This window comes from Runella sp. MFBS21 (genome assembly GCF_029433105.1).
Taxonomy (GTDB): domain Bacteria; phylum Bacteroidota; class Bacteroidia; order Cytophagales; family Spirosomataceae; genus Runella.
Genome location: NZ_JARNTW010000003.1, coordinates 634385 through 691717 on the forward strand (window position 1 = coordinate 634385; position 57333 = coordinate 691717).

The 57333-nt window shown below is 40.6% G+C and carries 49 protein-coding genes and 1 tRNA gene (1 of these 50 running past the window's edge); 25 read left to right on the forward strand and 25 right to left on the reverse strand.

The genetic code is table 11. The features are described 5' to 3' along the window. The 3 genes from P1X15_RS10175 to P1X15_RS10185 all read right to left on the reverse strand — a co-directional run. On the reverse strand, positions 1-683 hold the 5' portion of the coding sequence (locus P1X15_RS10175; RefSeq protein WP_277338021.1) for a VapE domain-containing protein. The gene continues 499 nt to the left of window position 1, outside the view; only the first 683 of its 1182 coding nucleotides appear in the window; its start codon is at positions 681-683; its stop codon lies off the left edge, out of view. Positions 684-790: 107 nt separating this feature from the next. Further along, a complete protein-coding gene (locus P1X15_RS10180; RefSeq protein WP_277338022.1) occupies positions 791-2065 on the reverse strand; it encodes a site-specific integrase in 1275 nt (424 codons plus the stop codon). 72 nt (positions 2066-2137) lie between these two features. Next, complete coding sequence (locus P1X15_RS10185; RefSeq protein WP_273215637.1) at positions 2138-2359, reverse strand: hypothetical protein; 222 nt, start codon at positions 2357-2359, stop codon at positions 2138-2140. 87 nt (positions 2360-2446) lie between these two features. On the opposite strand from P1X15_RS10185, the gene P1X15_RS10190 reads away from it, so the two are divergent. The 6 genes from P1X15_RS10190 to P1X15_RS10215 all read left to right on the forward strand — a co-directional run bounded on the left by P1X15_RS10190 (position 2447) and on the right by P1X15_RS10215 (position 9277). Continuing rightward, complete coding sequence (locus P1X15_RS10190; RefSeq protein ID WP_277338023.1) at positions 2447-3007, forward strand: helix-turn-helix domain-containing protein; 561 nt, start codon at positions 2447-2449, stop codon at positions 3005-3007. Positions 3008-3050: 43 nt separating this feature from the next. After that, entirely contained in the window at positions 3051-3656 is a 606-nt protein-coding gene (locus P1X15_RS10195; RefSeq protein ID WP_277338024.1) for a hypothetical protein, read from the forward strand. A 683-nt stretch (positions 3657-4339) separates the two neighbouring features. After that, entirely contained in the window at positions 4340-7405 is a 3066-nt protein-coding gene (locus tag P1X15_RS10200) for a PAS domain S-box protein (RefSeq protein ID WP_277338025.1), read from the forward strand. Beyond that, positions 7402-7827, forward strand: coding sequence for a response regulator (locus P1X15_RS10205; protein WP_277338026.1), 426 nt, complete (start codon positions 7402-7404; stop codon positions 7825-7827). The genes P1X15_RS10200 and P1X15_RS10205 overlap by 4 nt, the downstream gene beginning before the upstream one ends. A 15-nt stretch (positions 7828-7842) precedes the next feature. Next, a complete protein-coding gene (locus P1X15_RS10210; RefSeq protein WP_277338027.1) occupies positions 7843-8859 on the forward strand; it encodes a PAS domain S-box protein in 1017 nt (338 codons plus the stop codon). Between the two features lie 19 nt (positions 8860-8878). Then, positions 8879-9277, forward strand: coding sequence for a response regulator (locus P1X15_RS10215; protein ID WP_277338028.1), 399 nt, complete (start codon positions 8879-8881; stop codon positions 9275-9277). Between the two features lie 210 nt (positions 9278-9487). Here P1X15_RS10215 and P1X15_RS10220 read toward each other — a convergent pair whose 3' ends face one another. Next, positions 9488-9946, reverse strand: a complete 459-nt coding sequence (locus P1X15_RS10220; protein WP_277338029.1) for an SMI1/KNR4 family protein — start codon at positions 9944-9946, stop codon at positions 9488-9490. Positions 9947-10380: 434 nt separating this feature from the next. On the opposite strand from P1X15_RS10220, the gene P1X15_RS10225 reads away from it, so the two are divergent. Further along, positions 10381-11163, forward strand: a complete 783-nt coding sequence (locus P1X15_RS10225; protein WP_277338030.1) for an FkbM family methyltransferase — start codon at positions 10381-10383, stop codon at positions 11161-11163. Between the two features lie 163 nt (positions 11164-11326). Here the strand turns inward: P1X15_RS10225 and P1X15_RS10230 are convergent, their stop codons facing one another. The 3 genes from P1X15_RS10230 to P1X15_RS10240 form a co-directional block, all read right to left on the reverse strand. After that, entirely contained in the window at positions 11327-12682 is a 1356-nt protein-coding gene (locus tag P1X15_RS10230) for a vanadium-dependent haloperoxidase (RefSeq protein WP_277338031.1), read from the reverse strand. Positions 12683-12696: 14 nt separating this feature from the next. Then, a complete protein-coding gene (locus P1X15_RS10235) occupies positions 12697-13578 on the reverse strand; it encodes a hypothetical protein (RefSeq protein WP_277338032.1) in 882 nt (293 codons plus the stop codon). Between the two features lie 246 nt (positions 13579-13824). After that, positions 13825-14391, reverse strand: coding sequence for a hypothetical protein (locus tag P1X15_RS10240; protein ID WP_277338033.1), 567 nt, complete (start codon positions 14389-14391; stop codon positions 13825-13827). A 258-nt stretch (positions 14392-14649) separates the two neighbouring features. Between P1X15_RS10240 and P1X15_RS10245 the strand changes: the two genes are divergently transcribed. Next, positions 14650-15858: a voltage-gated chloride channel family protein gene (locus P1X15_RS10245; RefSeq protein ID WP_277338034.1), complete on the forward strand. Its 1209-nt coding sequence runs from the start codon at positions 14650-14652 to the stop codon at positions 15856-15858. Positions 15859-15910: 52 nt separating this feature from the next. Here P1X15_RS10245 and P1X15_RS10250 read toward each other — a convergent pair whose 3' ends face one another. The 4 genes from P1X15_RS10250 to P1X15_RS10265 all read right to left on the reverse strand — a co-directional run bounded on the left by P1X15_RS10250 (position 15911) and on the right by P1X15_RS10265 (position 21084). After that, positions 15911-16774, reverse strand: a complete 864-nt coding sequence (locus P1X15_RS10250) for a DUF4249 family protein (protein ID WP_277338035.1) — start codon at positions 16772-16774, stop codon at positions 15911-15913. 30 nt (positions 16775-16804) lie between these two features. Continuing rightward, the gene (locus P1X15_RS10255; RefSeq protein WP_277338036.1) at positions 16805-19567 is read right to left on the reverse strand and encodes a carboxypeptidase-like regulatory domain-containing protein; all 2763 of its coding nucleotides are present in this window, start codon (positions 19565-19567) and stop codon (positions 16805-16807) included. Positions 19568-19804: 237 nt separating this feature from the next. After that, positions 19805-20287: a hypothetical protein gene (locus P1X15_RS10260; protein WP_277338037.1), complete on the reverse strand. Its 483-nt coding sequence runs from the start codon at positions 20285-20287 to the stop codon at positions 19805-19807. Between the two features lie 173 nt (positions 20288-20460). Continuing rightward, positions 20461-21084 (reverse strand): hypothetical protein, encoded by a 624-nt coding sequence (locus P1X15_RS10265; RefSeq protein ID WP_277338038.1) that lies wholly within the window; start codon positions 21082-21084, stop codon positions 20461-20463. 216 nt (positions 21085-21300) lie between these two features. Here P1X15_RS10265 and P1X15_RS10270 point away from each other — a divergent pair, with 216 nt between their 5' ends. The 3 genes from P1X15_RS10270 (at position 21301) to P1X15_RS10280 (ending at position 24392) form a co-directional block, all read left to right on the forward strand. Beyond that, positions 21301-21897 carry an RNA polymerase sigma factor gene (locus tag P1X15_RS10270; RefSeq protein WP_277338039.1) on the forward strand — a complete coding sequence of 199 codons (597 nt, stop codon included), beginning with the start codon at positions 21301-21303 and terminating at the stop codon, positions 21895-21897. Between the two features lie 81 nt (positions 21898-21978). Then, the gene (locus P1X15_RS10275; RefSeq protein WP_277338040.1) at positions 21979-23508 is read left to right on the forward strand and encodes a hypothetical protein; all 1530 of its coding nucleotides are present in this window, start codon (positions 21979-21981) and stop codon (positions 23506-23508) included. Between the two features lie 95 nt (positions 23509-23603). Next, on the forward strand, positions 23604-24392 hold the full coding sequence (locus P1X15_RS10280) for a Rossmann-like and DUF2520 domain-containing protein (RefSeq protein ID WP_277338041.1): 789 nt from the start codon (positions 23604-23606) through the stop codon (positions 24390-24392). 3 nt (positions 24393-24395) lie between these two features. Here the strand turns inward: P1X15_RS10280 and P1X15_RS10285 are convergent, their stop codons facing one another. Both P1X15_RS10285 and P1X15_RS10290 read right to left on the reverse strand, forming a co-directional pair. Then, positions 24396-24920: a CvpA family protein gene (locus tag P1X15_RS10285; RefSeq protein ID WP_277338042.1), complete on the reverse strand. Its 525-nt coding sequence runs from the start codon at positions 24918-24920 to the stop codon at positions 24396-24398. A gap of 72 nt (positions 24921-24992) precedes the next feature. Further along, positions 24993-25442, reverse strand: coding sequence for a GatB/YqeY domain-containing protein (locus tag P1X15_RS10290; protein WP_277338043.1), 450 nt, complete (start codon positions 25440-25442; stop codon positions 24993-24995). Positions 25443-25652: 210 nt separating this feature from the next. Here P1X15_RS10290 and P1X15_RS10295 point away from each other — a divergent pair. From P1X15_RS10295 to P1X15_RS10305, 3 genes are all read left to right on the forward strand, one after another. After that, positions 25653-25726: transfer RNA gene (locus P1X15_RS10295), tRNA-His, on the forward strand. 170 nt (positions 25727-25896) lie between these two features. Beyond that, entirely contained in the window at positions 25897-26565 is a 669-nt protein-coding gene (locus P1X15_RS10300) for a carotenoid biosynthesis protein (protein WP_277338044.1), read from the forward strand. A 411-nt stretch (positions 26566-26976) separates the two neighbouring features. Beyond that, positions 26977-27852 (forward strand): MerR family transcriptional regulator, encoded by an 876-nt coding sequence (locus tag P1X15_RS10305; protein ID WP_277338045.1) that lies wholly within the window; start codon positions 26977-26979, stop codon positions 27850-27852. Positions 27853-27957: 105 nt separating this feature from the next. Here the strand turns inward: P1X15_RS10305 and rfaD are convergent, their stop codons facing one another. After that, positions 27958-28923: an ADP-glyceromanno-heptose 6-epimerase gene (rfaD, locus tag P1X15_RS10310; protein ID WP_277338046.1), complete on the reverse strand. Its 966-nt coding sequence runs from the start codon at positions 28921-28923 to the stop codon at positions 27958-27960. A 286-nt stretch (positions 28924-29209) separates the two neighbouring features. Here rfaD and P1X15_RS10315 point away from each other — a divergent pair, with 286 nt between their 5' ends. The 8 genes from P1X15_RS10315 to ctlX all read left to right on the forward strand — a co-directional run bounded on the left by P1X15_RS10315 (position 29210) and on the right by ctlX (position 38559). After that, complete coding sequence (locus P1X15_RS10315; RefSeq protein ID WP_277338047.1) at positions 29210-29629, forward strand: 6-carboxytetrahydropterin synthase; 420 nt, start codon at positions 29210-29212, stop codon at positions 29627-29629. Next, positions 29619-31340, forward strand: coding sequence for a hypothetical protein (locus P1X15_RS10320; protein ID WP_277338048.1), 1722 nt, complete (start codon positions 29619-29621; stop codon positions 31338-31340). Before P1X15_RS10315 ends, P1X15_RS10320 begins: the two co-directional genes overlap by 11 nt. A gap of 3 nt (positions 31341-31343) precedes the next feature. After that, positions 31344-32462, forward strand: coding sequence for a lipid-A-disaccharide synthase (gene lpxB, locus P1X15_RS10325; protein WP_277338049.1), 1119 nt, complete (start codon positions 31344-31346; stop codon positions 32460-32462). 95 nt (positions 32463-32557) lie between these two features. Then, complete coding sequence (gene bshA / locus P1X15_RS10330; protein ID WP_277338050.1) at positions 32558-33718, forward strand: N-acetyl-alpha-D-glucosaminyl L-malate synthase BshA; 1161 nt, start codon at positions 32558-32560, stop codon at positions 33716-33718. A gap of 144 nt (positions 33719-33862) precedes the next feature. Next, a complete protein-coding gene (locus P1X15_RS10335; RefSeq protein ID WP_277338051.1) occupies positions 33863-34621 on the forward strand; it encodes a 5'-nucleotidase C-terminal domain-containing protein in 759 nt (252 codons plus the stop codon). A 22-nt stretch (positions 34622-34643) separates the two neighbouring features. After that, entirely contained in the window at positions 34644-35564 is a 921-nt protein-coding gene (locus tag P1X15_RS10340) for a bifunctional UDP-sugar hydrolase/5'-nucleotidase (RefSeq protein ID WP_277338052.1), read from the forward strand. A gap of 271 nt (positions 35565-35835) precedes the next feature. Continuing rightward, entirely contained in the window at positions 35836-37281 is a 1446-nt protein-coding gene (locus tag P1X15_RS10345; protein ID WP_277338053.1) for an arginine deiminase family protein, read from the forward strand. Between the two features lie 336 nt (positions 37282-37617). Next, positions 37618-38559, forward strand: a complete 942-nt coding sequence (ctlX, locus tag P1X15_RS10350; RefSeq protein WP_277338072.1) for a citrulline utilization hydrolase CtlX — start codon at positions 37618-37620, stop codon at positions 38557-38559. Between the two features lie 55 nt (positions 38560-38614). On the opposite strand, the gene P1X15_RS10355 is transcribed toward ctlX, so the two are convergent. Both P1X15_RS10355 and P1X15_RS10360 read right to left on the reverse strand, forming a co-directional pair. Next, positions 38615-40285, reverse strand: coding sequence for a D-alanine--D-alanine ligase (locus P1X15_RS10355; protein WP_277338054.1), 1671 nt, complete (start codon positions 40283-40285; stop codon positions 38615-38617). A gap of 98 nt (positions 40286-40383) precedes the next feature. Further along, the gene (locus P1X15_RS10360; protein ID WP_277338055.1) at positions 40384-41004 is read right to left on the reverse strand and encodes a DUF4230 domain-containing protein; all 621 of its coding nucleotides are present in this window, start codon (positions 41002-41004) and stop codon (positions 40384-40386) included. A gap of 218 nt (positions 41005-41222) precedes the next feature. Between P1X15_RS10360 and P1X15_RS10365 the strand changes: the two genes are divergently transcribed. Further along, positions 41223-42908, forward strand: coding sequence for a CTP synthase (locus P1X15_RS10365; protein ID WP_277338056.1), 1686 nt, complete (start codon positions 41223-41225; stop codon positions 42906-42908). A 174-nt stretch (positions 42909-43082) separates the two neighbouring features. Next, the gene (locus P1X15_RS10370; protein WP_277338057.1) at positions 43083-44072 is read left to right on the forward strand and encodes a ScyD/ScyE family protein; all 990 of its coding nucleotides are present in this window, start codon (positions 43083-43085) and stop codon (positions 44070-44072) included. A gap of 183 nt (positions 44073-44255) precedes the next feature. On the opposite strand, the gene P1X15_RS10375 is transcribed toward P1X15_RS10370, so the two are convergent. From P1X15_RS10375 to P1X15_RS10415, 9 genes are all read right to left on the reverse strand, one after another. Next, entirely contained in the window at positions 44256-45548 is a 1293-nt protein-coding gene (locus P1X15_RS10375; RefSeq protein ID WP_277338058.1) for a TolC family protein, read from the reverse strand. A gap of 48 nt (positions 45549-45596) precedes the next feature. Beyond that, entirely contained in the window at positions 45597-48698 is a 3102-nt protein-coding gene (locus P1X15_RS10380; protein ID WP_277338059.1) for an efflux RND transporter permease subunit, read from the reverse strand. Then, complete coding sequence (locus tag P1X15_RS10385) at positions 48695-49915, reverse strand: efflux RND transporter periplasmic adaptor subunit (RefSeq protein ID WP_277338060.1); 1221 nt, start codon at positions 49913-49915, stop codon at positions 48695-48697. The genes P1X15_RS10380 and P1X15_RS10385 overlap by 4 nt, the downstream gene beginning before the upstream one ends. A 154-nt stretch (positions 49916-50069) precedes the next feature. Then, complete coding sequence (locus P1X15_RS10390; RefSeq protein ID WP_277338061.1) at positions 50070-51317, reverse strand: hypothetical protein; 1248 nt, start codon at positions 51315-51317, stop codon at positions 50070-50072. A gap of 33 nt (positions 51318-51350) precedes the next feature. Next, positions 51351-52610, reverse strand: a complete 1260-nt coding sequence (locus P1X15_RS10395) for a hypothetical protein (RefSeq protein WP_277338062.1) — start codon at positions 52608-52610, stop codon at positions 51351-51353. Between the two features lie 7 nt (positions 52611-52617). Next, positions 52618-53262, reverse strand: coding sequence for a bifunctional 2-polyprenyl-6-hydroxyphenol methylase/3-demethylubiquinol 3-O-methyltransferase UbiG (locus P1X15_RS10400; RefSeq protein ID WP_028666999.1), 645 nt, complete (start codon positions 53260-53262; stop codon positions 52618-52620). A gap of 108 nt (positions 53263-53370) precedes the next feature. Beyond that, positions 53371-53886 carry a shikimate kinase gene (locus P1X15_RS10405; RefSeq protein WP_277338063.1) on the reverse strand — a complete coding sequence of 172 codons (516 nt, stop codon included), beginning with the start codon at positions 53884-53886 and terminating at the stop codon, positions 53371-53373. Between the two features lie 41 nt (positions 53887-53927). Then, on the reverse strand, positions 53928-55016 hold the full coding sequence (locus tag P1X15_RS10410) for a BT_3928 family protein (protein ID WP_277338064.1): 1089 nt from the start codon (positions 55014-55016) through the stop codon (positions 53928-53930). A gap of 95 nt (positions 55017-55111) precedes the next feature. Next, a complete protein-coding gene (locus P1X15_RS10415) occupies positions 55112-55663 on the reverse strand; it encodes a DUF1599 domain-containing protein (RefSeq protein WP_051211104.1) in 552 nt (183 codons plus the stop codon). 72 nt (positions 55664-55735) lie between these two features. On the opposite strand from P1X15_RS10415, the gene folP reads away from it, so the two are divergent. Further along, positions 55736-56575, forward strand: a complete 840-nt coding sequence (gene folP, locus P1X15_RS10420) for a dihydropteroate synthase (RefSeq protein WP_277338065.1) — start codon at positions 55736-55738, stop codon at positions 56573-56575. The last annotated feature ends 758 nt before the right edge of the window (positions 56576-57333 follow it).

Genomic DNA, 57333 nt, shown 5'->3' on the forward strand with positions numbered 1-57333 from the left:
ACCTCATTATTTGAATACAAGGGGCGAAGTTTTACATATCCTTCCGATAAAGTGGCTTTAAACTCATTGTTGAGGTCTTTTTTCTCATATTGGCCTAATTCATCTAAGTTGATGATAAAATTCTGACTAAGAGATATTTTTCCCTCACGCCCTCCGTGAAAATCGTAATTACTACGTGAATAAGGCTTTAGTTGGGTAGGAATCAGAAAATCAAAAAAAGACGTTTTACCATCATGTTGATTTCCTACAAAAGTGAAGCAATGTTTATTGAACTGAATTTTATTCAACGCTTGAGCAACTACGCGAACCAACATTTTTTTAAACATCAATTCAAACCATTTTTGGTCATCGGTTTTAACGTAAGTTGATAATTGTTGGATGTAATCAGGTTGCGAAGAATCCCAAGGAGGCAAGCCCTCAAAATACTCTCTCAGTGGGTCATACTTTGCGATAACAGACGAACCTAGCAAAGCTTTAAGTTCCCCATCAAAACGCGTATGACCTGCTTTTAGAAGCTCGTATTTTAAATCATTCTCATTGACTGGCTCAAAGGACTCTGTCGTATTTTTCAAGCGTTTTTCAATGGTATTTGTAATGATATTGATACGGATTTCATACTTATCCGAAAGATAATTTTCGATTTCATCAATCCGTAAAATTTTTTTATTCCCAGAATTTGCCATAAATTTATGTCCGTATTTTAAAGTGAAATACCGTTCCCCAAAACGGTTATTTTATTGAAATAGAAAGCCCTACCAAGTCGGTAAGGCTTTTTTGTAGATTACACCCATCAAATTGCTTGTTGGCGGTTAAAAGCTTCATTTAATGCCTTTACAATCGTTTCGGGGTCATTATCAATATAGTGATGTTCTGTAATAGCCACTGAAGTATTACCCAATGATTTTGAAATCATTTCAGCAGATACACCCAAACGTTTTAGATGGGTGGCATAAGTTCGGCGCATATAGTGAGTAGTAACCCTTTTTTCTATACCCGCTACCTTGGCAAGTTCTTTGAGACGAGTATTAAATTTTTGATTACTCAATACAGGTAAGCAAACATTTGCAGCCTTACAATAAGGGTCAAATTGATATTTATGAAGTATTTCAAGGGCATCAGGTCGTAAAGCGGCAACTTGCTGATTTTTAGTCTTTCCTCTATCTAGTATAATTATCTTTTGACCGTCATTTAGGGTTTTGATTTGTTGAGGGCTCAAATCCCTTAAATCTTGATAGGCAAGCCCCGTCAATGCCCCAAACACAAAGCAATCACGCACTTTTTGCAACGTTTCGGGAATAAAACTGACCTTATAAATAGCAATCAATTCATCAGGTGTGAGGTATTCTATGGGCTTACGCCTTTTAGTAAATTTATGAAGAGATAGAGGATTTACATCTATATATTCATTAAGTAACGCATAGTGTAATACTTGCCTAAAATATTCTCCTACTTTCACATAGTAACTGTACTGATTTCCCTTCTCGACCATCATGTAAGTTTCTAATTGTCGGGCAATAATGGGTTTTAGTTCAGATAAGCGGAGTTTTTCGGTTTTGTATTGATGCCTTACAAAACTTTTAATAATTTCGTTTGACTGCCTATAACGCTGATAGGTTCGGTGAGCATGGGTTTTACCTACACGTTTCCCACAATCGGCCAAGTATTCGTCTAGTAATTCAAATACATTAGGAATCACATAAGACTGCGTACCCAAAATAGCATTTTTGATTACCTTCAAACTTGTATCTCTATCCGTCAAAATCATTTGAGCATAAAGTTCGTTAGCCTGGCTTTGGATATAGTCCAATAGTTTGTTTTTATTAAAGTCATTCTCAGTTCTTTGACTTTTTAAATCAAAATTTTGAGGTTCGCAAGTGATACCAGTGCTAAATCGTTCTACTTGCCCTAAATTGCGGAATACGGCATAAATGACACCCCCGTATCGCTTGTGCGGAACCAAATTAAAGTTAGCGGTAAAGGCTCCAAATTTAGAACGTTTACCACTTGCTCCTTTTTCAGACTGCTTCAAAAGCTGAGTCAGTCTTTTTTGTTGTAAATTTGCCATGTTTTGCTTTATGTAGTTAAGAGTGAAACATTTAAGCCCTACACCGTTGGCGCGGTTGTAGGGCTTTCCCAGTTAAAAAAGTACGTCAGAAGGCAACCCAAAGTATTTTGAAAGACTTAGGGCTTCATCATAGGTAGGGCGTTTTTTGCCTTCTACTAATTGCCAAAATCGTATTCGATTAATACCCACATATGGGTAAAACTTTGCGGTAGGCTGAAATTTCGTGAGGTTCTTATCCTCAAATGATTGTACAGCCGCTTGTAAAGGCGTTTGATTTGCTAAATTTGTACACATATTGATACGTCTTAGATTAATATTAGATACAAATGTATAAAGTATTAGTCTTAAATTCCAAATTTAACGTACCAAAAACCAAGAATAATGTATCTAATTTTGTACATGGATATATCAAACTCTATACGAAAGCTTAGAGAGTCTAAGCATCTAACTCAACAGGAAGTAGCTGATAGACTGCAAATTGAGCGTTCAAACTATGCCCGTTTTGAAGCAAGAGGAAACAAATTAACCATTGAGCAACTAGAAAAGATAGCAGAAGCTTTAGGGGTTAAAATCACTGAGATTTTGATTGATAAACTACAAAATGAAGAACCAACACCTAAAGAACAAGCTCTTTTAAAAGAGGTGGAAACCCTAAAAAAGAGGGTCGAAGACTTAGAAAGTCAAAACAAGACGCTTCAAAAGAGCATAGATATGGTTTCAAAAGTTTTTGAAAACGCTATGGGCTTTATTGCTACCAATAAAGGGAGCTTGAACGACATGCTTTCACAGGAAAATATCCCATCGAGTGACCTTACTAACTTTTCAAAAGATATTATTGATGTAGTACCTGATGAATTATTTAATAAAAAAGAGAAGGAAGATTTAAAGAAAAGGGCTGATGAGCAAATGAGTGATTTAAGGAGAAAGAAGAAAGAAAATTAACAAACGAATTAAACACTAAAACAAAACAATAATTTCAAACCTAATGAAGATACTATTTTTTGCTCTACTTCAGCTGCTTACCTTTCCACTTTACAGCCAGTTGTATAATCACAAAAGTTTAGGAATCAAAGGAAATGTTGAGTCAATCACTTGGTTAAGTAAGTATTCGGAAGAATACACAGATACGACTATAATGTTTTTTAATGAACGAGGAAACATGTATCTTCAAAGAAGTCAAAAAGGCACATTAGAAATGTTTTATAATGAAGAAGGAGGTCTTATTAAAACAAAAGCCTCTTTCGCAGGTATTGTATCAGAAACAAACTTAACTTTAAAAGGCAACATTCAGCATTTCGAGGAAACATATGATAAACACATTCAGCATGGGTATAATATTTTAGATAGTCTTGGAAAAATTACAAAAAAAATATATTATAAAGATAACAATCCTAAAAAACCATTTACCATAATGAAAATGGTCTATGATATTTATTGTAACCCCACTGAAAGCATACAATATCAAGAAGATGGCCCACCTATGGTTTTTCCATCCACCTACAAATATATTGATTTCGATAAAATGGGAAACTACACCAAGCTTATCATTTCAGAACAAATACAAGCAACAAGAATTATTAAATACCGCTAGAGCATTACTTTTCGAACAAAATCAAAATAACGCACTGTATATCAATCCATTATACAGAATCTTCCCCTCTGCTGTACTATTCTATTTATGAGGCCAATGCGTACTTTTAACGTGTTGGCTTTCTGCATTTTAGAACCTAACAACCAAAGTTTTACTTCCCAATCACTTTTGCGATTACTTCACATTTTCGCAGTTACTTCATTTTTTGACGTAACTGTGAACTTAAATATTTAGCATACTTTTTGCTCTTCCCCTTCACGAATGGGTAGTGTGGCGCAAGCTCACTACTTATGTCAACATTAAACAGCTACAAGGCACCAGCAATTTGGGCGGCGGTTGACAGCGGTAGAAAAGAAATGAAGATTGAGTATTTGACTTGGAATTTTAAAAGAAAAGAGCTCCTATAGTTAGGATTTTCTTCCTTTTAAAATGATTAACATCATATAAATAAGAAAAGTATAATTGATTAATCCACACCTTTATTCATCTGATGACACCCACTTAACCTTATTAAATAAAATATATATTATAATGATGATGTACAGCCATTGTCTCAAAATTCCCATTTGAAATTGTAAAGGCTTTTTGCTCAACTCTAACTTTTGTCTGCGGTACAAGAGTTCTCCTTAAATGTTTATTTTATTACAACAAATACATCTTTTTAAAGCTGATGCAGCTTCCATATGGCTATTAAAGTCGCTCATACTCTTACCCCTCTATTTTTGGGCTCGTTGTCAACCATTGACTTTAATGGTAATTTTCAGTCCATTAGCGATTCACTTTCTCAAGTATTAGGCTATACTTCAAAAGAGCTTAAGGATAAAAAGTTTATTGACTTGGTGATTGATTTCGACCAAGATAAAACAACCGCTTGGCTGAATAGTATAAGCACCAATAAAGAGGTAGTGGGAAGCCCGTTTTATAATTATTGCAAACACAAAGATGAATCACTTATTCTTCTTGCTTGGACTGCTTATAAAAGGGAGGGTGAAAATCTAATTTATCTATCTAGCGCCTTACTAAAATCAGAAAGTTACGACTTTACAGAAGTCAAATCTTTAACCCAGACGCACTCTATATTGACTTTATTAGAGTCTGTGATAACCTACGTATCCGATGCAGTAGTTATTACCGAAGCAGAGTCTGTATCAACACAGGGAGTGCGCATCGTGTATGTAAATGATGCCTTTTCGAAAATGACTGGGTACACCCCGGCAGAGGCCATAGGTCAATCTCCTCGCTTTTTACACGGGCCTCTAACTGACCAAGATACCATTAATCTTTTGAGAGAGTCGCTCAAAAAATGGGAACCTTGCGAAATAACAGTCGTCAATTACAAGAAAAATGGTAAAGCATTTTGGAACAATATAAAAGTTCGTCCAGTAGCAAATGGGGAAGGAAAGTTTACGCACTGGATTGGTCTTGAAAAAGACGTTACAGACTATAAAGTAGAAGAGTTTAAAAAGACGATATTAGCAGAGTTAAGCCAAATATTTAATCAAAAGCATAAACTTATAGTTACCTTACCTGAGATATTAAGGCATATTATAAAAGTAAGTGACGTCAATTTGGGCGAACTTTGGTTAGTTACTCCCAAAAAAGAATCTATTCAACTTAGGTGTACTTTTTATAAAAATGCCGCAGGGGAAGTGTATTCCATTGAAAACACTCAACCTAAGTCTTTTCTTTTTGGAGAAGGAATCTCAGGGAGTGTATGGTCTTCTGGTAAAATATTAATATCTGAAGATGTTGAATCATATCTTTGGAATCCTATTCACTCAAATACAGGCAAGTTTAGGTCTGAAACTATTGTAGCGCTACCTCTCCTATACAGTACTATAGGAGTGATGGTTTTAGGACTTGATAAATTAGCGCATGAATCTATTTATTATCAATCCTTTTTTTATGAATTAAACTCTTTTTTAGAAGCGCAACTCAATCGAAGGTACTTGGAAGAAGAAGTTAATCTACTACTTAATTCGGCTCCAGTCATTATTTGTTTAGTAAGCTTTGACGGATGGTTCAAAAGAGTCAATTCTGCGGCTAGTCATTATCTTTCTTATTCGGAAGACGAACTTCTTTCTCAGCCAATTTTTCAGATTATACATCCTGACGACCATTCGATCGTGGCTCAAGAAATTACGTCCCTACAGCAAGGAGACTATAATACGCAGGATTTTGAAGTAAGGCTGATTGCTAAAAATGGAGAAGTGAAAATCTTTAGCTGGACAGCTACCAAACTACAAGAAGAAGAGCTGATACTCGCGATTGGTAAGGATGTTACAGAACAAAAAAAATTACAAACATTATTGGATAATGCCTCCGAATTAGCAAAAGTAGGTAGTTGGGAGATTGATTTGGTAACTGGCTCTATTTATTGGTCCAAAATGGTATACGAAATCCACGAAGTAACGCCTCAGTTTATACCTAGTATGGAGAATAGTTTGACATTTTATCAGGAAGATTATCGGGACATGGCCCTTGAGGTTTTCACAAAAGGCCTACAAACGGGAACTAATTTTGACTTTGAAGCTCCTATCATAACTGCTACAGGAAAAAAAACATGGGTTCGGACAATTGGTACTTGTGAATACAATGAACAAAAAATTGTAAAAATAAGAGGTAGCTTTCAGGATATCCATGAAAGAAAAATGGCTCAAATAGAGCTACAGCAGTCGTATGAAGAAAAAAACATGATTTTGGATAGTATCGGAGACGGTTTTTTTTCAATTGATAAAAATTGGATTGTTAATTACTGGAACAAGCAAGCAGAAACCATTTTAGGAATCAAAAAAGGGGATATCGTAGGTAAAAATCTGATATCGATTTTTGATTATATGGAAAATGCGCCTTTGCATATCCAATTTCAGAAAGCAATAGCCGAAAACCTTACTTATACCTCCGAGGATTTTTATCCTCGAATTAATAAATGGATTGAAATAAGTTGCTACCCCTCTGAGAAGGGGTTGTCGGCATACTTTAAAGATATTACAACTCGCAAACAATCAGAGTTTAATCTCCAGCAACTTAATCAAACACTGGAGCAACAAGCCAAAGAACTTGCGGTTTCCAATGCGGAATTGGAGCAGTTTGCTTATGTAGCTTCCCATGATTTACAAGAACCCTTGCGGATGGTAACAAGTTTTTTGAGCCAATTGGAAAGAAAATATGGCTCCTCACTTGATGATAAAGCCAAACAATATATTTACTTTGCGGTGGATGGAGCCAAGCGAATGCGGCAAATTATCCTTGACTTATTGGATTTCTCAAGGGTTGGCAAAAATCTCGGACAACGCGAAGAGGTGCCAATCTCTCACTTAATAGAAGAAATCATTCAGCTACAAAAACAATCAATTGAAGAGACCCAGGCAGTCATTGTGTATGGAGACTTGCCGACTATTGTGGGGTATAAAGTACCCTTGATGCAGGTGTTTCACAATCTGATTAGCAATGCTTTAAAATACCATCAAAAAGGAGTGTCTCCAAGAGTGAAAATAGAGGCCACCGAAGAGAATGAATATTGGCTTTTTTCAATCAAAGACAATGGGATAGGTATTGAGGAAGCCTACTTCGATAAAATTTTTATTCTTTTTCAGCGTCTTCATGGACGAGAGCAATACAACGGTACAGGGATTGGATTGGCGCTTGTAAAAAAAATAATAGAAAATGAAGGGGGACGTATATGGGTACAGTCTACCCTAGGTCAAGGAAGTACTTTTTACTTTACCCTTTTAAAACAAACTTTATGAAAAAGTTACACATTTTACTCGCTGAAGATAACGAAGGTGATATTGTTCTCACAACCGAAGCGCTTGAAGAAGGGGGAGGAATAGGGGCTATCAGTGTTGTAAAAAATGGAAGAGATGCACTTGATTTTGTGATGCAAAAAAATGACTATGAACAAGTTTTACTGCCCGATTTAGTTTTGTTAGACATAAACTTACCGCTAAAGAGTGGTTTTGAAGTATTAGGAGCTATCAAAACCCACGAGGCTACAAAACACATTCCCGTTATTATGTTTTCAACCTCTGCTTCCCAAAATGATATCAAACGAGCCTATCAAAATCACGCCAACTGCTATATCACTAAACCAGCCGACGTAACCCAATTTCTCAACATAGTCAAATGCCTCAAACATTTATGGTTTGATATGATAAGCTTGAGCTGTTAAATTACTGTGTGTTTTATGCAAAGTTCACTACTACACTATTCTATACTCATCATTGAAGATAACCTTGGAGATTTCGTTCTCATTGAAGATTACTTGCATGAATTTTTACCCTCTTCTGAAATCTATCAGGCCCCAACCTTTAGTAAAGCCAAAGAAATGTTGGCTAGTAAGGATATAATATATGATGTGATTCTGTTAGATTTATCATTACCCGACCATTCTGGTAAAAAGTTAATTGAGGAGGCCATTGAAGCTTCGGGCAATAATACCCCCATTATCATCCTAACAGGATACTCAAGCTTAGATTTTGCGATTGAGTCTTTGACGATAGGAGTGGCCGACTATCTTCTCAAGGATGAGCTAACTCCCATAGCCCTACGTAAAAGTGTTCTTTATACCATTGAACGTCATAAAATACTCCTTAACCTAAAAGAATCAGAGCAGCGATATGCTGATTTATTCCATTTTAGTCCTCAGCCTATGTGGGTGTTTGATGTTGAAACATTGGCTTTCTTAAATGTCAATGAGGCGGCTATTCGTCATTATGGCTACTCGTATGATGAATTTTTGAGTATGACTATCAAAGATATTAGACCGCCCGAAGATATTCCTTTGTTGCAAGCTGTACTGACTCGTAACAAAACTACTCATCGTTCCTTTTTTCAAGCAGAGTTTAGACACCAAAAAAAGAATGGTGAAATTATTATTGTTGATCTAAAAAGTACCTTCATCATTTATCGTGGACGTGCGGCCAAATTAATTTTGGCTCACGATATCACTGCCAACAAGAAGTATTTAGAGGAGATTGAGCACCAAAACCAGAAATTACGTGAAATAGCCTGGGTCCAATCACATGTGGTAAGAGCCCCTTTAGCTCGGCTTTTGGGGCTTACGCAGTTTCTTAATGAAGAAGACTTGTCGCCCCAAGAATACAAACAATACCTTAAAGAACTCCATAATTCAGCCTCAGAACTAGATATTATAGTAAAAGATATTGTTAAAAAGACCCATGAATTAAAACTTACCAAATAATATAAACTCAATTTGAATTATGGAAATGCTCCTTGTTGACGACGACAAGTTTTTTACCCTTATGGCCAAAACAATGGTAACAAAAACGGGCTTACACTCTTCGCCAAAAGCCTTTGAAAATGGCTTTGTGGCGTTGGAGTACCTAAAAAACAATTATACCCCACAAGAGAAATACCTTATTTTTGTGGACATTAATATGCCCATAATGAATGGATGGGAGTTTTTAGAAGGTATTAATGAAGTGGGAGGTAGCCCTAATAATATCTTTGTGGTAATGGTGAGCTCTTCTGTTGATTATGCAGATATTCAAAGAGCTCTTAAACATCCTTATGTAAGAGAATATTTAATAAAACCTTTATCAATACAAAATATGACTGACTTAAAGAAAAATCACCTGTTGGCACCCTTGTTTGAATAAATCTATACGTTCTGATTATCAATCTCTATCCTTTTATATTTCCTTTAAATCATTGATTTCAAAGGGAATAGAAAAACTATTTAAGATAATTAATCAGTACTTTCTTATAAAAACATCAACTTATAAACACTTATCCCTTATAACAAAATCCTATTGAAGGATATCACACAAAAGACTTTTTAATAAATCAATTTAATATTTAAAAAATACTTATTCAAGCATATCTAAAAATTCTAAAAATGAATTAGCAATTAATCGAACAGGAATAAAATTTCTTTCCTCATCTTTTTCTTCTGAAATGTAAACTTTCCCAAGGTTTTCACCAATATGAGAAATGTATATCTTCCATGGACATGTAGTAAAACCGAAAGGAAATAGACATTCTCCATGTTCTAACTGCTCTCCAAAAAAATCATAGTTTCCTTCAATAGATTTAAACTCTACAATTATACTACCATCATCCAAAGGCCTAATACCCATAACATCACAATTAAGAGGGTACTCTAAATTGATTTGAGTATTTAATAAATCAGCTCCGTTAGCAAATAAATAAAAACTTCTTAATTGAAAAGGTAATTGTACCCCTAACTCTTGTTCGACTTTTGCGATTCCTGTTTCTGCCAAAGGCGGATTACAATTTTTGAAATAGGGTTGAAATAAGGTTTCCATAATTAGTTACAAGATTTGTTTATTTTCGAATGTTGTAATTGAGGGTCATCAAATTTATCTTTTCCAATGTTGTCCATTTTCCCCCAACGTATTTGGAAGGCCCCTCACTATTTATTAAACATCATGTGTTTTCCATATTGATCATGATGCCAACTCCATCTGATTCAGTCGTGAAATTCATTATGGAACCCCCTTTTAGATAATATCAGTTTTTTTCCAAAGCTTCATTGGCCTTGTCATAGTCATTGCTATTACCACCATATGTCCCCCTCATTAAGGATTATAACTAGAAAGTAGCGTCGCCATCGGTATAAAACAACCCACTATTCAGCATATTAGGGATTCGCAGCTCATTTCCCCAATCAAGTTAAAACTTTGAAAAATACGTTATTTTATGCAAATTTGTAATATCTTAAAAATAAAATTGCAAACATATGAAATATCTAAATCTTATAAAACACGTAGCAAATTGGCAAGATTATCTAGGAATTAAATTAGGATTTAACAAAGACAAGCCAGTCATTCTAAAATTAGGAGAAATACCTTTAAAACTCAAGTTAATCCCTTCTATGAAACCCTTATTTAATGAAATCTTCTTAAAAGATGTGTATGGACCAGCCTTAAAAAGCGTAAAAACAGAAACGCCTACTATTATTGATATAGGTGGCAATATGGGATTTTTTGCTATGTACTCGTTTCTAAATAAACCGAAGGCAAAAATATATTCTTTTGAGCCAGTACCTACAAATTTTAGCTTTCTTAATAACCATAAAAAAGAACATTCTTTCTTAAATTGGGAGCTATATAACGTCGCGGTATCAGATAAATCAGGAGAATTTGATTTCTATTACAATCACAATTACTCACCAGAAGGGGTAGATGTTTCAGCATCACTTTTTTCTTCCGACAAAATATCCACGGTAGAAAATTCACACAATAAAATTACAGTTCCAGTAGTATCATTTTTACACTGGATGAAAGAGAATAATATTAAGGGGTGCGATATTCTGAAACTTGATTGCGAAGGAGCAGAATATAATATTGCATATTCAATTCCTGACGAATTATTCAAAAATATAAAATATATAGTAGCAGATGTTCATCCAATGACCGGCAAAAATGAAAACATTCAAGCCTTATCATCTTTTCTAAAAACAAAGGGATATAAAGTTGACGTAGTAAATGAGGAATTACTATATGCCCAATACGCATCATAGTAGTGTGCTATTTTAGAAAACTCATTTACTAACTCTCGATATCGTCTTGAAGGATGATTATGGGCCTACACTCTTTTCCCATGAGCTTGACGGTAATCGTCTTACTCACGGGAAAAGAATTAGGAAGATTAGTAGAAGCTCAATCGTAAATTTAACTCGAAACCTACTTGACCCACTTTAGGTTATTTACTTTTCGGCCTACATTGTACCCCATTCGGAGACCTTCATCGCAATCCATTCGATAGTGAACCCCAAGCAAGATGCGTGAAATAGCATTTTCCTGAGCCATCTCATAAAAATTATTAAACGAGCGCGGCTTGCCATTGAACTCTAATCGAAACTCGTGGCATTTATCTGTCATTCCATAGTCGTACCCATAAATGCTTGACAATACCTCTGCTGCCGCTGCTCCAAAAGTAGAGTGTCCAGAAGGATAGGCAGGAAAAGGAGGAGTAACACTCTTTACTTTTTGAACGGTATTATCAAGCAAGGTTTTCCATTTTCCGTTGATAGCCCTATTGATAAAAGTCACAGGGCGCTCTACGTTGTAAAGGTACTTGGAGTTCCAACAGGCCACGGCACCATCACTGAGAGCGATAGACAGCTTTGCATAGGTATATACAGCCTTTTCTAACCCCGCTTTTTCTAAAACAATCACTTGGTTGGCTATTGCTAGCCAACGAGCTGCCGGCTCGAAGGTTTGTCCGAAAATATCATCACTCCAAAACTCTCCAATCCATCTATTCTCATAACTATCTGGAATAGAGCAAACTTCTAATGCTTGTGCAAAAAACTGAGAGGTCACGACCGAACTATAATCCAGAGGTGGGCGAGCTATTTTATCATCAGGGCCAATAACAAACGTCCGAGTACGCCCCCAATAAGGCAACAACGCTTTGGTAAAATCGGGCGTAGTAGGTTGCCATTTTCCCGGACCAGTCGGGGGAATATAAGAAGACGGATGGGCATTGAGATAGGCTTCATGCCCATTGGAATCCGTTTTTGAATAATTAAATACCGCTTCAGCTACTTGTTTGCCGTATTGTTGCGAACGCTCAAAAGTACTTGCTTCTACCTGGCTTTTTAGTCCTTGTGCGTTTTTTGACCCTAATTCATCAATCTTATTTTTATGAACATCTGGTAAATGAGGAAAAAAACTTTTCATCATTGTCCAATAAGCCGCATTAAGCACCGTGGGCCAATGATAGGGCTGACCCGCTTCTGGTTTAGGAATGGTAAGTCCAGCAAAATTGCCAGCAATGGATTGATAGCTGTCCATACCCGAAACGATAGCTTCGTAGCCGGCAAGTGAAATATAGGCCAGCGCTCTTGCCGCCACGGGTGGTCGATACCCCGGCGCATATTGATCTAAATCCAAAAAAAGCACCCCCCATTTTAGTACAATGTCGGCATCGTACTCATTTAACTTTTTTTGAGGCGTGACATCTTGATTCCGATTACAGGCTGCCACGATGAAGAGGAGAAGTATAATTATCAGTCGATTCATAAAGGATTTCATGATGGTAACTTTTTTTAATGTTGAAATGGATAGGCTCTATCAGCGTACATTCCTGAGGAGTGAAAGGAGGTTTGCCCTTTTTGATAGTAGGGAGAACGATAGTATTGCAACAGTATAATGGGGATGATATAATCTCCCATCCGTTCGATGGTTTCGAAGATATCCATAGGTACTCCTGCCACTGGAAACAATAGCTCAAATGTCAATTTGTAAACGCATACAAAAGGTAATACCCATGACAGGCGAGGCTTCAGGCAAGCTATAAGCCCCAAAGCAATTTCAAATAGACCAAACCATTGAAGACCCTGAACTTCCGTAATTCCCAGAATGCTTAAGTTGCGAGCTACAACTTGATGTTTCATAAACACACACAGGCCTCCATGCCCTACCAAGAGACTTAGAAGGCTCAAGCGCATGAGGCCTTCAAGAAAGTGCCCTTGGGCAAGTGTGAAATCAGGAAGTGGTTTGAGCTTAGCGAACCATTGCCGCGAAGTAGCGGATGCTCCATAAAGCCCAAAAAAAAGCAACGGAACGCCAAAATTGCCCGCCCGCTCAAAAAATTCCGACATGCCCATACCCGCAGAAGGTCGGAGAGCAGCCGTAAACAAGGTCCAAAAAGAAGCCCATAAAAGTAAGGCACGAGTAGGATATACAAAAGCTATAATCCCTACCATAATATCCATAATGCCCACCAAGGGCATCAAAGCAAAAGCCGTGGAAGAATCAATAAAAAAAACTTCAAAAAAAGGAAGCCATCCTTTTTTTGTGACAAGCCCCCAAAATCCATGTCCAACAAAACAGCCCAACAAACTAAATCTGAGCCAGAAAAAAAGTCTTTCTTCATAAGATATGTTGGAAGAAAAAGGATTTATAAACAAAGATGTATTTTTAGTCATGTTCCTAAAAATTTAGTAATAAGTCAGTAAATACGCACTTACTCTCAAGGGTAATAGCGTTAAATGAAACCCCTAACGCTCATACGTAATGGATGGCTACGCCCAAGCGTAAGCCACATGCCCAGCACCGAATTTGAATGAAATAGGCTGTTATCTCTTCTGAATCAATCAGAATAAGTAATTCTGTTTAGCTCAAAATGTAACAAATCCTGACTTGCAAAAACTACATTTTGCAGCATCAGGAAATCAGAAGAGAAGATTGTACCCTTGCTCAGGAGGAGGCGTAAAAAGATGGCAAAAGGGCATAAGAACCCTCTGAGGAAGTCTCTCATATGCCGATGAATAGGATGCTATCTCTATGAGACAGGGAGAAGCCAACACAAAAGCAGGAGAGAAAAGATATATTTTGGTCAGTTCATAAAGCAATTTAAGCGCTTTATTCAAGGGGCTTTGAGATGATTCAGAAGCTAAATCCATTAGTTGCTGAACTCTCTCAGAAAGTTCTACAAAACGCTCATGGGCATCACGATTGGTTTTGAGAGTAATGTACAACGTATCATTTTCGTGACGTTGCCCCATAATATTGTAGAAATTTTCTCCTTCTCTAATCAATCCCTCTTCTCCTTCATGATCCTCCCAAACGGTATTATAAGGAAGAGTAGGAATAGGTACTTTAAAGGTTTTCCATTGGTCGTTTTGAGTGATAGGAGAAGCATTTCGAAATTCCTCTTCAAAAAACAAAAGCGCCACCGTCAGCCCAAACATATTGTAGAGCAGTAACAATAAAAGGCCGATAGAAATAACTTTTTTCAACTAGTACCCACAGAAAGAGTTATAAAACACTAAACACAAACTTCATGCCAGCTAATTGCAAAAGCTCAGGTTAATTGTTTAAGTGAGTAATCATGAAATAGAACACCCTTTTGAAAGAAAAATAAACTTAGAAAAGTACAACAGAGTCGTCCTCGTCATTTTATTACTTCATTGCATTTTCTTAAATAGGATAAAAGCTTCACGCGTCCTCCTCATTTTTTTGTAGTTTTCGGCCTTCAACCAGTCTTTTCTTAAGGCATGTCTTTCAAGTCTACGCTTATTTTTGTTGTTAAGTGGCTTTTTATATCCTTACCAATTGGGGTTTTGGTAGGCTCTGCTTCGGCCTTTTTTTTGGTTTCACTCAATTGGGTCACCGATTGGCGCGAAGCACATGTGTGGGTTATTGGGCTACTTCCCGTAGGAGGGTTTATGGTAGGAGCAGCCTATCACTATTGGGGAAAAGAGGTCGTCAAGGGAAACAATCAACTCATCGAAGAATTTCATTCTCCACAACAAATCATTCCTTTCAAAATGGCGCCTTTGGTGCTTTTTGGTACTTTGGTGACTCATTTTTTTGGTGGCTCTGCGGGGCGAGAAGGTACAGCGGTACAAATGGGTGGTGCTATTGCCGACCAATTTACGAAGTGGCTGAAGCTCTCCGATACCGACCGAAAAATCATTTTAATCATGGGAATTAGTGCGGGTTTTGCTTCAGTATTTGGTACACCCTTGGCCGGTACGGTTTTTGCGCTAGAAGTCCTCATTGTAGGTAAGATGCGCTACGAAGCACTGCTTCCAAGTCTTTTTGCAGCTCTCATTGCTGATTATACCTGCCACGCTTGGGATGTAGCACATACTCATTATCACATTCCGTTTAGCCCACATCTCAGTGCTGAGTACCTTGGTTGGAGTATTTTAGCAGGCATCTGTTTTGGATTAGCCGCCCTTGGTTTCTCCAAAGTTGTTCATTTTTGGGGTGACTTTTTCAAAGCCAAAATTTCTTATCCTCCTCTTCGTCCTGTTGTAGGTGGCGCGATTATTGCTATGGTGGTTTGGCTTCTAGGAACTACAAAATATATTGGTTTGGGCATTCCTACCATTGTAGCTTCTTTTCAAGATACCTTACCTCCTTACGATTTTTTACTCAAATTGCTCCTGACGACATTTACCCTCGGAGCAGGATTTAAAGGAGGTGAAGTCACGCCGCTGTTCTTTATTGGCGCTACCCTTGGCAATGCCCTTGCGCTTTTCGTTCCGCTTCCTCTTCCGCTATTGGCGGGTATGGGCTTTGTAGGCATTTTTGCGGGAGCTACCAATACCCCCCTTGCCTGCATACTCATGGGGGTTGAACTTTTTGGGTCAGACTCCACCCCTTATATGGCAGTAGCCTGTATAGTGAGTTATCTTTTTTCGGGACAATCAGGCATCTATACTTCTCAACGGAAAGAATCTAATAAGTACTTTTAAGTGCTACTTATGGTGTAAGCAATAAGCATATTGCTTACACCATAAAATATTTTCAATAACGATACACATTCACAATAAGCGTATCGGCATTGACTCCCGTAAAAATCCCCAGTCCGTTGGTAATAGAGGTGGGAGGAGTGCTAATGTTTTGAGTCGTCGTACCCGTTGAACGATACAAAGCCGCATAATCTGGATTGAGACGATAAAGGATTGCATAATGTTTCCCAAAATACTGAAATGTTTGGGGCATGATGTTGGTGACTGTCGCAGTAGTGGGCTCATTGTTGATACGGCGATTAAAGGGCGGTAAAGGAGTATCGGTATCAGTAGGCAAAATCACTATCGATTCGGGGTTTTCTTCGGTATTGATGAGTGCTACAAAATGATATTCTCCATTTGGGTTGTCCCAACTTGCCTCAATCGGTGTGCGGTCTTCCTGAAAACCGCCCGGCCCTCCAAAGCCACCTGTACCACTGCTCAAATCGATTTTGGAACGATACACAATGTCTTTGCTGATTTTGAAACCTGTGGGACGGGTTGGGATAACCGTCGTTGCCGAAATCGGCAAGCCATTGTAAGTAAAGTCAAGGGTATAAATCAAACCAAACTTAACGATGTCGGTAGCTTTGGATTCATATATCCCATCACCTACCGAATTGAGCGTAAATATACTACCGTCACTGACTTTTATCTGGATTTGTTGGCCATCAATAGGACGTGCTACCGAGTCTGAACTTTCTTCTCCTGTATAACCAATCACCGTCGTTAGTTTCAAACTTACGGGGTGTCCTGGCGCTAAAAACGCCTCAATCACAGGCTTTTCATTGGCATCAATTACGCTATGAGTCTCGGTACAACTGGCAAACAAAACTGCCATTGACCACAAAGAGACAAGAGATGTTATATAACTTTTCATGATTTTGAATCTAAATAAAATGAGCAGATTTTAGTGTAATTTCCAACTGATAGTTACATTTGGCGTAAACCCTAAGTAATTGACATTTGTGGTTTGTAGTACACTCTCTTCGCCTTCAGTGATGATTTCGAAGCGCTTATACCACACATTCTTGCGATTGTACACATTGAAAAAAGAAAGCCCAATGCTCCCCCAACGGGCATTGTAAGTAGCCGATACATCCAAACGATGATAGGGGGAAAAGCGAGTGGCATTTTTGTCGGAGGGCATCGTAAAATTGCGCACCGAGCCGTCGAGGAGTGTGATTTGATAAGCTCCTGCAATAGAAGTATAAGGCCGTCCCGTCGAGAAGATTTGGGTAAGCGCAAAATCAATGTTTTTCCAGCGATAGGCTCCGATAAACTTAAACTGATGCCGCACGTCTTGGTCGGCATAGTAAGGGCGATCCGAAAAAGCCGACACCTTCCTTACCGCCTCGGCCAGGGTATACCCTATCCAGCCATTAAAATCCCCAAACTTACGTTGCAACAGCACGTCTACTCCGCGCACTACTTCATCGCCATTGAAAAACGTTTCTTGCACACTCAGTCCTTGTCTAATTTGGGGTACAAAACGCAGGGTGTATTCCGTAATACCGACATTGTTTTTCTGATAAAACTCTACATCCACTAAATATTCTTTAAACTCATAACTTCCGCCCAAAATCAAATGGTCAGATTTAGTGACGGGTAGCGACTCGCCATTGGCTAGCAACCAATAGCTCCTATTTCCCTGCGTAAGGTCTTCCCGGTTGATTTGTTTGGCAAATTGATAATATCGCCCCACTGCTGCTTTGAATTTTATTTTATCAGACCACGCATATGTACCACTTAGACGAGGCTCAAAATAGAATTTATTGGTCACATCAAAGTGATTGAGCCTTAGGCCTGGTTTAATCATGAGTCGTGTTTGTAAGAGCCTGATTTGGTCTTGCAAATACAATGACGTAATCACTCCCCTATCGTTTTTGCTGAGTACATCCACGGTATCGTTTTGGGTATATTTATAAACAATCGTATTGGCCGTGGAGTGAATCCCAAATTGAAGTTGGTTATGAGGCGTAAGTTTGTATTCAAAGTCAATTTTGGCCGTAAAATCCTTTAAATCATTGGATTCTACCTGACCAATGTTGATATTGCGCGTAGTAGCTACTGTGCTATCGGTAGCCGGGATGGTATTGACGACGGCGCGGGTATTGTCGCGATTGCTATAAAAATTGGAGTAGCTGATAAGCATATTGCTGTATAGCTTGTCGTTCCAACGGCGCGACCACTTAAAGCTACTTCCGAGATTTCCCCAAGCCGACACATCGGTAGAAGAAGTAGAAGCCCCAAACAACGACTGTCGTCCAAAATTAAAATTGGAAGCGGAGGAGTTATCCATTTTGTCGGTTCCGTTGTAGAGACTCCACGTAAAAATATCCTTCTTGGAAAGGTTCCAAGTCAGTTTGGCATTCAAATCATAAAAGTAGGATTGGGCTGTTTGGTTTTGGGTAGCCATATTTCCAAAACGCCCTCCTCCGGGCCTTCCTCCAAAACCACCTGCTCCAGGCTGCGACACATTGGTCTGACGTTCGGTAGTAAACGTACTGAATATTTTTTCGTACAATGCCCCTTTATACGAACGCCGCCCCGCCACGAGAAGCGTCATTTTTTTGCTAAGAGGAGTTTCAATGTAGCCATTCATACTGAGTAAGCTCAAATCAGCACCTGCATTGAATTGGTTTTTGTTGCCTTCTTTGCCCGTAATCTCGGCTACTGCCGAAATACGCCCTCCAAACTTCGCATCAAAGCCTCCTTTATAAAGCTGAATGTCTTTGAGGGCATTGTAATTGAATGCCGAAAAGAAACCAAACAAGTGATCGACATGATAGACCGTAAAGCCATCATAAAGTACCAATGTTTGGTCGGGTGTTCCACCCCGTACATAAAGTCCTGACGATGACTCATTAGAAGCACTCACACCGGGCATCAACTGAAAGGCTCGAAAAGGATCTCGCTCTCCAATATTTGGTAATTTGGCCAAGTTTTTGGGTGTCATTTTTATCATTCCCACAATTTCGTTGGCCTTGAGTACCTCGGTTTTTTCACCCAACACCATCACTTCTTCGAGTACTTGCTCGCCAGGCTCAATTTCAATAATGAAATTTTCAAGGGGCGTTTTGGGCGAAAGATGCACTTTGGCATTTTTGTATCCCACATAGCTTACCAAAATCGTCACCGTATCAGAAGGGACTTTGAGTAAAGTAAAATACCCATCGACATTGGTCTGAACTCCAATTTTACTCCCCAATACTGCCACGCTAGCAAAAGGCATATTTTCGGAAGTTTTGCGCTCTACTACCCTTCCCATCAGCGTAAAGTCGCTACGAGTAGGTTCTCCTCGGTAGCGTGTATCAAAGTCGCGTCTAGCGGTTTTTAGGATTTCGGTGGCGGTTTTTGGCACGATCTGAATTACATTGGTTTCATCAATATAAAACGTCAAATCTTTGGTTTCTTTCAAAGCACCTTTGATGCCATCCAGTAGTTTGGTATTGTCAAACCAGTAAGAGACTTTGTATTTTTTCAGTAACTCAGCATCATATCCAATCTTAAACTTATACTTCTTTTGTAAGTCGGCGATGATTTCACTGAGTGGTTTGTTGTTATAAAATTCGTCTTTAATGATAAGTTCGGCTGCCGAATCAGTAGGGGTTTGTGCATAAGATACCGTCAGCCCAAGCACGTACAAAATGAGCAATAGTTGTTTTTGCATACCAAGTATAGGTGTTTCAATAGTGAATTATTTTTTTAACATTTGATACAAATTCCCATAAGGGTTCAGACATGAATAGCTTCCGCAGATAGGGTCTGCGGAAGCTATTAGGAGACGCATTAGTGGGTTTCATAGAGAGCCGGTGATTTTCTTTCGTACCTCTCCATACGTTTCTTGTTTTGAGAATGTGGCATCAATAATCTAAGTGTAGATAATTACCAAAAATGTGCCTACCGCTTAGTTGTTTTTTGTGGCCTCAATTTTGATATTTACTTCTGCTACATTGCCTGCTTCATCCGTATCATTAAAAGCTTCTTCAAAAGTGAGCGTTTTTGAATTGATTTCACCCAAATGAATTCCTTCGTTCAACATTTCAAAATTTCCGCTACTGAGGGTTTTAAGTTCTACATTATCATAAGTTATATCATCCGACTGCATCACACCTAAGCTATCTCTTTGCGAAATATTGAGGATAAGTGTGAGCACATTCGATGATTTTTTTGCGAGATCAAAAGAAATCACAAGGTTGTCTTTGATTAAAGAATTAGTAAGATCAAGTGTCTGTCCCACTCCACTTATCGACTGAGTATAAGTGGTCCCACTGTAGGTACCAATGACTTGGTCGGCAGGCTCGGGTTCTACTTCACTTTTTGAGCAACTAGCAACGCACACAGCTATCGCTAGCATACTGATAGACAGCAGCTTTTGTAAAGATTTCATAAAAAAAGAGTTTTGTTTAGTGGATAATAGTCTGATAAAACCAGCAGGTAGAGTATTTTATTGAAAATGTGGCAAATTTTGATTTTTACTTCGTTAACTTTAATAGATATACGTGTGTTAGAGGGAGTGTTTTGAGGTTGCACTGGGCTTCCTCAAAACACTCCCTAGCCTTTTTATCTACCGCCTTTGCGTTTGCCTTTAGGGCCTTCAGGGTGCGTAGGAGCAGCTTTTTCTTCCACAAAAGCGCCATTCGCATCAAATTGAAGCACTTTGACAGTATCTGTATTTTTGATAGCTACAAAGTATACCCCATCAGCATTCGTTCCTGCATGTTTGATTTCGTACCCAGCGTAGTTTTGGGTCACATAATTTGTAATGCTTGCAGGCAAAGCTGACACTTCTACTTTGGTCAACTTAGCGCCTCTTTTATACTTTTCAAGGGCTTTGTTGAAAGTACCATCGGCGTTGAAGAGCAACCCCTGGTGGGTTCCGTCGGCCAATTTTAGCCCTACTACGATTTGTCCTGCTGCATCTTTGCCTGCAAATTGGATTTCGGCACCCGCATAGTTGCTTGAGATATAAGACGTGATAGCAGCGGACAAATCAGCCGCGGCTATTTCTGTCAGCTTCCCTTTGCATTTTTGTTTAGTTACGGTGTCGGAAGTAGCGGCAGCACGAGCAGCTGAAAGCTGAAGCGATTCGGTCAAATCATCTTCTACAGCACTCACTTCATCACGGTTACAGCTTACCAAAAAAAGTCCCACTAGCGCGAAAACTAAAAACAATGATTTTTTCATGGTTGTTTTAAAAATTTTGGTTTGAACAAAAATATTGATTGGTTTTAGTGAGCATTACGCATGCCTTTTAAAGAGCGTGGCATTAAAATATTTTATTTTTTTTTAACATAAATATTTCTAAATTACTGCAACGCCAGTCCAAAATACAGCGTACATGCGGGTATGCAGTAATGATGTTTCGTGTAGCTAAAACCACCTCTAAACCGCTCTACGACTTTGTTTTTTAGAAAGAAAACTAACTTTACAGAAGACGACCTCGAAGAAGTCATTCGAGCCTGCCTCAACAATGAGGGGCGAGCGCAGCGTATACTTTTTCAGCAGTTTTTTGGATATGCGAAAGGAATTAGTCTGAGATACTCTTCGTCCATGGAAGAAGCGGAAGAAATCTTAAATGAAAGTTTCTTAAAAGTATTTCAGCACCTCGACCGCTACGATATTACTCAGCCTTTCAAAGCGTGGCTTCGCACCATTGTAGTCAATACCGCTATTAGTTATTACCGCAAAAATCAAAAGTTTCATGGGGAGATTGGCCTCGACAATATTCAGGAACCTTCTTTTGATGAATCGGTCATTGATCAAATATCCGCTGAAGAGATTTTGGCACTTGTGCAACAGTTAAAGCCCATTTATCGTACTGTCTTTACGATGCATGTGGTCGATGGATATCAGCTGCGCGAAATTGCGGATACCCTCAATTTTAACGAAGCTACCGTACGTTCGCATTTTGCTAGAGCCCGTACTAGGCTTCAAGAACTTATTAAGCAGTCTTATCCTTTTTTTTCTGAAGGAGAAACAGATCAAAAATTCAAATAATATCCACCCGTTGTTAAACAAAATAGGTTTCCAAGCTTATTAAACGATAAAAATCAGTGCTTATGCACTTTCAACATAATCATGAAACCCGATAAATTTGACGAAGCTATACGCCAAAAGTTGGAAGGGATTCAGCCTAGTTTTCAGGAAGAAGATTGGGCGAAGTTTAAGGCGTATCAAACCATCCAAGCTCCCCCATCGTTTATCCAACGATTTGGGCGTTCCATGCTCTACACTGCCGCCAGTGTAGCTGCGGCTGTAATGGTATTTGCGAATGTATACCAATATCGACAAAATCAAAAACTTGATAAACAAGTAGGGCAACTTAAACAACAACTCTCCCAAAAAGAGCAAGAGCCCCTGCGTACTACTACCCGAGTCGATACGGTCTATATCACCAAATACATTCCTATTCAATCCTCTTTTTCTCAACCTAAAGCCTATGACCCATCTGTACCTTCTCTTTATCAAGGCACTCCTTCAACCAACGACCTAGACCCTCGCAATGAAGCTCGTATTGCCGAAAGTTTTAAGAATATTGGGAAAATAGTACGAAAAAGCCCTCAAGAATTAATAAATGAAAACGAAAATAGTGATGTATTGCCAAAAGAAAATGCTGATTTGAATCAAAGCAAAGACAACACTGCTTCTTTCAATCGGAAGAATAATCGCCTTTCGCCCAATACAAATATAGAAAGCTCGACAACCAATAAAAGCAAAATACAGCGAAAGGAAAGTTTGGCGACAAACATGTTGAGTCCAGAAAATAGCATTGACTCCCAAGTTTCTCCAGTCGAAGCTATTACCAACGAAACATCCATTAGCTCAAACAAACTTGCCATCGAGCTTTTAGAGTCGATTGATGACACCCAAGAATTGAGTGGGTTGGCTCCTGCCGAAGTAAAAGTAAAAAGATATGCTTATGCTACATTACAAAGCAAATCTTCTACTTCCAACGCCTCAACTACTACTTCTCCACCCCCTTCTATTTCTTTGCGGGATGTGCGGTTGAGAGTAGGAGGAGGCCTGAGTATCGGCGACAAATATACCGGCTACGGTTTTAGCTCTAGCCTTCTTTTGGGTAAGTATTGGAGCCTCAATGCGGGCATCAACTGGGCACAAATCAAAGGGCCGCAATATTTTACTGACGATATTTTTAAGGACAAAACAGGGCGACCTTTTCAAACTTGGCACAAGTCTCCAGGCGTAAAACCTCCTTTGATGCAACCCAAAGTATTTGATATTAAAACGGAAGTCAGTCTAGTACGACTTCCTATTAGTTTGACTTATCGGTGGCCTCTCAAAGACGACTTTGCGCTGCTGTTTTCGGGCGGGACTCATCTCAACTTAAATGCTAAGCAGTGCTATGAGTTTTATTATAAAGACCGCGACGAGCAATACAAAGAGGAAGAAGGAAGTTTTGCAATAAAGCCGGCCCTCTCAAACGATGTAGTTTTATCGGCAGGGGTCGAAAAACAATGGCGCAAACTCGTATTCCAAGTAGAAGCTTACACAGCCCCTTATTTACAAAAACCCCAATACCTCACCGACAATCGCAATATGGGAGTTCGCCTGAAGGTATTATATCAATTTGGCAAGAAGTCCATTTAAAATTCTTTCCATTCCGGCCTAACCAATAACCCGCCGCGCTTACAAGCCGACGGGTTATTTTTTTATCTTTGGCAGTCATCATTGATTTTCTTGTTATGCGTATTTCATTTGTAGGAGCTGGCAATGTAGCTTGGCATATGGCACAAGCACTCGAACACGCCGGACATCATATTGTGGAAGTGTATAGTCGCGATTCACGCAATGCTCGGCGTCTGGTCAATAAACTCTATGATACCAACATCGCTCCTGATTTGGATTTTGCCGAAAGTACCGCAGAACTTCTTATTTTGGCCGTAGCCGATGATGCATTGCCCGAAGTAGTGTCGCGACTTGTACTCCCCGAAAACTGCATCGTGGTACACACCTCAGGCACGCAATCGCTTGATGACCTCAAGCACTTAATTCATATCTATAGCGATGTGCCGGCACAAGTAGGCGTGTTTTATCCTCTTCAAACTTTTAGCCGAGAGGTAGCCATCAACATGAACCAAGTACCGATGTGTGTGGAGGCAGTAGAACCCAAAACCGAACAAATCCTCATCCAACTTGCCCAAGATATAAGTAGTATTGTCTATTTGGTGAGCTCAGAAGAAAGGCGAATTTTGCACGTAGCTGCTGTTTTTGCTTGTAATTTCACCAACCATTTACTTGGAATTTCTAAGAAAATACTCGACGCCGAGCACCTCGAATTTGAACTACTCAAACCCCTCATTCGCGAAACCATCCGTAAAGCACTAGATGCTCCCGACCCTTCGGTAGTACAAACAGGCCCCGCCATAAGAGGCGACGAAAACACCATTGAAAAGCATTTGGATTTTCTGGAAAAGTATCCAGCTTGGCAAGGCTTGTACGAAATCCTCACCGAGAGTATCAGACCGAGATAAAAATCAATCTCCCCTACCCCATTCTCTAATGAGATTTCCTCCTACCGGAATCCAGTCCGAAATCACACTGATGATTTGAGGAGCAATAGGGACGGTATATTCGTACAAAAAACTTTCTAGGCGGTATTTGGGAGGAATCTGAATACCGACAGTACTTAAGAGCCAAAAGAATACGCTAATCCCAAATACCCACGTAAAAATCCCAACGGCAGCCCCGGCCAGATTATCAAGTGTTCCTAACAACGTATAACGTAGCATCCTACGCATGGAATAGCCGATTCGATTGACCATGAAAACGGTAGGAAAGAAAATAACTGAAAACCCAACAAAAGGCAAAAAACGTCGGGTAAGTTCGGCAGTAAGATAAGGGGCAAGCAAGTCGGTTCCGAAGCGTAAAAACTTAAATCCTACAATCATTGCTATCACAAAAGCAGCGACTCCTACTATTTCGATCAGTAGTCCTTTACGGTAGCCATTAAAAGCCCCCCAAGCCATTGGAATCAAAATCAATAAATCTAATGTATTCATGTGCTGTTAGGTAAGATAGGGCAAAGGAAAGAATATGAATTGTTAAGATTCAATCCTAACAATTCATACTTCTTAAACTAAGAGGGTTTTAACCAAAGTCTGTACCAGTTTGCCATCAGCTTGCCCGGCCAGTTCTTTCATAGCAACACCCATCACTTTTCCCATATCCGAAGGAGCTTTAGCGCCTACTTTTGATATAATTTCTTGTAGCTTAGCCTTTACTTCCTCTTCGGTAAGCTGCTGAGGTAGATATTTTTCGATAACTGCAATCTCAGCCAATTCTTTTTCTAACAAATCGGGACGGTTTTGTTGCTCATAAATTGATGCCGAATCACGACGCTGCTTAGCGGCCTTGGTCAACAACTTCAATTCATCATCGGCACTAATAGTAGCATTGGCCCCTTCTTTGGTTTCTTCCAACAAAATCAAAGATTTGATCGCACGCAATGCCCGTAAGGTATCTTGATTTTTTTCGCGCATGGCTTGCTTAATATCATCATCGATTCTTTGTTTGAGCGACATATCGGTAAATTTTTAAAGTGGTTAAATAAAAAATAAGTTTTGTAGGGAAGACCGCTGTTTTTTTAAGTGACTGATAATTTGAGCTTTACTTCAAAGCCTGCCGCATCCCTTTACAAGCATGACAATTTTTGTGGTGCAAATCTACAAAAAAACGCTTGTATGCTTGGAAAAATTGAAATCAGTTCATTATCTTTGCATTCCCAAAACACGGAGGTTGTAGCTCAGTCGGTTAGAGCGTCGGATTGTGGTTCCGAAGGCCGTGGGTTCGAACCCCATCATCCTCCCTTTTGTAAAGAGTTTAAATTTAAAATAAAGTCTGCGTTTTATTCGCCAATATTTTTCCCTTTTATTCTCTTTCATTTAAAATCCCGACGATATACGTTGGGATTTTTTATTTGACACAAAAAATAACTCCTCATCCAAACTTTTCGTGGTTTACTTAGTTGAAGTTATTATGTATTCATTCCCCAACCCCATTCGCTTATCTAGTTCGGCCGAACGTGTTATTTTTGTGATTTTGCCACTTATGCACATCGCAGGCGTTGTAGGGCTTCAGCTGCCAGTGTCTCAATCGCTCTTCAAAACGTTGGTACCTTTTCACCTTTTGAGTTGCCTTGTATTACTATTTCTTTTCCAAGAAGAGTGGAATACCTCCACTATTATCTTATGGCTTACGTCATATTTAGTAGGCTTTTTTATCGAAGCGCTTGGGGTGCATACTGGGCTCATTTTTGGAGTGTATCATTATGGCGAAACCCTAGGGTGGAAAATTATTGACATCCCAGTATTGATAGGAGCCAACTGGCTCATACTGGTTTTCTCTACTGGCGTAGTGATTCAGCACTTACATCCAAACAAATGGCTCAAAGCTGCCGTAGGAGCTGCTATCATCGTTTTCATTGATGTGTTGATTGAGCCCGTTGCCATAAAACTCGACTTTTGGGTTTGGGAAGAACCCACAGTACCTTTACAAAACTACATCGCTTGGTATATTATATCATTTGGATTGTTATGCTTGTTTTATCATCTTTCCTTTCCCAAAAAAAATCGCATTGCCGCCCTACTCCTTATCTGCCAAGCATTATTCTTTGCAGTTCACAACTTTATCTATCAGCTGCTGTAGGTCATAAGAAAGTGGCATTATAAGCCATAAAGTGCTATTTGTCAATGGCATAAACAAAAATATTATTAGACGGTGGGATTTATAAAAGAGTGAAAAATAAATTTTTAAAACATTTTTATAAACGTCTTGTTCTGTATATATGGGGATCAACAATAAATGAGAGATCGTTTGGATACAACCTTCAAAGTATGTCTAATAACTACTAAAAGTATATTTTAACCTATCTTTCACCAAAGAACTTTGTTTAACGTATCCAGCAAAAAGTTAAACATTTTCATTTCAATTGTAACTATTAAATCTAATATTTATTACATTTGAAAGATATATAAAATCCAAAGAGTACTTGACAACTTATACTTCGAATCTTTTGGTCGAATTTAGGAAAGTGTAATCAGGAAAATATGTAATGAGATGAGCAGCTATTCTATCCGAGATTTAGAGCAACTATCTGGTATTAAGGCACATACTATCCGAATTTGGGAGCAGCGCTACAATATCATTCAGCCCAAAAGGACGGATACAAACATCCGCACTTACGACGATCAAGACTTAAAATTGATCCTTAATATTTCTCTTCTCAAAGACCACGGTTACAAAATATCAGAAATATCAAAATTGTCTTTGGAAGAGATAAGCAATGAAGTATTGGTGATTTCTGATCAAAAACTTAGCTATCCTGACCAAATTCATGCCCTCACGATTTCGATGATTGATTTGGATGAGGAACGCTTCGAAAAAATCATCAGTACCAATTTTTTGCGTTTTGGGTTTGAAAATACGATGACAAACATCATCTATCCTTTTTTGAGTCGTATCGGAACCCTCTGGATGACAGGCTCTATCGGCCCTGCACAGGAGCATTTTATGACCAATCTGATTCGACAAAAAATCATAGTAGCTATTGATAGCCAAGTCATTAAATACCGCCCCGATTCAAAAAAATTTATGTTGTTTTTGCCTGAAGGAGAGCTACATGAAATCGGGCTGTTGTTTGCGAGCTATATCATTCGGTCGCACAACCACCGCGTAGTGTATCTAGGCCAAACCCTGCCTTTTACGGAGCTGATGTTTGCTTACGATGTTCACAAACCTGATTTTATTTTTTCCACTATCACTTCTGTCCCCGCCAACGATGAAGTGCAGCTTTATGTAGATCGACTTTGTAAGCAATTTCCGGACTCTAAAATTTTACTGACTGGCTATCAGGTCATTGGGCAGGATATTGAACTCCAGTCTAATGCCACTATCATCAACAAAACCAGTGATTTAGTAGAGCTTTTGGCATAAGTGTTTTTAGAAAGTTTATCAAGAAAAATCCTTTTCAAATTTGAAACCTTCATCGGGTAACTCAAACTTGAAAAGGATTTTTTATTTTTTTAAACAAAAATTATCTCAGTAATAACGCTCGCCTTCGAGGTAGTTTTGTACATAATCAGTAATACCCTCCTCCAATGAATGGAATGGCTTACTATATCCAATAGAACGAAGCTTATTCATATTGGCTTGGGTAAAGTACTGATACTTATCTCGAATATCGGCAGGCGTATCTACAAAATTGATAGCAGGCTCCACGCCCATTGCGTGGAAAGTATTGGTGGCCAAATCTACAAAAGTACGGGCTTTGCCACTACCAAGGTTATAAATACCTGAATTGCGGCGATGATGCATCAAAAACGAACAGACCTCTACTACGTCTTTGACATAGACAAAATCTCGCATTTGCTCCCCGTCTTTAAAATCAGGATGGTGCGAGCGAAATAGTCTCATTTGGTTGGTCTTTTTGATTTGGTGATAAGCATGAAAAATCACCGATGCCATCCGCCCTTTGTGGTATTCGTTGGGACCATATACATTAAAAAACTTGAGACCCGCCCAGAAGAAAGGCTTTTTGTCTTGTTGCAAGGCCCAAATATCAAAGTCGTTTTTGGACTCTCCGTAAGGATTCAAAGGCTTCAATTGTGGAATCAGCGACTCATTGTCGTCATAACCCAGCTCTCCTAAACCATAGGTGGCCGCCGAAGAAGCATACACAAGTGGTATCTGATAATCGATACATTTTTGCCAAATTTGTTGAGAATAACGTACATTTAATTCATCAAAAATCGTGTGGTCAAATTCGGTAGTGTCAGTGCGGGCACCAATGTGGAAGATAAACTCTACTTCATAGTAGTTTTGATCTAACCATTCAAAAAACTCGCTTCTTTCAACGCGTTCCTGAATTTTTTTTCCTTCTAAATTGTGAGCTTTTTCAATTTTTGAAAAATCATCAACTGCAATGATAAAATTGAAGTTTTCCTCGTTTAGCTTGCTGATAAGGCAGCTTCCTATAAAGCCTGCGGCCCCCGTTACAATGATCATATAAATAGTGTATGATAGGCGTTCAAATAGTGGGTTTTCAACTGGTTGGTCAGGTAAAAATACTCAAAAAAAGATTTACAAAGGTAGGTAATTAAATATATACAAAACCATATAAAATTTCGAGAAAAAATTTAATTTTTCAAAGAATTACTACCTTCTATGAAAGTGTTTTTTTAGTACCATTTTTGGTCGTAATTTTGTAAAAAATTTAAGTGCCTATCTCGTAAAATAAGTACTAACAATACTGGAGAGGGCCATAGGTGGACTATTGATAGAGGAATAAAAAATGATTTACGTAACTAGAAAAGAACATTTTAACGCGGCTCACCGTGTATATAACCCCCAGTGGTCGGATGAAAAAAACCTTGAGGTATTTGGGATATGTGCCAATCCCAACTATCATGGGCATAATTTTGAACTATTGGTAACGGTCAAAGGCCCCATCGACCCCGATACGGGCTTTGTGATAGATATGAAGAAATTAGGTAATTTGATGAAAAGCGCGGTGATTGACAAAGTAGATCACCGCAATCTAAACCTTGATGTGGATTTTATGCAAGGCGTGATTCCTAGTTGTGAAAACTTTGTGATTGAAATTTGGAAAATTCTGGCCCAAGGCCTTGCCGAAACCGCCCCTCATGCCAAGCTTCACTATCTAAAACTCATCGAAACCCCCAAGAATTACGTCGAATATTATGGGGAATAGCACCAAATCTCTCATTTGGGGAATTAGTATCGTCGGTATTGTCATTGGTTATCTTTTTTATATTGATGCCTCTGCGGTCAATATCCCCATCTCAGACGACTATGACTTGGTAAGGGTCAAATATCGCCTGATGACAGGCAACTATTCATGGTGGGAAACCATACAGATTTTGCTCGAACCCGAAAACGACCACCGCATTTTATTGCCTCGGTCGGTAGCGCTGCTCGACTATGCTTTAGAAGGCTTTATCAATTACCGTAGCCTGATTTGGTTTGTCAATGCTAGCCTCTTGGGAATCTTAGTGTTTTGGTTTTTAAGTTTTCGGCGCAATCATCTCAGCAAATGGGCGATTTTGCCGGTATTGCTTTGGTATTGTACTCCCTTTGTTTTTGATGTTACGATGTGGGGCATCAATGGTATGCAGCACACTACGCTCAATCTGCTCGTATTCGCGTCTTTATATCTACTGGTATATTATCCTAGTACGATAGGTACTACTGTAGCTATTTTATTGGCGTTTGCGGCTACATTCACCAATGGCAATGGATTTTTGATTTTTCCAGCAGGGCTTGTTATTTTACTCTTGTCCCAAAATTGGGAAAAAAGCATCATTTGGGGAAGTAGTATGGTCCTATCTTTATTGGCCTACTTTCTCAATTATAGCTTCGGCCAAGCTACACAAGTCAAGGTCTCCGGCGATTTTTTCCAAAACCTGATTCTCAGTTTTGGAGCCTTGGTAGGAGGTTGGGCGGCCGCATTCAGAGGACAAAACCCTTCATGGCTTTTGATAAGTTCGTTTATCATAGGCATTATCACTCTGATAGGACTATTGACTTGGTTTTTAAAACGTACTCTACTCGCTCCCCTCCGACCTACCTCTTCTAAACCTTATTTTTGGGTAGGTATCTTCCTTTTCAGCGTCATGACCATCGGCATCATTGCTATTTCACGAGGAGGACGAGACGTATATTCTGTTTTTACAAGTCGATACAGTTTATATCCTCTTCATATTCTGACTATTGCGTATGGAGCTTTGTTGCTAACTAGACCTATTCCTAATAAATGGCTCATCAGTATTGCGTCTGGCTTTGGAGTCCTGTTTATGATAGGAAGCTACTATCAATACCAAATCGATGTAGAAACACGCCGTAGAAGCCTCGTAGCCGATCATTACAATTGGCGACATCATCGTAAATTGCTTACCCATTTTAGGAGTGAGCTAGCCGACTTCTACACCCAACCTGCTTATGATAAGGGGCTTTATCGCTTCAACAATTCGCCCTTGGCTACGGCCGAAGCTGCCCTAGATGCCCCCGCAGATACCACTAAACTAGCCCCTTTACAATTAACACTCAGTACTCACTCAAAGCCAATTGATTATTTTGGGCATCCTCAGACAGTCGCTCAGTTTACGTTAGAGAATGAAGACACTCCCCAACCTAATACAGGTAAAGGAACGTTTATTGTACTAAAATCCTCCAAAAACACTACTTATGTGTTGCCAGCCATTCCTCAATCGGGTGGCCGAAAACTATTTGTAAGCCAAGGAAAAATATATAAATCGGGATTCAAGTCTACTTTTTATAATGAAAACTTTGTACCGTCAGATTATCGCATTGGCGTTTTATCGACATCGCCTCAAGGTTTTGATTTAAAGTTTTCTAACCAAATCATTCGCATTGATTCTCTTCATGCTAAACTGATTGATTAAGCTATGAAATATTACATCATTGCGGGAGAACGCTCAGGAGATTTGCACGGTAGTAACCTTATCAAAGCTATCAAACGCCACGACCAAGACGCCCAAATCAGAGCTTGGGGAGGCGATATGATGCAAGAAGCAGGTGCACAGCTCGTGACTCATTATTCCGAAATGGCTTTTATGGGTTTTTGGGAAGTAGCCAAAAACCTCCGTACTATTTCGGGTTTTCTTAAAAAGTGTAAAGCAGATATCTTGGCCTATCAGCCCGATGTAGTCATTTTGATTGATTATGCGGGTTTCAATATGCGTATTGCTGAGTTTGCCAAAGAAAACAACATTCGGACCTTTTATTATATCTCCCCTAAAGTCTGGGCTTGGAACCAAAAACGCGCGCTGAAACTTAAGCGATATGTCGATAGGCTTTTTGTAATTTTTCCTTTTGAAAAGGATTTTTTTAAAAAATTTGACTACGAAACCGATTATGTAGGCAATCCCCTCTTCGACGCCATTGCCGATTTCAGGCCCAATCCACGCTTTTTGAGCGACCACCATCTTTCTGCTACCAGGCCCATCGTGGCGCTATTGCCCGGAAGTCGCCGACAAGAAGTAGAGCAAATGCTTCAACTCATGACTTCTACTAAGCCACATTTCCCTGATTATCAATACGTCATAGCAGGAGTGAGCAATTTACCGTCGGAGCTTTATAATCCCTTTCTCAAAAATGATGTACACTTAGTGACCGATGCTGCTTACGACTTATTATCGGTGGCTCAGGGGGCGCTTGTGACTTCGGGAACAGCTACGCTCGAAACGGCTCTTTTCGGAGTTCCTCAGGTAGTTTGCTACAAAACCGCCGCCTTAAGCTACCACATCGCCAAGCGATTAATACGAGTACCCTATATATCTTTAGTAAATTTAATTGCCCAAAAGGAAGTAGTAAAAGAACTCATTCAATCGGATTTGAATACCGAAAGATTGACTGAAGAGCTGCGCGCTATTTTGCCTAATGGACTCAAACACAAAGAGATACAAAAAGATTATCAAAATATCAAAGCGATTTTAGGAGAACAAGGAGCCTCCGAACGAGCCGGGAAATTGATGGTAGATGACTTATTAGCACACAATAAATAACTAGGCTTCACAAAATCTTTACACACCCTACGGAGAAAAAGTAGGATTTTTTTTGTTGTAGCTATAAATCTATTCATCTAACTTTTTGTGTGCGAATGAAAATCGGAATTGTATGCTATCCTACATTTGGTGGAAGCGGCGTAGTAGCCACCGAATTGGGCAAGGCACTTGCGGCAGTAGGCCACCAAGTACACTTCATCACTTACTCCCAACCTACTCGACTAGATTATTTTAGCGAGAATATTGTTTATCACGAGGTTCATATCCCCAATTACCCCCTTTTTCAGTACGCACCTTACGAATCGGCACTTTCGAGTACCATGGTTAATGTAGTGAATGATGAAAAGCTTGACCTTTTACACGTACACTATGCCATTCCGCACGCCTCGTCGGCTTACTTGGCCAAGCAAATCTTGCGTTCGCAAGGCATTCATATTCCAGTGATTACGACCTTACACGGTACTGATATTACACTTGTAGGCCGCGATGCTGCTTTTGGACCCGTGATTGCTTTTAGCATCAATGAGTCGGATGGAGTCACCGCTGTGTCGGATTTCTTAAAAAATGCCACCAACGAGTTATTTCCTATCACAAGAGAAATCGAAGTTATTCCAAATTTCATTGACTTGAATCGCTTCAAAAAACAGAAGAAAGATCACTTCAAATTGGCGATTTGCCCCAACAATGAAAAGCTTTTGGTGCACACTTCCAATTTTAGAAAAGTCAAACGCATCGAAGATATCGTAATGATGTTTGACCAACTACGCCACATCGTCCCTTCCAAGCTTCTCTTGGTAGGAGATGGCCCTGAGCGCAGCCGCATTGAGTATATGTGCAGAGAACTAAAACTCATGCACGACGTGCGCTTTTTGGGAAATTTGGACGCTATCGAAGAGGTATTGTCGGTGGCAGATTTGTTTGTGATGCCTTCCGAAACTGAGAGCTTCGGTTTGGCGGCTTTGGAAGCGATGGCCTGCGAAGTACCGCTTATTACTTCCAACGCTGGCGGATTGCCTGAACTAAACGTGCAAGGTGTAACAGGTTTCATGAGTAATGTAGGCGACATCAATGATATGGTCAAAAATGCCGCTTATATTTTGCAAGAAGAAAATCTTCCACGATTCAAAGAAAATGCGCTGGCTCGCGCCCAAGAATTTGACCTTGCTAATATTTTACCAAAATATGAAGCTTACTATGAGCGTATTTTGGCCGAAAATCGCGCTTCTTTAGAAAAAGAGTTGAAAGAAGTGAGTTGATTTTAAAGTCAGTAGCCTAATTTTACAACAGCGGAAGGAGTGTTTTTCCCAAAAAGTTTACTTACCTCCTTGGGAAGTTTTATATTCGCCAAATTTATCGCTGATTCTAGAATAGTTGTCTTACCTTAAATCCTCTCATCAACAATGAAAAACAGTGCTTTAGCACTAGCGGTAATAGCAGTAGTGTTTACGTCTTGTACACGCTATTTTGTAGGAAAACCTGTCCAACTTACCCCTATCGCCATCAGTGATACTATCTCCGCGCCCACAAGCCCCCTTTCGGAGAAAGTGTCCTCTTATCTAAGGCCTTTCCATGATAGCCTAGATGCCCGCATGAATACCGTATTGGTCAAATCTCCCCGCCGATTGAGCAAAGGTCTCCCCGAATCCGAATTAGGTAATCTGATGGCCGACATCTTGCGCGAAATGGGACAAGAAAAATATGGCAAACCCGTGGATGTAGCTATCACCAATTCAGGAGGAATTCGTACCGATTTTCCAGCTGGCAATGTCACGCTAGGCAATGTATATGAAGTAATGCCTTTTGACAATGAACTGGTCGCTATCACGGTATCGGGCGAAGTCATGCAAAAAGTGATTGAATATGTAGCCCAACGCAAAGAACCTCAATCAGGGCTTAAACTCGTGGTTGATAAAGCTACCAACAAACCAATCGAAGCACTCATTGGCGGAAAGTCTCTTGATTTACAAGGTACTTATACCATCATCACGAGCGATTATATGGCGCTAAGCAGCGACATGGCTTCTGTGGTCAAAACCAATAAAGGATTCGTGATTTTGAATTATCTCATGCGCGATGCAATCGCCGATTATCTGCGACGTAAAGGCCAACAAAACCAAGAGCTTAATCCCCAAAAAGACGGTCGTACTGTAGTGCGTTAGACTTCATCAAACATTCAATCAAATGGAAAGAAGATTATTTCTTAAAAATATACTTTCGGTAAGTGGAGTAGTAGCGCTCGGTCAATGGCCCTTTGAAACTTGGGCCGAAACAGCCGCCTCTACTATCAAAATCACCATTTTGCACACCAACGACCAACACAGCCGCTTAGAGCCTTTTCCTAAAACTGACCGACTGGCTGGCCGTGGTGGAGTAGTGAATCGGGCCCGATTACTGAGCAAAATCCGTTCGGAAGAAGCCAATGTTCTTCTTTTTGATGCGGGAGATATTTTTCAAGGTACGCCTTATTTCAATTTCTACAAAGGCCGCCCCGAAATCGAATTAATGAGTCAAATGGGCTATGATGCCGTAACAATGGGCAATCACGATTTTGACGGAGGACTGGATTTGTATGTCAAACAAATCAAAGAATACGCCACATTTCCTGTGTTGGTGGCCAACTACGATTTTAGCGGTACAGTGATGCAGGGGCTGGCCCAACCCTACAAAATCTTTACAGTAAAAGGAGTGAAAATTGGGGTGTTTGGGCTAGGTATCAACCCCGATGGGCTTATTCCTGAAAAACTCTTTGGCGGTACCAAATACCTTGACCCTATTAAAACAGCCAACGAAACTGCCGCATTTCTAAAAAATGAAAAGAAATGTAGTTTGGTGGTGTGTCTTTCACATTTAGGTTACAAAATGAGCGGTGGCGAAGTTTCCGACTTAGTAATGGCTCCCCAAACCAAAAATATTGATTTAATTATCGGCGGGCATACCCATACTTTTTTGAACGAACCTACCTCTCTTACCAACCTCGCCGGCAAACCTGTATTGGTCAATCAGGCAGGCTGGGGTGGGGCGAGTTTAGGGCGTTTAGATTTTACCTTCGACCGCGTCTCAAAGCAAGTATTTTATAGCAGTCAGGCCATTAGCGTGCAATAAAATCAAAAGTCCAATATCTACTTATTATTTCTTAGTTGACCTTTAAAAACTTCCCAAGTTTCAAAGCATAAATTCAATGAGTGAACCAACTAAAGTGTGGCAAACTTGGGAAGTTTAAAGACTACAACTTATAAGACATTTTGACTTAAGATGAGTTTTACTTAAGTCAAAATTTTATTTTACAAAAAACAAGTTTTAAGTTCTATCTCCAATCTACTAATTAAAATGACGTTAGAGATAGAACGAGAACTAAACCTTCTTTTTCTTTTTTATGGATTCCAATCATCAGCTAAACGTTTCGTCGGAAGTGGGCACTTTGCGTCGACTTCTCATTCATAGTCCAGACAGAGGACTGGGCAAGGTCGTACCCTCAAAAGCCCAAGATTGGCTCTTTGAAGACATTGTACATCTCGATACCATGCGGCGCGAAGAATATGATTACTATGTAAAGATTTTGCTCTATTTTCTTGACCCTGAAAAGATTAAAGGAAAAATCAAAGAAATAGATGCCGATGCTTCGCGGTCTTTTTTTATTCCTGACAACCCCGCCTATTTCAATTCCGACAAGGTAATTGATATTCAAAAATTACTGGCCGAAATTCTGGAAGATGACACTGTAAGAACCAAACTTATCGCTTCTATTTGCGCCGTCGAACGATGTTCTTTCAGGATTCAACAAAAACTAAAACAGTATTCGTCAGTGGAATTGGCAAAAATCCTCATCTCTGGCTCTCTCCCTGACAAGTCGATGATTTTTGCGCCTCTTCCCAATTTCATTTTCACACGCGACATCGGGATTGTCATCAACAATCATATTTTGCTCAACAAACCCGCCAAAACCGCCCGCACCCGCGAATCTCTCCTCACCCAGTATATTTTCTTTTATCATCCCCAATTTGAGAATTATCGCGACCATATCATCGAAATCCCTGACAATGAGCATCATTTTTTGCTGACTGATGATGAGCTCAAAAGCGATTATCACCGCTCTACGCTCGAAGGTGGAGATGTGATGATGGTAGCACCACGGCATTTGTTGATTGGCTGTAGTGAGCGTACCACTATCTACGCCGCCCAACAAGTAATGAAATTGCTGTTTGAAAAAAATGTAGTAGATACCATTACGGTTGTCAAAATCCCCAAAAAACGGGATTATATGCACATCGACACGGTATTTACCCAAGTAAAACGTAATGTATGGGTACTGCTCGGATCGATAGCCCGCCAAGGTGACGAAGCCAAGCAAAAGGATGTATTGCACTTTTTTGCCCCAAAAGAAAATCCCGACCGACTCCAAATCATGCAGTTTAATAAAGGTTGGGAAAACAAACCTACTGAGATTGAAAACCTAGAGGATTTGCTGGCAGATATTAGCAAAAACGACCTGGGTTGCAAAGACCCCGTGAAGTTTATCTATTCAGGCAACAACGAATTTCCTTTTGGTGCCCGTGAGCAGTGGACAGATTCTTGCAACTTACTGGCACTCAAAGACGGCGTGGTGATTGGCTACGACCGCAATGACAAAACCCTCGAAGCTTTTAGGGCAGCAGGCTTCCGCACAGTACGCGCCAAGGATTTATTGGAGGAGTTTGAAGCGGGTATTTCCTCGCCCGATACCCTCTCCGATACTTTTATCATGCTTCCGTCGGCAGAGCTTTCGCGGGCGCGTGGTGGCTCTCATTGCATGAGTTTACCTATTTTAAGAGACGGATTTTAAGGCTAAATTGGTTTTTATTGATTAACTTTAGGATGAAAATAAGTATTTTTAGTACAATGATTTTAATATGTTGTTAAGTCAATAGTTTTATTTTTTGCTCGCAGAATTGCGCTGAATAACACAAGCGCAGATTTTCGCCGAAAAAGGGGGGTATACAACCAATAATCATCTGCGATTTCAATCTGGCGCCAATCAGCGGGTAAAATTTAAAGAAATTTAGCTAACAGTGCATTTAATATCCTGTTAATTAAATAATTAGAAAAACTTTCAAATTAACGTATTTAACCGACATTGTACAAAGTATTAATTCCTTAAAAATCAGAAAAGTAAGATATGATGTCCCACAAAATGCAACCCCAAGCCACATCACACATCTTGATGATTCGACCCGTGCGGTTTGGATTTAATGAAGAAACGGCCCCAAGCAACGCTTTTCAGAATGCACCACTAGCCGCCCAAACCAAAGATGTAACCCAAGCAAAGGCACTAGAAGAATTTGAACTTATGACTGCACAGCTAACTGCAGCCGGCATTGACCTTTTGGTATATGATGATACCGCCGAACCTTACACTCCCGATTCGATTTTTCCTAACAACTGGATTTCTTTCCACCAAAGTGGTAAGGTAGTATTGTACCCTATGCAAGCCTCCAATCGCCGTTTAGAACGCCGCTCGGATATTGTTGAAGACCTCAGGACTCGCTTTCATGTAGAAGAAATCATTGACTTGACACATTTTGAAAACGAAGGTAAATACCTCGAAGGAACGGGGAGTATGGTATTTGACCGTCGTTACAAAATTGCTTTTGCGTGTTTGTCGCCCCGTACTCATAGCGATGTATTGGATGCTTTTGCCGATGCTACTGGTTATAAAATCGTCAAATTTAATGCTACCGATGCCAACGGCCAAGCAGTATATCATACCAACGTATTGATGTGTATCGGTGATGCGTTTGCGGTAGTGTGCTTACAGGCTATCGCCGACCCTGACGAACGCTTGCTTGTACGCGAAGAACTTGAAAAAACGGGTAAGCAAATCATCGAGATTACCCTTGAGCAAATGAATAGCTTTGCGGGCAATATGCTTCTAGTTTATAACAAACGAGGCGAAAAACTACTAGTGATGTCAACCCAAGCGTTTGAGTCGCTGACTCCTAAACAACGCGACGAAATTGATGACTATGCCGTACTGCTCCACGCCGACTTGTCGATCATAGAAGCCAACGGCGGTGGCTCAGCACGCTGTATGATGGCCGAAGTACATTTGCCCGAAAAATAATAGATTTTTGGGGTGCTGTGCGTAAATAACGTCATACCCACAGCACCTTCCTATTTTATCCTACAAAACGACGCGTAATATTTTTTGCCTTCTCACGCGTTTCGATAATCAAAGGATGCACAGGCTTATCTACGCCTTCCAACACATCTTCTATCGTATCCTTAAACAACAAGCCAATCGGAAGTTCATAGGTAGTTCCGTGGGAGGTTTTGAGTACGGCGACGGGTTTTACGGCTCCAGTAGCCGACAAGCGACTGTAAGCTCTGCGAGCTTCCATATAAGCCTCTTGGGTCGCTTCAAACTCCACTGCTTGGGTAGGGATGCTAGCTACTTGCTGCGCAATTTTATCATCAAGTCCTTTTAAAAGTTGGCGTAGATGTACGGTATCTTTTCCGGTACGAATTCGCTCGCGCAACGACTGACGAATCAGATAAGTAATAGCATGGGTTACGTCAAGGCCAATCTCAGCCATTTGCTTAAAAATCAACGAAGTAGGCGACATACCTGGCAGAGTATTAGGATCATGCAGCAATACGCGCCCGTCGGGGGTCAAGAAACCATCAATGCGCGCTACGACATTCATTCCCAATTTTTCGAATACCAAAGCGATATTGTATTGGATTTTTTGGTTGTTTTCGAGCGTGGTAGCGATGGGGATAATCTTCCGCGTCACATTGAGTTTGTATTTTGTTTTAAAATCAAAAGTCTGACTTTCGTCCATTTTGGCGATTTCGGTAGGAGGCAAAGCGATGACCGTTCCGTCATCATCTTGTACTACCCCACACGAAAACTCCTGCCCTACCATAAACTCTTCCAGAAGTACTTGGTCTTCGGCATTGATACTCAACAGTGAGTAACTCCCTTCTGATAAGCTCTCTAATTTTTCCAGCAAATCCACAGGATGATAAATGGTTTCGCCTGTTTCTTGAATTACGACCGGAAATCCGATGCTTTCATCGAGATTGCCAATACGCTGCACAAAAGCGTGTTTTTCGGTAGCACCCCAGCTTTTCCAATCGTCAGCCGAAACTTTCAACACAAAAAAGCACTGATTCATGGCTTTGGTGAAAGCTCCCAAATCATCTTCTTTCACAATTGAGACCCCAATAGATGAGCCTTGATGAGGTGCTTTGACTACAATGGGTAAGCCGAGATATGCTTTAGCCTCTTCAAAAATGGCTTGTTCATCTCCTCCACTCCACTTTTCCCAACGTACCACTTGCATTTTTTTCTGCTGTCCATTGGCGCGCGCAATCTGCTCATTTTGCAAAATTTTATCAATACTCACCGCCGAGCCCAATAGCCCCGGTCCCATGTAAGGGATTTTGTGCCATTCGAGTAATCCCTGAATCGCGCCGTCTTCACAATCAGGCCCGTGCAAAATAATGAAAGCAAAGTCGAAGTATTTTTTGAAATCTTGGGGTTGGATGGGAGTTCCGATAGCATGCATCAATGCCTCCAACTCCTGAGGGGCAAGTTGCTGCTGTAGCGACTCAATATACACCTCAAATCCGTCTTCTTTGAAGGCTTCTCCTGGATAAAAAGCCCTAATACTCGCGTGATAAAGCTTTGTCTCGTCGGTAAGAATAAAATTTCCGAGGCTGTCAACAAACACCAATACGGGTTGAAAGAGATATTTGTCCATGTTTTCGAAGGCAGTTTTTCCGCCTGCGTAAGAAATTTCGCGTTCACGCGAAGGGCCACCAAAAAAGATTCCGATACGCACAGTTGTTAATGAATAATAAAGGTGAATAATAGGTTGGAAATGGGCGTTTCCGCTTTCAGATGCGAATATACGCAATGAAGGGATTTTATTCTTGGATTTTATCGCGGTGCCGGAATCGTTCCTTTCATTCGATACTTCAGCACGACTTTTTTTCCTGATACTTTTTCCAAAACAGGCTTTAAAATCTGATTAGCATTTTTTTTGGTTTGCTCCAAAATCCCCATCTCAAGCGCCGAATTTTGAATCTGCTTTTCGGCTTGTCGATACGCCGCCTCCACGAGTTTGGCTTGCTCCGTAAAAGCATATTCGGTATTGTACACCTTTGATTTTGAGTGATCTATTTTATAACTACAAAGCTCAGGCTCTGGAAGATGCACCACTACGGTGTCGGCTTCTGCACTGACATCAGAAGTGGTAATTTTGGTTAAATCTATACAACCAATCGCCTCACCTTGTACAATCAACACGGCCTTAGGATTAGGAAACCACTGCACAATTTGCTCATGCTCGACAATATCTTTGAAATTATAACGAACAAGCTCAAGTTTTCCTAAAGCTTGCACTTCCTCCAACACCATGGCATGGGTGGTTTGGGTATCTTGTGTTTCGCCTAATGAAAACCATTTACCCGTTTTTAAGCTCTCCCAAACACTAATAACCCCGAAAATTAGAATTACGAAAATACCCAAACGAAATAGCAAACGAAGCCCAGTGGTCATAATATTGAAAATTTGAAAAGTAAAATTACAAAAGTTGGGGATATACCTATCCGAATCCTATTTTTAGAAATATATTAAAGAATTTTATTAAATTTATTACCACTGTTTATCAGCGACTTATCTACCTCTCTCAAAATCATCTGTAAATCTTATAGCAACACAGAGCGAATTTTCTGTACCTTTGTATCCCGTAATCAGTCAAAAAAAATCCATTCGTCATGGCTGCTAACGGGCAAAAGACCGCAAAATATATCTTTGTTACAGGCGGTGTAACATCTTCTTTGGGTAAGGGGATTATAGCCTCTTCACTTGCAAAACTCCTTCAATCACGGGGATTGTCGGTCACTATTCAAAAATTCGATCCGTATATCAACGTCGATCCAGGCACACTCAACCCTTACGAACACGGCGAGTGCTATGTCACCGACGACGGAGCCGAAACTGACCTTGACTTAGGTCACTATGAGCGTTTTCTGAATGAGCGTACTTCACAAGCAAACAACGTCACTACAGGGCGCATCTACTATGATGTAATCATGCGTGAGCGTCGAGGCGATTTCTTAGGAAAAACCGTACAGGTAGTTCCGCACATCACCGACGAAATCAAAAAAAGAATGCGTCTGCTAGGTGAATCGGGCGAATACGACGTAGTCATTACCGAAATCGGGGGCTGCGTGGGTGACATCGAATCACTTCCTTTTTTGGAAGCAGTGCGTCAGCTCAAATTTGAATTAGGCGAAAATGATGCCCTCGTCATTCACCTGACTCTTATTCCTTACCTTAGTTCGGCAGGCGAGCTTAAGACCAAACCTACGCAGCACTCGGTTAGGATGTTACAAGAATCGGGGATTCAGCCTGACATTTTGGTATGTCGCACCGAGCATCCACTTCCGCAAGATATGCGCAAAAAAATCGCGCTTTTCTGCAATGTACAAGCAGCCTCAGTCATTGAAGCCTTGGATGCCTCTACGATTTACGATGTGCCTTTGTTGATGAAAAAAGAACGTCTCGACCAGCGCGTTTTGTACATGCTCGACATCTACGACGACAAAGACGTGGACTTAGAAGCATGGCAAGAGTTTGTGTATCGTCTCAAAAACCCAAAAAACAAAATTCGGATTGGGCTAGTCGGTAAGTACGTAGAGCTACATGATGCTTACAAATCCATCACTGAGTCATTTATTCATGCGGGTGCAGTCAACGAATGCAAAGTTGAAATCGAATGGATTCATTCAGAGCACCTTACCCCCGAAAATGCTGCCGAAAAAATGGCGGCTTTGGATGGCGTATTAGTCGCTCCGGGATTTGGTGAGCGAGGCATCGAAGGTAAAATAGCGGCAGTTCAGTACGTACGAGAAAACAATATTCCATTTTTTGGCATATGCTTAGGAATGCAAATGGCGGTGATTGAATATGCCCGTAATGTACTCAAATGGTCTGATGCTCACTCTACAGAGATGGACAGCGATACTTCTCACGCCGTGATTAGTATGATGGAAGATCAAAAAAATATTACCAACAAAGGAGGTACGATGCGCTTAGGGGCTTATGCTTGTAAACTTCAGCCCAACACCTTGGCCCATAAAATCTATGGCAAAACCAACATTAGTGAGCGTCACCGCCACCGCTATGAGTTCAACAACGAATTCCGCCAAGCGTTTGAAAAAGGAGGATTGGTGCTATCAGGTATTAACCCCGAAAATGATTTGGTAGAAGTGATAGAGCTACCCAAACATCCTTACTTCATCGGAGTACAATACCACCCCGAGTTGAAAAGTACGGTGATGGCTCCTCACCCCTTGTTTGTGCACTTCGTAAAAGCGGCTTTGGCCAATGCACACCAAAAAAAAGAAGTAGCGCAACTACTCGCCGCCGAAGAAAATGAATTGGTGTCGGAACAATAAGTAAGGAACCTTGGTTTACCACACCAAAGCGTAATATTTCGCTCCCTCAAGTTCATTGAAATATTGACAAAACCCTCATTGGTTAGTTGTTAGTCTCCCATTAGAAATTGGAAACTAACAGCTAACGAACTGCTCGCCCATTCTTTACAATTTTAATACAAATCAAATCACGTTATGAAAAAGCAAGTTTCCTTATTATCTGCACTAAGTTTTTGTTTATTGTTAGGCTGGATTGTGGCATGTAGTGAAAAAGAAGAGCCAACTCCCGAGCCAACTCAGCTTACTGCTACCGATTTTGTAACACAACTACGCGCTCCTATCGGTTTTAGTTTGGACGACAAAGGGCAGCTTTGGGTCACCGAAGCCGGAACGGGCAAAAACGACGCAAGTGTGGTATTGATTACCCCACAAGGCACCAAAACTACGGTAGCCACGGGCTTTCCTTCCGTCATTTCCAACGGCTCTATCGAAGGTATGAGTCATCCTTTGTACAAAGATGGTAAGCTGTATGTGCTTCATGGTATCAGTGGCACCCTCTATACCCTTGAAGTTGCGTCTTTCAAATCTGGCGATGCGGCACAAAGTTTGGCTTCTATCAAAAAAGAAGACGTAGGTACTTACATTCGCAGCCTAAACCTTACCACTCCCGTCAACTCCAATGTATTTGACCTGACGTTTGGACCTGATGGCAATTTGTATATCGCTGACGCGGGTGCAAATGCCATTTTTAAACGCGACAAAACGACGGGTGCGTTGAGCCTTTTTGCTAAACTACCCGATGCAGCTACAAAAGTAGAAGCCGTTCCGACCAGCATTACTTACGACGGTACCAAGTTTTTGGTAACTACGCTTAGTGGCTTTCCGTTTACGGCAGGCAATGCTAAAATTTATCAAGTCACAACCGACGGGGCTGTAAGCGAATACAAAACCAACTTTACGATGCTTTCGCACTTGGCTTTATCCAAAAACAACAAACCCATCGCTATTCAATTAGCAGAATTTGGACCTACTGGGTTTGTACCATCAACAGGCAAAGTGGTAGATGAAACAGGCAAGGTTTTGATAGCCAACATCATGATGCCTACGGATATCGAACGTAGCGCCAATCGTGAATTCTACATTCTTAGCTATGCTCTGGGTACCATCCAAAAATTAAGCTATTAAAACAAAAGTCATTTCACTGGGATTCCAAAGCCTTTAAAATTGAAAAAAGCTTTGGAATCTTCTTAAGATGAGCGGAGGGTTTTGTCAAAAATATTTTTCCTTTTTCCACCACAAAAAAAGACTTACCCAAAGGCAAGTCTTCATTAGAAAATAATAGGCTAAGGGTGGAAAAGTACTGTTTTTTTATTTCAAATCATTAGCCAATCTCAACAGCTCTATTTCTGCCGCTTTGGCTGCAAAGCTGAGATTAATCAGGCTATAGCCTGCATTTTCAAAACTTTCTTGTGCTTGCCGTACTTCCAAAATCGTAGCTTGGCGCAATTGATAACGCTGTAATACTACATCAAGCAACTGCTTCGCCAAAGCCACATTTTTCTTTTGTTCTTCCATTTGCTGAAGATTGATACTATAAGCTTGATAAGTTCTTACGACGGTATTGTTAAGATTTCGCTTTATAATATTTTTTTGTAAACCTGCATTTTTGGTATTGACTTCAGCAGCGTATTGTTGACGTTTAAAAATTGTACCATTATAAATAGGCACCGCCAACGAAACCCCCACAAAAGGGCCACTATTTTGGTTTAGTAAAAGCTGCCCTGCTGTCTGTTGGTTTCGGTTGTAGTTGTACCCTAAGTTGGCACGAATCGTCGGGTACCGCAGTGCCGCTGTTTCTTTTACAAGTTGTTGCGCAATTTTGATTTGATAGTCAGCCGCCATCAGCTCCGCATTCCGATTTACATTTTTCAAAATATCATCGAGCGCGATGTCTTTATCCACCAAAATAGTATCTCTAATCATCAGCGAAGTGTCGGCTGAAATATTGAGCAACAATAACAAATCCGTTTTGGCCTGAGCGATAATTAATTCTTGCGATTTGCGATTTTGTAGCAATGTATTCAAATCAATCTGCGATTGGTACAAGTCGGCGTTGTTGGCCATACCTACGCTTTGCTGAGCCTTCACAATTTCAAGTCGTTTTTGAGCTACATCAATCGATTGGTCGAGCGTTTTTACGTAAATCTGCTGACGAATAATATCATAATAGCCCGTCATCACACTTGCAATCGTATTCTGAACTTGGGCGTTAAGAAACTGCTGGCTCTGCTGTTCGAGCTGCTCTAGGCGGTTTTTAGTGGCTTTTACTCTTTTACCGTTATACAACAAAATACTTCCCGTCACATTGGAACCCAATTGATTAGCAGCCGCCCCATCGCGCTTGATTACTACCCCCGTATTCAGTTTTTGGTTTACGTTGGTATATTGTTCGTTATCGTTGAGGGTGGCTGTCACGGTAGGCAATCCTCCTGCTACTCCGATATGATTATTGTTTTTGGCGACATCTACATTGTTTTTTAGTACTTCAATTTCGAGACTATTCTTCAGGGCAATATTAATAGCATCTGAGAGAGAAAGCGTCTGAGAATATAAGACTTTACAAATGAGAAAAGAAAAAAATGTTAAAGTGTATTTCTTCATTTTGAAGATATTTTTTACAGAAAATTTCATTCAGCAAACGGGCCTATATCAATGTACTTCTGCTATTTCTGGCTCGTTTACTTCTTCTTCCTGAATCTTTTTATGCTCGCCCGATACAAACGTATAAACCGCCGGTATCACAAACAATGTTAGAATAAGTGAAAACAAAATACCACAAACCACCACGGTACCTAAAGGCACACGGCTCGTACTAGCCGCTCCCAAACTCAACGCAATCGGCAATGCCCCCAACGAAGTAGCTAAGCTAGTCATCAGAATAGGGCGCAAACGTTGCGTAGCAGCATCAATAACAGCGTCTAGTTTTCGTAAACCTTCTTCACGGCGAATGTTGGCAAATTCTACAATCAAGATACCGTTTTTGGTCACTAGTCCAATCAACATAATCATTCCAATCTGCGAAAAAATATTGAGGGTTTGGCCAAATACCCACAAACTCAACAAAGCTCCCGCCAATGCCAAAGGCACCGTAATCATGATTGTGAAAGGGTCGATAAAGCTCTCAAACTGAGCAGCTAACACCAAATAAATAAGTACCAATGCCAAAGCAAAAGCAAAGAGGATGTTGGAGGAGCTTTCGGAATAATCGCGCGAAGGCCCCGAAAGCGCGGTTTGATAGCTTTCGTCAAGTAACTTGGCAGAGATTTTTTCCATAGCCGCTATACCGTCCCCAATCGTATATCCTTCAGCAAGCGAAGCCGAAATGGTAGCAGCCTTGTAGCGATTGTAGTGATACAAGGTAGAAGGACTCGTACTTTCTTCTAGTTTGATAACCGACATCAACGAGATATTTTCTCCCCTCGAATTTCGTACATATAGCTTCTCAATATCTTCAGGTTTGTTGCGGTCGTTGCGTTCTACCTGCGCAATCACCTGATATTGGAATCCATTTTGAATATAATACGCCAAACGCCCACCACTAAAAGCCGCCTGTATCGTGGCTATTACGTCTTGAGTACTTAAGCCTAAGTCTCTGATTTTCATCCTATCGACCGTAAGCTGAAGTTCGGGGCGGTTAAATTTAAGGTTCACATCCACGTTGGCAAAGGTTTTGTCATCGCGGGCTTCATCCAAAAACTTAGGAATGATATTTCTTAATTTATCCAAATCTTGGTTTTGGATAATAAACTGAATCGGCAGCCCCCCACGTGAGCCTTGCCCTACGGCAATCGTTTGCTCTTCTACCGCAAAAATCCGCGCTTGATTAAATCGGGCAAGCTTACGTTGCAAACTATTGACAATTTCTGTCTGAGAACGGGTACGTTCGGTAGGTGGTACCAAAGCCATCCGTGGCGATGCGGAGTTGGTACCTCCTCTGCCTCCCCCTCCCCCAGGCGTACGCACAAACACAAAGTCTCTTTCTGGAATAGAATCGTACAAGAAAGTGCCTAATTCGTCGGCCATTTGCTCCATAGCACTATAGCTTGTTCCTTCAGGGGCGGTCATATTGAATCGAATACTACTACGGTCTTCTAAAGGGGCTAGTTCGCTTTTGAGCGTTCCCATACAAAACCAAATGATACCACCACAAGCAAGTACAATCACCCATGCCATCCACCTTATTTTCATAAAGCCCTGCAAAAGGGAACGGTAGCCATTTTCCATGCCTTGGAAGAAAGGTTCTGTTTTGCGATAAAACCACCCGTGCCCGGCATTTTTACGACTCAAATAAACATTTAATACTGGCGTAATGGTCAATGAAACAAAAGCCGATACCAAGACTGCTGCCGCCAGTGAAACGCCAAATTCGCGGAACAAACTTCCGACAAAACCTTCTAAGAAAATCACTGGTAAAAATACCACCGCAAGCGTAATGGAAGTGGAAATAACCGCAAAAAAGATTTCTTTGCTTCCTTCAACCGCCGCCTTGCGTATAGGAAGTCCTTGTTCGAGTTTTTTGAAGATATTTTCGGTCACCACAATCCCGTCATCAACCACCAATCCCGTCGCCAATACAATCGCCAACATTGTGAGGATATTGACCGAAAACCCTGCCAAATACATAATAAAAAAGGTGGCAATCAGCGAGATAGGAATATCAATAAGCGGGCGAATAGCAATGAGCCAATCACGGAAGAAAAGGAAAATCACGACTACCACCAAAATAAAAGAGATAATCAACGTCTCTTCTACTTCAGCCAATGAAGCTCGAATATTTTTGGTATTGTCGAGTGTGACCCTAATCTGAATATCACTTTTATTGCTTTTTTCAATTTGCTCAATACGCTTATAAATCTCATCGGCAATCTTGATGTTGTTGGCACCAGGCTGGGGAATAATCGCCAATCCTACCGCATGTAATCCATTAAATTTCCAGCTTTGTTCCAAATCCTCTGGCCCTAACTCTACTTTGGCCACGTCTTTGAGGCGCACAATCCCCAAGCTATCTTCTCTAATAATCAAATTCCGAAATTGCTCTTCGGTCGTAAGACGCCCTAGTACTCTAATAGTAAGGTCAGTATTGTTACCATAAATTTTTCCCGGCGGCAACTCCACGTTTTCATTGTTGAGCGAACTACGAATATCCGAAAAAGCCACCCCGTACGCATTCATTTTATCGGGATTAAGCCATACCCTCATGGCATAACGCTTTTGACCAAAAATATTAATAGAACTTACCTCATCCACCGTTTGGAGCTGCTGTTGAAGTACATTTTCGGCATAATCACTTAATTCAAGCAAACTTTTGGTATTACTTTGAATCGCCATCAACATAATAAAATCACTGTTGGCATCGGCCTTGGCTACTACCGGAGGAGCATTGATGTCTTGGGGTAAATTTCGCGAAGCTTGGCTTACTTTATCACGTACGTCACTAGCAGCTGCTTCCAAGTCAACGCCAAGGTTGAATTCGACGCTGATTTGGCTACTTCCCAAAGAGCTAGAAGAAGTAATAGTCCGAATACCCGGAATTCCGTTGATTTGTTTTTCGAGTGGCTCCGTGATTTGACTTTCGATAATATCGGCGTTGGCACCAGTATAAGACGTACTGACCGAGACCATCGGAGGGTCAATAGCGGGATAATCCCTCACCGCCAAAAAAGAAAGTCCAACTGCGCCAAAAATAATGATGACTAAGTTGAGAACTGTGGCCAACACGGGCCGTTTTATTGATAGCTCGGAGATATTCATATGCTTACTACTTTTCTTACTTTAACCGGTTTGTCAGGTTTTGCAAACAATACCCCAGTCACCACAATCGAATCGCCAGGGGTGATACCCTTGGTGATTTCGATGTTGTTGTCGTTGCGTAGTCCTGTTTGTACGTTCACAAAAGTGGCTTTCCCACCTTTTACTACAATCACTTGGTTGTTTCTATCATCAGGTATAACGGCACCCGTAGGAACCATGATAGCGCTTTTGTCGGTACTGCTGCCTACAAACACCTTTGCAAATGCGCCAGGATTGGCCGAAGCATTGTCTAGCATAGCCCTTACGGAGAGGTTGCGGGTTTGACGGTTTACTTGAGGCTCTATCGCAATCACTGAAGCCCTTTTCATGGTGGTATCTTTTCCGTCTAATCTTACTCTCACCACGCTTCCGATTTTTACCAAATACCCAAACTCATCGGGAAGTGTAAAATCTATTTTCATTTTACCGAGCTGCTGTAGCGTTGCAAGAACGGTAGCAGGAGATACATACGCTCCTGGGCTAACTCTCCTAAACCCAAGTGTGCCACTAAAAGGCGCTTTCACTACGGTCTTATCAATAAGAGTTTGGGTATACTCAATATCGGCTTTGAGGGTATTGACATTGTTGAGAGCCACGTCATAATCACTCTGGTTGATCCCATTGACTTCCAACAATTTTCGGAGGCGTTCTTCGGTTTTGGTAGCAATCTCCAGCTGCACCTTAGTCCGTTGGATTTGAGCTTCTAAATCAGCGCTATTGATACGTGCCAATACCGTACCTTGGGTTACGTATTTTCCTTCTGGTACATTAAGGTAGGTAAGTCTACCGCTTACTTCAGGTTGCAAATCGGTAGTTTCGTTGGCTATGACACTCCCATTTGCTTCAATGATATTTGTCACAGATTTAGGAGAGGCTACGAGCACATCTACCACGGTAGGTCTATCAGGCTTTGCTTCGCTTTTTTCTTTTTTTTCTTTGCAAGCACTCAAACTAGCTAGAACTATAGACAATATAATGTAAAAAGAGGATGTTTTTTTGGTCAGACAATACATCAATATATCATTTAAGCAGTCAATTAAATCCAATGAGGTCAACGGCAACGGAGTCGTACCTACCCAATCAGTACAAATGTAATAATTAGCATAAGACAATGTCGGGTATTCAGACCCAAAAGCCCTAAAAGTGAGAGCAACTACCCATATCTTGCTACCAAACATTTGAAGTCACCTGATATACTCCTATTTATGGGTTCTTTCATATATCATGGTAGCCATTTCTAAAAAAATGCCTTTCAACATCTTAAAAGAAACTGTATTCTCAAACAAAAAATAACGAAAAATGTTTGTTAAGCTAGCCTAAATTCCTCTACAATCACACTAAACGTAGAGACTTTTGCCAGACCATTCGAAGAAAATAAAAAGTACATATGACGACTCCTATTTGCAGAGCATAATCGAGCAGATAAAGAGGCTGCGCCCATACATCGCTAGGGACGCGATAGTAGGGGCTTTTGAGTCGCCACCACAAAGAAGGCTGAACAATGGATAAAGCATTGAAAATCAAGAACCAAACCACTTCTCGGCGATTTGCAAAATCAACCCAAATGAAAGTCAATGGCAGTAAGAAGATAAAAATATAATTGCTGTAGGCACTTTGCTGAGCTACCATCATCGTCCCGAAAATCATCACAAAAGCCGCAGAAAAGGACAAGCGAAAATCTAAATTTCGTAAACGATAGGCCGTCAGAGCACCTATACCCGTAGTAAGTAAAAGCCCTATCCAATTCCAGGCTTTTGCTCCCGCGCCCAGCACATCGAAAGTAAGCGGATTAAGCACGGAGAGCCAGTTGGGAGCCCGTAGGGTGGCAGCCTCGTGCAGGGGCTGCTCAAGCCACTCCCACTCGGTATAATGATACAATACGCCTAAACATAGCAACCCAAAAATCACCGCTGCCGAGAGCCATTTAAGTGGCTTCGGAATCAACAGCAAAAGCGCCGGCCCCACTAGTATAAATACCGCTTTGGTCAATAAAAACCCAATCACCAGCCCTACCCCTACCAAAGCTACCTGACGCGTACGCTGCCACAGCAGATAGGTTGCTATCAAAGCTAGCCACATCCACTCGTCTTCTTGCCCCCCAAACACACACAATACCAAAGCCCCTGGTAAAAATAAATATATCAAACTCCGATAAAGGCGCTCATGGGCATTGACAACTGGCTCATAAAATCGATTGGTAGTCCAGAGCGTAAGCCCTTCTATCAAAATCATGAGCAAGATGATGGCTTTTTTGTCAAGCCAAAACCACAATGCCAGCCCATTGATGTAAGGGAAGAAGGGCGAATACATACAGTAAAAATCCCGGTATACTGTTTTTAGCTGAACCGCTTCTTTGGCTTGATTAAAAAAACCGTCTAAATCCGAAAACGGCGTAAAATCTAAAACAATAAAAATAAGCACAAAAGGCAAAATCCGAGCTACCATCCAAGCCCCGAGTAGCACAAGTCGGGGGTTTTGGCGCTGAAGCCAAGGCAATATCGACGTCCGGTACCACACTAGCCCTCCTACGACAAGCGTACAGAGAAGAGCAATAATCGTCTTGGCTACAACTACAAACATGCTTTTGGGGCTAACTGACAGCAAACGACCGTTTTAGTGCACAACACTTTCACGGGCTTTTTGATATACTTTTATAAAATACCAACCATAACAAACTACATTGAGGATTTGGAGAGTATACTCCAACAAATACAAGGGTGATGTCAAAATCGATGCATCATCGTAAGTAGGACTTCCTAAATGAGTGAATAAAAAAGGCTGCACGACCAACACCGCATTGAAAAACAAAAGGATCAAAACATCTTTGCTTTTTTTCCAGTCCACCACTTCCAGTACCAAAGGCAGCATGTAAGTAAATGTATAATAGCCCGGCGAAGTCGCCTGAAAGATGGTCATGGCAATGAAAGTCGACAAGAAGGCTATCGGCAAACTCCGCGTAAGTGACCACCGCTGCGCCGGGTACGTCACCCACATAGCTGTGGAAAGGGTCACTAGTACTCCTATCCAACTAAACGTAGATAACGTAGGAGTATGTCCTAACATCGCCGTCAACAACGGGCGCGCTATCGTAAAGAGATTGGGAGTGAGGAGATTGGTAGTCATCTGAAGCGGCATCAAAAAATCCAGCTTCATGATAGAGAAAAGTAACGCGAGCGTTGGAATTCCTACTAGCGCCATGCCCAATAAAAATCCCCAACGTTTTTTTAGCAATAACCATAACGGAAACAACCAAAAACCAAAAGTGGCTTTGATAACAATCAAACCCACCGAAAAACGAACCCCTAGTGGCAAGCCATCGTTTTGGGTTTTGTGATAATAGTACAGCATCCATACCGCAATCCCCCAAATCCAAATGTCTTCTTGGCCGCCCAATAGAACCATTACCATCGGCGCGGAGAGTATCAGATAAATCGCTACCGACTGCAAAGCACGAGCATAAAACTTACGATAAGTATGGTAGGTACCCCAAATAATCGCTGCTTCTACCAGCACCATCAACAAAACGATTGCTTTGGAACTATACCACAGCCACAAAGGCAAGGTAATAATATAAGTAAAAAGAGGTGCGTGATACGAGACAATATCCCTGTATACCATGCCACCTTGATAGGCGACAGAAGCTTTGCCCCAAAAAAAAGGCACATCGCCACGCGGCGTAAAATTCAATAAAACATAAATCGCGACAAAAGGAAGTAACCTAAACAACAATATCCCTAACCCAATGACCTGATTTCCTTTTTGTTGTTTCTCCAATTTTTCCCAAAAACCTTGGGCATTAGCACTCCACCAAACACCCACGGATGACGCTATCACCAAGAGCAATTTGATGTAAAATACGGTAATTGTTGACATCGTAAACTTATTTCTCCCCTACTATTAAAAACTGCTTGCCGAGCACCCACCATGTAAAGGGCATCGCCAAGTATAGTTTTACTAGCAACGGATGCACGGGAAGCCCTCCCCTAAACGAAAGCGGCAAAAAACGTGCGTGTGATTCATGAATTTTAAACCCTGCTCCGTACAAGTGCTCCTCTACCCCAAGCTCCGAAAGGACTACAGTATGATCCGCAAAATCGAAGTATTGGCGATAGCAATACTTAAAATTGGGTCCAATGATACCTATTTTTCCGCCTGGCTTAAGGCATTTATACATCCTTTCCAAAAAAAATGCCACTTCTTCTTGACTATGAAGGTGTTCGAGAAAGTTGGAAATGAAAACCGCATCAAAATAATTTTCGGGCAGCTCTACTTTCAAAATATCACCAATAATCAGATTCACTTCTGGGCTAGCGTAATTTTTGATAGCTTCTACAATGTCTACCGTCCATTTTTCGGGTGAAGGTACTGCATTGATAAACTCGCACATACCTCCTGCCGAATCCAAAATTCTTTGAGGTTTCCCTAATTTTTTGTAAAAATATTCGGCAATTAGTGTCCAGATTACTTTCTTTTTTTCGTGGGCAACTTGCTTAAAACGGTACTCGTAAATTCTATCGTAATTCATTGCTTGTGAGATGAGGGCTTTTGATAACGGAAACGCAAAGAAACCACCCTTTGTAAGATTTTACAAATGAAAAGGGATAATTCCCACGCAACAAATGATTTAAAGGAATCAGATTGTTACGATATCTTTCAAAACATCCAAAAGATGACTTACTTTGAGAGATTCTCCTTGCAATATAATATCAGCCTGTGTATAAAAAGAACGGCGATCGTGGTACTTCTGCTGAAGATTGGCAAGCAGCTGCGCATCTGCTTTTTGGTAGGTGGGCCGGTCGTCGGACGAATGTTTCAGAATACGGTCTACGATTTCTTCGGGCGATACATCCAAAAAGACACTAAGGCCGTTTTGTTTGATATAATTCATATTGTCATGAAAACAGGGCACGCCTCCTCCCGTAGCTATAATAAGCTTAGAATCAGGGCGAATAGCACGCAAAATGCGGGCCTCTACTTCTCGAAAATAAGGTTCGCCTTTTTGAGCAAAAATATCGTTGATACTCATCCCTGTTTCTTTTACAATCAGAGAATCCATATCTACAAAACGATACCGAATATGACGGGCAAGCTGCTTACCAAGGGTAGTTTTGCCGGATGAAGGCAGTCCCACCAAAAAAATATTTTTCATTGATTCAAAAAACGCTTCAAAAGAAATTGTCATAATAAGGCTTACAATTTCTTCAATACACCTTCCTTGTCGGGGGTGGTATTGTAATGCCACTTACCTTTCACTGTTCCGTCTTTTAGCAACCACACCCCCGGATTCGAACGAGAGATGGTTTTTAAGACAGTGCCATCAGCAAAGAAATAAGGTGCTTCGAGGGCGTAGGCTTTGGTGATTTCTTGGATTGCAGCATCGCTCATTGAAGTCAAAATCAATGGCTCCACCTCTGACCCTTTGAACGAATTAATCAAAGTACGGATTTTGGCCAAACTCGCCACGTTGAGATCTGGACCATTTTTGATAATGACGATGAGTTTTTTGCCCTTAAAAGTCTCCTGTGTAAAATCTCCCTCGTTATTCCAAACTTTGTAATCGGTGATTTTGGGCTTGGCCTCTTCATTGATGAGTACCATCTCCTTATATTTATAAGTAGTATCGGTCGGAAACTTCTCAAACTCCTCGGTTTTTCCGTCTTTTTCCATGATATACTTGTAACGAAGTGGCTCCGAAGGCTGCATCAATTGCGGGATATTGTTGCCTATTTTATAAGGTAAAAAATCAATTGGAGGAAGATATCGAATCGCATAAAAAGCCAACGCCACCGAAAAAATCGCCGAAAATCCCACCAATGACCCTGTCACAAAACTCCGATATACTTTTCGTTGCCATATGATAAATATAATCAGTACTAGTAGTATGATGTCTTTGGTAAATGAAGTCCAAGGCTTGAGTTTTAGAAAATCTCCAAAACAGCCGCAATCTGTGACTTTGTTGTAATAAGCCGAATAGAAAGTCAGGAACGTAAAAAACACAATCAGTGCCAACAATACCCAGCTCACTTGCTTCAAACGCCACGAAACAAGCAAAGCCACTCCCAAAATCACCTCAGCGGCACACATTAGTACCGAAAAGTACAAGGCATAAGGTACCAAGCCCATCCAAAAATCGTGCAACACTGGAAAATCAGTAGCAAATACCTCGAAATACTCTTCAAGTTTGATTTGGGTTCCTACGGGGTCATTGAGCTTGACAAGTCCTGAAAAAATAAAAATGCCACCTACCAAGAAGCGGACGATATGGGCTAGGATTTTCATTAATGGTTTGGTTCTTTAGATTCTAAAGCGACTATTATTTTGTTTGTAAGCCTCAAATTTCAAAAATCACGCCAATAATACGTGTTAATGAAAAGTTAAGCAGCCAATCCCGATTTTATCAAACAAAAAACCGAGTAATTGATTATATCTTGATAACCCGCCTTTACACCTTCCGAAATGAGGGTTTTACCGTCATTGTCTTCGATTTGTTTGATTCTAAACAATTTCATCAAAATAATATCCGTCATGCTACTGATGCGCATATCACGCCAAGCCTCGCCATAATCATGGTTTTTGTTGAACAACAATTCGTATACTTCGCTCATCTGTTGGTCGTACATTTCGGTAAGCTGCTCTGCGCTAAAATCAACCCGCTTGTCGTCGCCTAACTGAATTTGAATCAGCGCCATGACACAATAATTGATAATGCCCATAAATTCGGGGATTTCGCCCTCGTTTACTTTCGAAAAGCCATTTTCTTGAAGCGTACGGATACGTTGGGCTTTGATAAAAATCTGATCCGTAATCGAAGGCAGTCGCAAAATCCGCCACGAAGGACCATAGTCTTTATTTTTTTTCGTAAAAATATCTTTGCAACGAGTAATTACACTCCGATATTCGCGCTCAGTTTGAGTGAGGTCAGTCATGTTTTTGAGTTTCACTTCAGGCGATAGTCGAGTCGAATCAGACTATCTATTCGTTTATTTGGCCGCTAAATTATGAAAAAAACGCTGAACATCGGTGGTAAATTACTGGACTTATCAATACCCCAAGTCATGGGCATCCTCAATGTCACTCCCGATTCATTTTATTCGGGCAGTAGGGTGTTACAACTAGAAGACGCCTACAAAAAAGCCGAAAAAATGCTCTCCGAAGGGGCCAATATATTGGATTTGGGAGGGCACTCCACTCGCCCAGGGGCCGATGCCGTAAGCGAAACCGAAGAAGCTAATCGTGTGCTTCCGGTCGTAGAAATGCTCCGCAAGCATTTTCCGAGGGCCATTATCTCGATTGACACCTTCCGAGCGTCGGTAGCTCGCCAAGCCATCGAAGCAGGGGCGCACATCATCAACGACATCGCCGGAGGCAACCTCGACCCGCTTATGTTTGAGACGGTGGCCGCCCTTCAGGTGCCCTATATCCTGATGCACAGCCGAGGCACCCCCCAAACTATGAAAGACTTGAATCAATACGACGACCTTGTGACGGACATCATACGGGAGCTACAAGCCAAAATCTATGAATTGCAGCAGCTAGGCGTCAAAGATATTGTAGCCGATATGGGTTTTGGATTTGCCAAAAACGCCGACCAAAACTACATACTACTACGAGAGCTAAGAGCATTTGAGATTCTCAACGTCCCTCTGTTAGTGGGTGTGTCGCGTAAGTCGATGATTTGGCGAAAACTCAACATCACTCCCGACCAATCCCTCAACGGCACCACCGCTCTCAATACCGTGGCCCTGCTCAATGGCGCAAGTATCTTAAGAGTACATGACGTAAAAGAAGCCGTAGAAACCGTGAAGTTGATACAGCTTCTCCATGAAACTCATCCCTAACATCTACTACCCAAAGTAAAGACTAAATAGGAGATTTGTAAATAATAAAATAGGTCATGATTTCAAATAGAGGTGTTTGAAAATCATGACCTATTTACATAAAAAACCCAGAGATTCACTTCACTTTCTTCTTGGCCTCCAGTGTTTAGTTTACGACAATCCTATTCGTTCTTTTTGGTATATTTTCTTCACAAAACACCTATCTATTTTTTTCATCTAAAAACACTCTTAATTGAAACTAACCATAAAGTCTATTTAAGGGGTAATGAAATACCACTCTGTGATAGTTGTAGCACTGTTTCCAAAATTTCGATGCGCTTCATGCCTAATAAAAAGCGCCAATATCTTTCCAATAAAAAATTCTTTTTTACCATTAACCTCAAATCACTGAATACCAAAACCTTACGAAATATTCCATTAGACTGTATTCTTTAGAATATTTTATAATAAATATTTATGCGTAACATTGCGTAGTTTTTATACTTCAACCTCTCATTTAATTTTTTATGTTTAAAAATTTTACTACCACTTTTGTTTTATTATTTACCATTTACGGTGGGGTGCATTGCAAATTGTCGCCTTCATGCCGCATTGTTTAGATGCTTAAAATTGATTTGGAGCACTTTCTTTTTGACTTCGCACCACCTATCCGACTCATACCTTGTTCGTAACTTAAGCATTGCATCCACACCGGTCTTGGCCCATCTCTGACCTGATAGTTTCATTCGTGACTGTATAACTGTTCGGTGTGCGGCCTC

What these genes read in the sequence shown, in the direction of transcription:
- P1X15_RS10180 (WP_277338022.1), bottom strand. Translation starts at nt 2,065, where the DNA reads ATGGCAAATTTACAACAAAAAAGACTGACTCAGCTTTTGAAGCAGTCT.
- P1X15_RS10185 (WP_273215637.1), bottom strand. Translation starts at nt 2,359, where the DNA reads ATGTGTACAAATTTAGCAAATCAAACGCCTTTACAAGCGGCTGTACAA.
- P1X15_RS10190 (WP_277338023.1), top strand. Translation starts at nt 2,447, where the DNA reads ATGTATCTAATTTTGTACATGGATATATCAAACTCTATACGAAAGCTT.
- P1X15_RS10195 (WP_277338024.1), top strand. Translation starts at nt 3,051, where the DNA reads ATGAAGATACTATTTTTTGCTCTACTTCAGCTGCTTACCTTTCCACTT.
- P1X15_RS10200 (WP_277338025.1), top strand. Translation starts at nt 4,340, where the DNA reads ATGGCTATTAAAGTCGCTCATACTCTTACCCCTCTATTTTTGGGCTCG.
- P1X15_RS10205 (WP_277338026.1), top strand. Translation starts at nt 7,402, where the DNA reads ATGAAAAAGTTACACATTTTACTCGCTGAAGATAACGAAGGTGATATT.
- P1X15_RS10210 (WP_277338027.1), top strand. Translation starts at nt 7,843, where the DNA reads ATGCAAAGTTCACTACTACACTATTCTATACTCATCATTGAAGATAAC.
- P1X15_RS10215 (WP_277338028.1), top strand. Translation starts at nt 8,879, where the DNA reads ATGGAAATGCTCCTTGTTGACGACGACAAGTTTTTTACCCTTATGGCC.
- P1X15_RS10220 (WP_277338029.1), bottom strand. Translation starts at nt 9,946, where the DNA reads ATGGAAACCTTATTTCAACCCTATTTCAAAAATTGTAATCCGCCTTTG.
- P1X15_RS10225 (WP_277338030.1), top strand. Translation starts at nt 10,381, where the DNA reads ATGAAATATCTAAATCTTATAAAACACGTAGCAAATTGGCAAGATTAT.
- P1X15_RS10230 (WP_277338031.1), bottom strand. Translation starts at nt 12,682, where the DNA reads ATGAAATCCTTTATGAATCGACTGATAATTATACTTCTCCTCTTCATC.
- P1X15_RS10235 (WP_277338032.1), bottom strand. Translation starts at nt 13,578, where the DNA reads ATGACTAAAAATACATCTTTGTTTATAAATCCTTTTTCTTCCAACATA.
- P1X15_RS10245 (WP_277338034.1), top strand. Translation starts at nt 14,650, where the DNA reads ATGTCTTTCAAGTCTACGCTTATTTTTGTTGTTAAGTGGCTTTTTATA.
- P1X15_RS10250 (WP_277338035.1), bottom strand. Translation starts at nt 16,774, where the DNA reads ATGAAAAGTTATATAACATCTCTTGTCTCTTTGTGGTCAATGGCAGTT.
- P1X15_RS10255 (WP_277338036.1), bottom strand. Translation starts at nt 19,567, where the DNA reads ATGCAAAAACAACTATTGCTCATTTTGTACGTGCTTGGGCTGACGGTA.
- P1X15_RS10260 (WP_277338037.1), bottom strand. Translation starts at nt 20,287, where the DNA reads ATGAAATCTTTACAAAAGCTGCTGTCTATCAGTATGCTAGCGATAGCT.
- P1X15_RS10265 (WP_277338038.1), bottom strand. Translation starts at nt 21,084, where the DNA reads ATGAAAAAATCATTGTTTTTAGTTTTCGCGCTAGTGGGACTTTTTTTG.
- P1X15_RS10275 (WP_277338040.1), top strand. Translation starts at nt 21,979, where the DNA reads ATGAAACCCGATAAATTTGACGAAGCTATACGCCAAAAGTTGGAAGGG.
- P1X15_RS10280 (WP_277338041.1), top strand. Translation starts at nt 23,604, where the DNA reads ATGCGTATTTCATTTGTAGGAGCTGGCAATGTAGCTTGGCATATGGCA.
- P1X15_RS10285 (WP_277338042.1), bottom strand. Translation starts at nt 24,920, where the DNA reads ATGAATACATTAGATTTATTGATTTTGATTCCAATGGCTTGGGGGGCT.
- P1X15_RS10290 (WP_277338043.1), bottom strand. Translation starts at nt 25,442, where the DNA reads ATGTCGCTCAAACAAAGAATCGATGATGATATTAAGCAAGCCATGCGC.
- P1X15_RS10300 (WP_277338044.1), top strand. Translation starts at nt 25,897, where the DNA reads ATGTATTCATTCCCCAACCCCATTCGCTTATCTAGTTCGGCCGAACGT.
- P1X15_RS10305 (WP_277338045.1), top strand. Translation starts at nt 26,977, where the DNA reads ATGAGCAGCTATTCTATCCGAGATTTAGAGCAACTATCTGGTATTAAG.
- rfaD (WP_277338046.1), bottom strand. Translation starts at nt 28,923, where the DNA reads ATGATCATTGTAACGGGGGCCGCAGGCTTTATAGGAAGCTGCCTTATC.
- P1X15_RS10315 (WP_277338047.1), top strand. Translation starts at nt 29,210, where the DNA reads ATGATTTACGTAACTAGAAAAGAACATTTTAACGCGGCTCACCGTGTA.
- P1X15_RS10320 (WP_277338048.1), top strand. Translation starts at nt 29,619, where the DNA reads ATGGGGAATAGCACCAAATCTCTCATTTGGGGAATTAGTATCGTCGGT.
- lpxB (WP_277338049.1), top strand. Translation starts at nt 31,344, where the DNA reads ATGAAATATTACATCATTGCGGGAGAACGCTCAGGAGATTTGCACGGT.
- bshA (WP_277338050.1), top strand. Translation starts at nt 32,558, where the DNA reads ATGAAAATCGGAATTGTATGCTATCCTACATTTGGTGGAAGCGGCGTA.
- P1X15_RS10335 (WP_277338051.1), top strand. Translation starts at nt 33,863, where the DNA reads ATGAAAAACAGTGCTTTAGCACTAGCGGTAATAGCAGTAGTGTTTACG.
- P1X15_RS10340 (WP_277338052.1), top strand. Translation starts at nt 34,644, where the DNA reads ATGGAAAGAAGATTATTTCTTAAAAATATACTTTCGGTAAGTGGAGTA.
- P1X15_RS10345 (WP_277338053.1), top strand. Translation starts at nt 35,836, where the DNA reads ATGGATTCCAATCATCAGCTAAACGTTTCGTCGGAAGTGGGCACTTTG.
- ctlX (WP_277338072.1), top strand. Translation starts at nt 37,618, where the DNA reads ATGTCCCACAAAATGCAACCCCAAGCCACATCACACATCTTGATGATT.
- P1X15_RS10360 (WP_277338055.1), bottom strand. Translation starts at nt 41,004, where the DNA reads ATGACCACTGGGCTTCGTTTGCTATTTCGTTTGGGTATTTTCGTAATT.
- P1X15_RS10365 (WP_277338056.1), top strand. Translation starts at nt 41,223, where the DNA reads ATGGCTGCTAACGGGCAAAAGACCGCAAAATATATCTTTGTTACAGGC.
- P1X15_RS10370 (WP_277338057.1), top strand. Translation starts at nt 43,083, where the DNA reads ATGAAAAAGCAAGTTTCCTTATTATCTGCACTAAGTTTTTGTTTATTG.
- P1X15_RS10375 (WP_277338058.1), bottom strand. Translation starts at nt 45,548, where the DNA reads ATGAAGAAATACACTTTAACATTTTTTTCTTTTCTCATTTGTAAAGTC.
- P1X15_RS10380 (WP_277338059.1), bottom strand. Translation starts at nt 48,698, where the DNA reads ATGAATATCTCCGAGCTATCAATAAAACGGCCCGTGTTGGCCACAGTT.
- P1X15_RS10385 (WP_277338060.1), bottom strand. Translation starts at nt 49,915, where the DNA reads ATGTTTGGTAGCAAGATATGGGTAGTTGCTCTCACTTTTAGGGCTTTT.
- P1X15_RS10390 (WP_277338061.1), bottom strand. Translation starts at nt 51,317, where the DNA reads ATGTTTGTAGTTGTAGCCAAGACGATTATTGCTCTTCTCTGTACGCTT.
- P1X15_RS10395 (WP_277338062.1), bottom strand. Translation starts at nt 52,610, where the DNA reads ATGTCAACAATTACCGTATTTTACATCAAATTGCTCTTGGTGATAGCG.
- P1X15_RS10400 (WP_028666999.1), bottom strand. Translation starts at nt 53,262, where the DNA reads ATGAATTACGATAGAATTTACGAGTACCGTTTTAAGCAAGTTGCCCAC.
- P1X15_RS10405 (WP_277338063.1), bottom strand. Translation starts at nt 53,886, where the DNA reads ATGAAAAATATTTTTTTGGTGGGACTGCCTTCATCCGGCAAAACTACC.
- P1X15_RS10410 (WP_277338064.1), bottom strand. Translation starts at nt 55,016, where the DNA reads ATGAAAATCCTAGCCCATATCGTCCGCTTCTTGGTAGGTGGCATTTTT.
- P1X15_RS10415 (WP_051211104.1), bottom strand. Translation starts at nt 55,663, where the DNA reads ATGACTGACCTCACTCAAACTGAGCGCGAATATCGGAGTGTAATTACT.
- folP (WP_277338065.1), top strand. Translation starts at nt 55,736, where the DNA reads ATGAAAAAAACGCTGAACATCGGTGGTAAATTACTGGACTTATCAATA.